Origin of the sequence: Marinobacter sp. (assembly GCF_034669625.1) — a bacterium.
In the GTDB taxonomy this organism is placed as follows: domain Bacteria; phylum Pseudomonadota; class Gammaproteobacteria; order Pseudomonadales; family Oleiphilaceae; genus Marinobacter.
Genome location: NZ_JAXMOY010000011.1, coordinates 1 through 57,671, shown reverse-complemented (window position 1 = coordinate 57,671; position 57,671 = coordinate 1). Strand labels below are relative to the sequence as shown.

Sequence of the window (57,671 nt, the reverse complement as noted above, 5' to 3'; positions counted from 1 at the left end):
CTGGGCTCCATCCACTTAAGGGTATCAAGGCCAGTGGTATTGCCACCCACCAAAATGCGATCAATCAGACTGGCCGCTTTGTCGTCGCCAAGAGCCTGAGTCAACATGGCGCGGATGTAGTCATCGTTACCTACACCAAGCCCAGTCTGCCCACCCACAGCATCGACAAACTGGTTCAGCACGAAGGTAACCTCGTCCTTCGTGACATCTTGCATTTGCGCCATGGCGACACCCACACGTTGAACCTCTTTCGGGCCCATGTGTTTTAGCACTTCTGCAGCATCGCTTTCACCCAGCGACATCAGCAAGATCGCAGCCTGCTCGACGCGGGAGATTTTACGTTGCGGAGCTTTGGCAGAGACTTGTCCCTGTCCAGCATTTTGTTCAGTCATCGACGTTCACCCACTGGCGCATGACCTGTGCAACCCGGCTAGGATCTTCTGCAATCAGGCCTTTGAGTGCATTCAACTGTCTATCATAGCTGTCTGTCGCGCCGGGCAACAGCAGATCACCCTGCGAGGCCATGGCATTTTGCAGAGCCCTGTCACCCTCAATACCGTCTATCGAACCGTAGTCGTCACCATCAGAGCCGAGCTCTCGATCGCGCTCTCCACCACCTGATAACGCTTTCAACGTTGGACGCAACAAGCCCAATACCAGAATCAAAACCACCAGACCAGCCAGAACCTGTTTCATCAAATCCCAGAACCATGGCTGCTCCCAAAAACCAGGCTGCTCGAATGTTACGGTTTCCTCCGGCGCGAAGGGGGTATTCATTACGGTCACACTGTCACCCCGTTCCGCGGAGTAACCTACCGCATCGCGCACCAGCATAGCCAAACGTTGCAGCTCTGCCTCCGGCCATGGCTCATAACTCACGTCGCCCGTTTGCGGGTCCATGACTTTCATATCGTCAACAGCCAACGCGACCGTCACGCGCTTCACTGCGCCAAGCTCTTGGCGGGTATAACTGACAGTACGGTCAATCTCGTAGTTTCGGGTCGCTTCTTTACGCACGTTCACCGGCGGCGCAATGGGATCGCCATTTTCATCAACCGCAGCGCCCGCGACTTCAGGCACCGTCGCGCTGCCTGGAGGCTGGTTTGACAACGCTCCCGGCACGCCAGACATCAGGTTACCTGCACCACGCTGTTCGGTGAGTTCACGCTCACTGCGAATGGCCTGCTGTTCCGGGTTGTAAAGCTCTTCCGCCCGTTCGACCGCAGAGAAATCCAGATCGGCGGAGACTTCTGCACGATAACGGCCATCACCCACGATGGGTGAAATAAGAGAGGCAACACGACGCGACAAGCGCTCTTCAACCCGACTGGTGTACTCATACTGATCTTTCATTCGATCGGTATCGGCTTTGAGGTTGGCTTCCTCTCCGGTCAGCAAATTACCATTTTGATCGACCACGGTGACCTGATCACGGTTCATCATCGGGATGCTACCGGCAACCAGATTCACAATCGCACGGATTTGTTCCTGCTCCGGACGACGACCAGCGAAGACTTCCAGAAAAATCGAAGCACTCGGCGCACGGGCATCCCGAATAAAAACAGAACGCTCGGGAATCGCCAGGTGGACTCGGGCATTTCGAACACCGCGCATACTGGCAATGGTTCGGGCTAATTCGCCTTCAAGGCCGCGACGGTAGCTGATGGTTTCCATAAACTGGGAAGTACCCAGCCCACGTTCTTGGTCGAGAAGTTCGTAGCCAATGGTTTTCCGGTCGGTGACCCCTTCTGCAGCCAGCTTGAGCCGAGCGTCATAAACCTGCTCGGAAGGCACCAACAATGCGCCGGTGCGCGTATCCATTTTGTAATCAATACCGCTGCTATCAAGAATGCTGGTGACGTCCTGAGGGTTGTAAGCTGACAAATCCCCCACAACCGGCTGATAGTTAGGTTCCTGAGCCCAAAGCACCACGGCAAAGCCCAGTGCCACGCTGGCCGCCAATCCAACCATCAAACCAACCTGTCGCAACAGGTTCAGGCGATTGAACCCAAGCAGCATATCGCTGCGGGATTCGGATGTACCGGAATCCTGAGAAGTCGGCAGACCGGAGGCGTTGGTTTCTGCGGGTAAGCTTGCCATGCTACTGCTCCGTTATCAGATCGGCATATTCATAATGTCTTCATAGGCTCTTACTACCCGGTTTCGCACCTGAGTCAGAGCTTCAAAAGACACTGTTGATTTCTGGGCCGCAATCATCACCCGCGTGATATCAACATTGGGATCACCCATTTCATAGGCTGTGCGCAGTTCATTGGCCTGACTCTGTACTTCGTTCACGCCATTAACGGCCTTGCCCAGCATATCGTTAAAGCTGGGAACTTCTTTGGTTTCCTGAACCGACCGTGGGCCATCCACCTGGCCACGCACAGACTGATCCTGATCGATACGCTGATTCTGCACCATTTGCGATCGCAGATTCCGAATCTCGGACAGAACATTGTTTATGTCAGCACGCTGGACCATTTTACTCTCCCGGCTACCCCAACGGGGTATCAGTTATTCGTTCTATACCGAAAACAAAGCAAACTGCAGGCCAAAACCAATTTTTACTTTAATTTCATTAAATTAAGAAAACGAAAAAAGGGCCAAGGCAAACTTTTGACGGGATTTTGACTGCCACAACTATTCACAACATACCGCAGACAAAAAAACGGCACCCAGAAAGGGTGCCTGAAAGAGTTAACACACAAGACGGGGATGCACGCTCAGGCCAAGGCAAGCTCAGCATCCAGATCGATGCCGGCATCGCGCATCTGGGCCAGTTTGTAGCGCAGAGTACGCGGGCTAATCCCCAATTGCTCGGCCGCACGGTTTCGGCGACCACCTTCGTTTTTCAAAGCCTTAATGATCATACGGAATTCTTGCTGGCGTAGATCACCACCCAAGGAACCACCCGCATCTCCGGCTTGCCCGATATCCTCAACCATCTCGCTTGATGGCGACGACAACTCGGTAGTGGGAACAGGAACGCTCTGGTGAACGCTAAGCGGTGCCGAATCGGCAGCCCCGGTAATACCCATTTCCAGACACAGATCGCCCGCGTGAATCACATTGCCTTGATGCAGGACCAACGCGCGCTGCAGCGCGTTATCCAATTCACGCACGTTACCCGGCCAGCTATAGCTGGTCATGGCTTTGCGAGCATCATCCGCAAAACTGATGCCGGTAAGTTTCATTTTTCGGCAATGCTTTTTCAGGATCGATTTCGCCAACGGCATGATATCCAGCGGCCGTTCACGCAGCGGCTGCCAGCGCATCGGGAACACCGTCAAACGGTAATACAAGTCTTCGCGGAATTTGCCCTCACGGACATAATCCCCCAGATCCCGGTTGGTAGTCGCCAGCACCCGCACATCCAGAGGGATAGTCTTACGGCCACCTACGCGCTCTACTTCCCGCTCTTGCAGGACTCGCAGTAATTTGGACTGCAAGCCGAGCTCCATTTCCGAAATTTCGTCCAGCAGAATGGTGCCGCCATTCGCTTGCTCAAACTTACCCGGCGAAGTCGCGACAGCGCCGGTAAATGCACCTTTTTCATGACCAAACAGCATTGCTTCCAGCATGTTCTCCGGGATAGCTGCGCAGTTAATGGCGACAAACGGCTTGTCCGCACGCGGAGATTGTTCATGAATAAAACGCGCCAGCACCTCTTTGCCGGTACCACTTTCACCCGAAATCATTACCGTTGAATCGCTGGCCGCCACTTTGGTAGCGAGCTGGAACATGCGCTTACTGATCGGATCTTCCGCTATCGGCTGATCACCCGACGCTTGACGCGCCCCGCCCACCACTTTGCTAACCGCCTCAACCAACACCTGTGGCTCAAACGGCTTAACAAGGTAGTCGATCGCACCCGACTGCATGGCGGAAACCGCATGACTGATCTGACCGTAGGCCGTAATCAACATCATCGGCAACCCTGGGTATAAACGCTGCACTTCACCCAACAACTCGTGACCGGACAACCCCGGCATATTGACGTCACTGATCACCATATCAACCGGAGTACGCGCCAAACTGGCGAGGGCCTCATCAGCATTAGCGGCCTCACAAACTCGATACCGGGCCAGTTCCAGTGTTGTTACCAGCGCTTCCCTGAGATCCCGGTCATCTTCCACAATGAGAATACGAGCCCTTGCCATGATTAATGCCTCCACCTATTCTTTAAACCCGACCGGCCAGCGTTGGTAACCGCATGATTGCAACGGCCCCACTCTGACCCGCAGATTGGATCGAAAACTCACCACGGTGAGCCTTAACCACAGCCTGAACTACCGCCAAACCCAACCCGGTACCGTGGGACTTGGTGGTGTAAAAAGCTTCCAGCATTTTGTGCGTCTGCTCAGACTCGAAGCCCGGCCCGTTATCCTGCACCCGAATTTCCAAGCCGTCCGCCGAAGCGGCAAGGTGTAAAGCGACATCCGTCGCGCCCGCTTCCAGACTGTTGTTAACCAAATTCATACAGGCGCCTACGAGAGCATCACGGTTGCACATCAGGCTGCACGACTCACCGATCTCCCTGGTGACTGAAACGGTGATTCCCGCGTCGAGCTTTAAACCATCAACGGCCGCTTCTAAAGCACCATTCAAAGTCTCTACAGGCAATTCTTCCGCCAGACGGGTTTCACCTCTCGCAAAAATCAGCATATCCCGGACCTGATGCTCAAGGTGACTAAGTCGGGACATAAGCCGAGAAGCGCAGCGCTGGCGCATTTCTTCATCAAGGTCCGGTTGTCCCAAGTGGCCACCGTATAAAATCGCAGCGGAGAGCGGTGTACGAATCTGATGCGCCAACGAAGCCACCATTTTCCCCATGGCCGACAAGCGCTGAGCATGGGCCAATTGGGACTGAAGTTGGCGGGTTTCCGTGAGGTCGGTAAGCAGAATGAGCTGGCCGGGCTGATTTTCCATGGTCCGTATTTCGATACTGACCCGGCGACCATCTTTCAAGGACACCTCGTGACCATCGTCACTGCGAGGTGAAAAGCACCGGCTGATTACATCAATCCAACGCTCCCCTTCCAGGGGTTCACCCAAAAGCGCAAGCGCTGCCGGATTACACTGACTGACCACGCCGCGCTCATCTAAAACCACAACGCCGGCAGGCAAAGCCTTCAACAGTGTCGACAGGCGATCCGCCAACTGCTCTTTTTCTTCCAACTCTTGTTGACGCTGCCGCGATTCCTGGGTGAGTTCACCCGACAATTGGTTCACTCGAGACTCAAGCGTCCGATAGGAATCAGTGATCTGGCGCGACATTTGGTTAAACAAATCCAGAGCCGAACCTACCGCCTCGTCATCCTGCTGCGGAAACAACGATGTGACTTTGTCATTCACATCAGCGGCCGCATTCGGAGCTGTATCGGACTGAACCGATTCGACGACAAACTGTACCTGACTCATAACTTCCCCCTGAGACCGGCCTCGCGACCAGAACACCCGGATGTATCATTTAGAGTCAGCCAAGCTAAGAATGTGCCAGATTTAAATTCTTCTTATATTTCAACAAGAAAGGAAAAACAAGAAAGGGGCAATGACGGTTTTCCGTCGCTTACAAAGCAGGGCAATGCCAAAGGACTCAAACCTTTGACACTGCACTGAGGAGGGAATCAGGATTCTGCGGCGTCGTCCCTGAGGCCATACTTACGAACTTTTTCGACCAGCGTTGTGCGCCGAATCCGCAACTTTTCAGCCGCCCTCGCCACAACACCAGAGGCCTCATCCAACGCTTGCTGAATGAGCTGGCGCTCCAGGCTGGACAAATAATCCTTAAGGTCGATGCCGTTTACCGGAAGCAGTGCGGGCGAATCGAGCCCAACCAACCCCGGAATGGCGGATGGCATACCGGTATCTTCTACCGAACGATTCTCATCGTAATCATCCACGTAACGGAACTTCTTCGGCAACTCTTGCACACCGATCACACCATAGGGGTGCATAATGGCAAGCCGCTCCACCAGGTTAGCCAACTCCCTGACGTTGCCCGGCCAGTCGTGCCGGCACAAGCTCATGATCGCCGCCGAGTTCATTCGAAGGGAGCCTCGTTTTTCCTTTTCCATTCTGGAGATCAATTCGTTGATCAACAGCGGAAGATCTTCCACGCGGTCTCTCAGTGCCGGCATTTCGATGGGAAAAACGTTCAGGCGATAGTACAGATCTTCCCGGAAATCGCCGGACTCAATCATATCCTCGAGATTCTTGTGGGTAGCCGCGATGATACGAACATCGGCAGATTGAGTCCGATTGCTACCTACCCGCTCAAAGGTCCGCTCCTGCAGGACCCGCAAAATCTTGACCTGCATATTGAGCGGCATGTCGCCGATCTCGTCCAGGAACAAGGTTCCGCCTTCGGCAAGTTCAAAGCGGCCAACCCGGGAGGTGATCGCTCCGGTAAAGGCACCCTTTTCATGACCGAACAGTTCACTCTCCAAAAGCTCGGCAGGAATGGCGCCACAGTTGACCGGCACAAACGGTTTGTCACGGCGCGAGGAGTGATAGTGTAAGTTGCGGGCAACGACCTCTTTACCGGTACCGGATTCACCTGTGATCAGAACACTGACGTCTTTATCAGCCACCTGCCCCATCAACTGGCGAACCTGTTGCACGCGCCGGCTGGTACCCACCAAACTTCGAAACAGCTGAACGCCCCGCTGCATGCCACGATCCAGAGTACGACTGAACTGATCACGGTATATCTGCGCGCGATACAAAGAATCAACAAACTTTGTATAGTTCAGCGGCCATTCCATGTGCGCAATTAAACGAGAGGCATGATCCTCCGGCAATCCCGTCGCATCGAGGTCGCCCACCAGAAGAATCGGCAGTCCCGGTGTTGATTCACAAACGGACGCAATAACGGTCTTGGCATCCGCATCTTCACCATGAACAACCGCAACGGATGCAAGGCCTATTTGATCAGCCTCCCCACACTGCAAAAATGCCATAGCCTCGTCACCGGCGACAATCTGCTCTTCACCCACAAATTCCAGAATGGTGATCAGATCACGTCGTCTGGCTTCGTCGTTGCTGAGCACCAGCACTGTGTTATTTTGAGGCATTCACGGAGATCTCTGTCGGAGGATTTGAGCCGTATTTAAGACTGTCTTCGGCCGGGAGTCAATTTTATGACACTGGCACCTCATCTTACCCTAAGAAAACCTGAAGCTACTTTGGTCGGTTGGTTGAAACCTTGGCGTAGGCAGCTGCCGCATTGCGGTTTTGATTGACGCCTTGAAGCGATTCTCGAGCTTCATCCCGGGCTTTGGTTGCCCCCTGCCCCGCGATTTCTACCAACTGATTGAGGGCTTCCAAACGCTGCTTAACCTGCGTAGGCGAAACGGCCCCCTGCTCCATTGCATCCATTAAAGGATCAACAATGGGTTTCACCTGTTGATTGAGAACAATCAGTGCGTTCCAATCTTCTGCTGCGAGTGCCACCTCAAGTTGTTCTTGCAATGAATCTAGATCTGCCAGAAGAACGTCTGGATTAGCCACGGCTAGGTCACCTATAGAGTTGATGCGAGAAGATCTGGCGAAACCAGCAATACAGCCGCTACCCAGCCGGGTAGCGGCTTGAGGTAGCCATTTACCGGCGCGCCGCCCGGCGGGCTGCAGAAGCGGTAAATTCGTTTCGACGATACCCGGGCGCAAAATCGTAAGCTGGGTAGCCGTCATCCAGACCATCAATGTAATAACGCTGAGCTTTGAGGTCGTACGTCATTTCCATAGTAGTCCAGAACACCGGCTGACTGTAATAGCTAATATTGTGCGCTTCAGAAACACGCCACAGTTCGCCTTTTTCGTTGTATTCCTCAGACGCAAGAATCTGCCAACTGTCCTCATCAATGTAGAAAACTCGGCGAGCGTATATGTGCTGGATACCTGTGCGACGCTTAGCTTCTACTACCCAGACACGATGTAACTCATAACGAGCCAGCTGCTGGTTAATGTGGTTAGCGCGAATCACATCATCAGGGCGAACATCGGCGTCGTGCAGCTTGTAGGCATTGTACGGCACCAGCAGTTCACGTTTGCCTTTAAGTTCCCAGTCATACTGGTTCGGAGCGCCGTTATACATATCTTTCTGATCCACCGACCGCAAAGACGACGAGTTCGGGAGATCCGTTTCATACGCCAAATTAGGTGAACGGCGGAGGCGACGTGAGCCGGAATCATATCTCCACGCCAAACGTGGTGAACGTACCTGATCCAGAGTCTCATGCACGAGGGTAATGGTACCCGCTAAAGTGCTGGGCTCTAGCGTGTCTGTTTTGAGGTAGAAAATCTTGTTATCGATGTCGGCAAGGTCCGCCCCGGGCCGGCTATACGCGAAGAAATAGTCGTACTGATTAACCACCGGGTTGAACGCCCCATCTCGCTGGGGCGTGGCAGAGCCACTTCGGAAAGAAACTTCTTCTCCCCGATACCGGAGAATATGATTCCAGATAACTTCCAATCCGTTTTTCGGAATCGGGAACGGACTGGTCATAATGGTGTTACGGACGCCGTTGCCATTATCCAACAGTTCGGCATTCAAGGCGTTTTCGTAAGATTTTTGGTAAACCGCTTCGGGAAATGCCGCCGTACGCCGGGTTTTATACACCGGCATGAAAAAATCGGGACCGTACTGCTCAAGCATTTGAGCATGGCCGTCTATGAGCTTGTCCCGGTATAGATCCAAATTCTCCCGAGTTACCACGAATAGTGGCTCATCTTCGGGGAAGGGATTGATTTCAACCGTTCCCTCTTCCCAGTTCGCCGGGGGTGTTGCCAAACCACCCTTCCAGGCAGGAATAGTACCGGCGTCATTGCCCGCCCTCACCGCTCCAACCGGTGTTAACTCATCCTTTAACCGCTTCGCTTCCTCTGGGGCCACCGTGGCCCACGCGGAACCGGACACACTCAGCGCAGCAATAGTGACCGCTGCCAACAATCGGTTTCGCATCCCTTAACCTCCAACAATGATCATTCGGGCATCCATGAATTACCCCAAGTGGCCCTTTTTGCCAAATTCAAACGCCCGTTTCAAGGAATTCTTTGTAGCTTCTTGTGTCTAGCTGCAGGTCAGAGCAGGAGGAAAAGCCTGTTTAAAAATGGTACACTGGTCGGCTTCTTTTATTGGATAGACTTAATCCTGCGTGGGTCAACTATGGCGTCTCAATGGTACTCAATAACTTCTCAAAAATTGTATCTGGCCAAGATATTACTCTCACAGCTGGATCAACCTATTGAGCAGGCGCAAATTAACCCTCAAACGGCGATCTTAAAAGAAGCTATAACCCAGGGCGCTATCGAGCTCTTACTGCGCGCTCGAAGCACTTTGCTGGTCATGGTTGCGCAATATCATCAGCAGAAAGACGCTGAGCCGCTGTCACTTGAGGAGCTCAAGGCTAGAATCTCGTATGAGACCCAAGATCTCGAGGATTTAGAAACTCTACAAAGCATTCCCTCCAGTTGGTGGAATCACCTTGTGCAACTTGAAAAAGCATTGAAGCAGCCTCCGGTACCGAAAAAGACGGTATCCGCTGACAACATTATTGCGATTTCAACAGAGGATGTAGCTGATCGCTCGGCTAAGGGCTTACAAAAAACCCTGACAGCCATGACGGATTTTGCCCGAGCTGTGGAAGATAGACATAGCGAATGGTAATCACGGCTCCAGAACTACTGAGCACGACCCACGAACACATCGCACTAAGTAAAGGCCTAAAGAATGTCACCATCGTTTTTTGAGATCGTTGAACTGCCAAACGGCGACTACGCTTTACGTCGCGTTGATGACGATGCAGCACCGTTGGTCCGCATTTCCTTCTCACAAGAAGCGAAGGAAATGATGGCTGATCAGGACATGAGCATCGCAAAAGCCATGATCGCTGCAGGCATAGAGGCTACCGGCACTGTTTCTCAGGCTGTTGATTGGGATGAAGAGGAAGACGAGTTTGGCGACGCCCAACCTCATTACACACTGCACTAACGGATCACCCTAACTCTCAGGTAATCACCTCTGGCGCAGCACAACTCCGTGACTATTTCCTTTCGCAGAGGCTTTTTGAAGCGATTCGAAAGCGGAGCGCGCCAGTTTATTAGTCCACAACACAACCGCATGGCAAGTTCCCGCACCCAGCGCCAATTCAGCCAGCTGTTGAGCCGGAATCTCAGGCGTTGAGCGCAGCACCAAAATCTCACCAGTAACGATGCCGTGCATATTTTGCCACTTCCCTACCAATGATTGAGGCGGATCTATCCAGGCCAGCCAACGCTTCTCTTGATTCAGCTGAGTCAACATGGGTAACAGCAACTGAAAGTTCTCGACCTGACCTTCCGGAAGAATGATCTCAGTTACGTTACCTCGAAAATCAGCCTGCCCAGATGTCGAGCGACGAGGTTCAGGCCGCTGATAGCGCGATGAAGCTGCATGCGCCGAGACTACAGCCGCGGGTTGAAACGCCCTATTATGATTGAAGCTCAACTGTTCCATCACTCACCTACCTGCGTTTTTCACGTGTCGACTTTCTAGTTATCAGTGCAACTCGGAGCGCCGAATGACGCCAACACCCAGCCCTTCGATATAAAGTTCCTGCTCAGCCAGATCAACTTCGATGGGACCAAATTCTTCGTTCTCGGCAATGAGCCAAACTTTATCGCCTTCCTTACGAAACCGTTTAACGGTGACCTCGTCACCCACACGCGCCACAACAATTTGACCGTTGTGAACGTCTTGAGTCCGGTGAACCGCCAGCAAGTCACCATCAAGGATGCCGATGTCTTTCATACTCATGCCTCTCACCCGCAGCAGATAATCCGCCTTCGGTGAAAAGAAACTCGGCTGGAGTGCGCAATGATCTTCGACATGCTCCTGCGCCAGAATCGGGCTACCGGCAGCAACTTGACCAATTACAGGCAAACCCAAATCGGGCTCGGCTTCGGGCAACCGAATGCCACGGCTGGCTCCGGGGACCATTTCTATCGCGCCCTTTCGCGCCAGAGCTCTCAAGTGCTCCTCAGCGGCATTCGCGGAACGAAAACCCAGCTCTGCAGCAATCTCTGCGCGAGTTGGCGGATAGCCAGTTTCATCAAGATAACGCCGGATAATATCCAGTACCTGGGACTGCCTGGCGGTTAGTTTCATGTTGGAACACTCCGGATATTGATGACTGGTTTTTTATACAGTGATTTGACTATATACAGTGTTTTATCCAGTGTAAAGTCTGCAATAGAACATTTATGGACAGTAACGGGCAACGACAGACCTCTGTGTTAAGGTTAGGCACAAAGTCCCCACAGGAAACACGACATACTATGAGCTCTTCACAACTCAGCAATATGCCCGTCAACGCCCACACCACAGATGGAAGCGAACGAAAGGTTGGTGTAGAAATCGAGCTATCTGGGCTTAGTTATGATGCACTTATAGAGCATGCCAGCCGCTTACTTGGTGGCAAAGCGGAACTTCAGTCCCGTTATGTAACCAACATCAACACGGAAGATGGGGCTTATACGATCGAGCTAGACTCAGATCCGATTAAAGACCTCAACCTCGCCGACGAAGGGCTACCAACATCCATCCGGGAACTTGCTTCCCATGCCATGGATGCGATCGATTTCGCCGCTGAGAAAATTGTGCCTTTGGAGATTGTTGGGCCGCCTCTGCCGTTGTCGAAACTGCATACCATGGAAACCCTAGTGGACGAGCTCCGGGACCTTGGCGCACTGGGCAGTCGCGAAGCGATCTATTTCGCCTTCGGCCTTCAGCTCAATCCTGAACTGCCCGATCTGGAGCCCGGCACAATTGTGCGTTACTTGCAGGCGTTCGCGGTGCTGTACGACTGGCTCAAGTCACGGCATCAAATTGACATCAGCCGTAAGTTCACCACTTACATCGAACCCTGGAGCAATAAATACACGGAAAAGCTGATGCGGGATGACTATGAGCCCGATCTCAAGGGCTTGATGACCGATTACCTCGAAAGCAATCCAAGCCGTAATCGGGCTCTAGATTTGCTGCCACTGTTTGCGCACCTCGATGCAGATCTCCTGGCCGACTATGTTGTAGACCCACGAATCAAAAGCCGCCCGACTCTGCATTACCGACTGCCTGATTGCGACATCGACAACCCGAACTGGCATTTTTCCAGTGTCTGGAATGACTGGGTGGTATTGGAGCAACTAGCAAATAACGCGAAGGACTTGGCGACAGTTCGGAAGCAGTTCCGTGACGCTCAAGAACTCAGTTTCCATAATCTGACCCATTCCTGGACCGAAACCACACATCAATGGCTCCAAGAACACGGTTATGTCTAACACGGAAACCGAAACAGACATTCCGGGGCTGACCATCGGGATTAGCGGGCCCGCCAGACGCAGTCTCGCGCAGAGACTGATCAGTCTCGGCTTGAGGCTATCGGGCGCCCGCACGCATTACATACGCCCCGGCTCTCGAATCAACGTAGCCTTGCTGGATGGGCTCGTACTATCAGGTGGCACTCACGTGCACCCTGAGCGGTACGGTCAACAGCCGCAAGTGACCGCCAAATACAATCCGAAAAGGGACGACACCGATTACCGTTTACTGGAGCAAGCGGAGGCTATCGGCATTCCGGTACTGGGTATTTGTCGGGGCGCCCAGTTCATCAATATTTTTCACGGCGGTTCACTGTGCCAGAACGTAACGCCCCTGCGGGTGAACACAAGGCACAGGCCCCTGTTGCTGCCATTACAAACCGTCAGACTGGTTTTAGGCAGCCGACTCGCGGCTTTAATGCCCAGCCTGAAAATCGGCGTTAATCGCATCCACAGTCAAGCTATCAAACGCTTGGGTCGAGACCTCAGGGTGACAGCTGTCGACAACGATCTATTTGTTCAAGCCATTGAGAACACCGGTAAACAATGGCTGATGGGCGTTCAGTGGCACCCCGAATATTTGCTCTATCATTCCGGCCACCGCCGTATTTTTCGTCGATTTGTACAAGCGGCCTGCAAACGAAAGCTTCAGCGCCTTGAAAACGAAAGCGCGCAATGGAATAACGAAGGAGACTAGTTATGTCACACCAACAAAGAGCGGTCGCTCTGGCTGCTGTGTTTGTCGCCGGCGCTTTCGCACCAGCATTGGCCTCGGCCGGTGAAGTCAGCCTGAGCGGTGAAGGTATTGTCACATACAGTCCCGACAGTGCTCGTTTACGTTTCACCGCCAATGCTGAACATAACGAACCAGCAAAGGCTTCCCAGCAAGTTCACAAGATGATGGAGCAATGGCGCAAAGGTATTCGCACGCTACAAAGTCAGCTGGATGATTACTCGGATGCGGAACTGAATCTGTACACCCGCAATCTGCCTATTCAGGAGAAGGGGCAAAAACAAGAGCAGGTTGCGGTTGCCAGCCAGACCGTGAGCTTCACCATCAGCGACCTTGCACTCCTTAACCCACTGCTGGAAGAAGCCCAAAAATTGGGCCTGCAATATCACCTGGGCACAAATCAGTTCTTCCATTCCGAGGAACAGACACTGCAACAGAAAGCACTTGGACTCGCCATTGCTGATGCCAAAGCACAATGCAACTTTGTTGCAAAACAACTCGACAAAAGCTGCGGCGATGTTGTGACTATCAACGTCTCCAACGGACAGCGCCCTAGCCCGATGATGATGTCTTCAGCCAGAGCTTCCGAAGGTTCAGTGTCTGCCGTTGGCCCACAGGAAATCAGTGCCATGGTTAACGCGACGTTTGAACTGGATTAAAGACAATCAGAAATCCCGGGTATAGAAAATATCCAATGAAGCGGCCAAGCCACTGGCCGCTTCCAAATAAAAGTACCTTCCCAGATCGTAGCGCAAAGCGACTGTGGTAATCGGCTCGAAAATCCCGACACCGTAACGAATACTCAGCTCATCGGTGATATAGCCGCTCGCGACAACAGACGCGGTCTCCCCGGAGCCTTCGGCTTCGAGCATCAGGTTTTTAATACCAAATTCGTCCCCGATGCTTTGTGTCAGTTCATTGGTTTGCGTCAGGCCAAGCGAAATGGCTGCAGCGCTCATCTGCCCTTCATCCCCTTGCCCTTGCGGCGGTCGACCCAAAATAACGTAAGACAAAGCGTCGCTTTGCGGCATCGACGGCTCAGAAAATACTTCGGTTTCTGGCTCGCTGATGGGCCCGCTGAGCCTGATCCCAGCAACTACCGTATCAACCTCTCGTACCGCCTCAATATCCAAATACGGCTCGGTCAACGCGCCTACGAATACAACTCTCGCTGTTCGAAGGTCGAGATCCTGGCCGTAGGCTTCGTAACGACCGTTCACCAATCGCAGTGCACCGCGGGTGTCCATATCATTGCCGATTCGCAGAGTGCCCTTCAGCTCCCCTGTCAGACCAAAAGCATCCAGAGACACTTCGTCTTCCCCCACGACCACGACGACATCCATAAGCATGGTGCGGATCGTGGGCTCTTCAGCCTCCACGCCAACGATAACCTCGTCGCTTGATACTGATACGGCAGTCTTTGGCAATGCCTGAACTTCGATGCTCCCACGAGGCACTTCCACGCGCCCGGAGACAGACAACTCACCACTCCGGAACCGAATTTCGAGATCAGGCCCCACTTCCACCGACGCATAGGGTTCAAAATATACCGGTAGCCGCTCCCCCTTCACGTTCAACAGCAGCTCTGGCTCGTCTCGCCAGTCCAGGCTTCCTGACAGCTGGCCCTCACTGCGATCGTTGCTCTGCCAACGCCCACTGATATCCGCGGTATAACCTAAAAACTCAAGGGCAAGCACCACATCTTCCATAGGCAGCGGCAAGTCCGGGTCCTGAAAGCGACCGCCGGTGAGCGCCAATTCACCGGTAACGGCGGGCTTCAACAAGGGCCCTTTCAGCTTACCGTCACCGTTAACCTGACCAGCCACCTCCTCAATACCTGAAAATGCCGAGACAAAAGCAAGATCCAGATTTTTCAGAGAAAAGGTGCCATCAATGGGCCGCTCGTCCGATACCGGATCAACCGACAACTGGGTCGAAAACTCACCCAATTCCGGGCCTTTTAAAGCCACCGAAACCTCGGCCAGCTCAGGCTTGAGCATCGCTTCCAAGGTGAGCGCTTGATGACTCAGCTTTTCCCAATCATCCAGAACCCGAAATTCAAAGAAGCCCTCACCGGCATCAATCTCAACCCGGCCATCCGGGCCCGCCTCGGTCATTGCCACCTCAACATCGGCATTTAGCAGGGCCGACCAACGGAAGGTCTCTGGGAGCAAGGGCTCCAATGCAAGCGAGGGAAATTGTCTAATACGATAGCCAATAACAGGGTTTGGCCAGAGCTGTTGATCGTCGGCGCAAACTGAGCTTTCTTGCCAGCGCCAACAGTGCTCCCCGAGTTTTAGCTCCCCCTGCTCGGTGTAAGACAGCTCTGTGCGTTGGTCCAATGCCCACAGATGTCCCGGCTCCGGCACGTCAATTTCACCACGAGTTATTGCGCCATTCCAACTCGTCAAGGCTTCGCCCAATCCACCTGCGAGCTCCAGCAACATCGAAACCTCCGGGTGTTTCGCCACCAGCGAAAGCGCATGATCATCCCGCGTGCCTTGAGCTGAAACGTTCACTTTGTCCAACGTCTGTCCGGCCGCTTTAACCTCGCTTGCGTTGATGCTCGCATCCAACACTTCACCGGAGCCCAGATTCGCCTGAACCTCTAACTGGCCAACCTGTGCTTCGTCTCGCCACGCCAGCTGTTCAGCCTTGAGGCTTAACTGACCCTGAGCATTTTGCAATGAGCCCTGTGCGCTCAGTTCGCCGGACAACCTGCCCCTCAGACCGGGCACGATTAGTTCAGGTTTTGGTAACACAACGGATAAGTCAGCGCCGATCCCTGTACCGTAATGGCCGCTGCCGGTGACTTTGTTTTCGGCAACCGAGACGAGCAGATCCTTCAACGTCCAATCGGAGCCGTCACCAGCCAACGTACCTTTGGCTGTTGCGGGCTGCTGTTGCCAAACACCGGCAAGGTCCCAATCCGCTGACATCACCGGCAACCCGCTATTCTGCAATTGCCCCTGACTGTTCACTCGCCCATTCAGGCTGGCTTCCAGAACGGGGAGCCAATACCCAGGGTTGAAGCCGTTTAGCTCAAGCGCAGCTTGCCAGGACAGCGGCCCGGAAAAACCCAGATCCGCCTGCCCCGTGAGAGCCCCGGCACCCGTTGTCATCTCCAGGTGGCTGATGATTAGAGCTTCAGAATCGCCCTCCATACTGGCAACCAGTTCTGCCGAACCCTGAGGGCCTTTTACGTTTGCCTCTATATCCGCCTGATAGCTACCTCCCTGATAACTTGCCTGGCCTTGCAGTGTTTCCAAAACCACGGGAGGCGCAGGCACATCAGGCAATAAAGCAAACCACGGAAAGGCATCAAGGCTGATGTCGGCATTCGCCAGCAGTCCCTCTTTCCAGGACACATACCCCGATGCCGTGAAGGTGCCCGATTCCTGTCGCTCCGTGGTAGCCGGACCGGAAAGGGCAAGGTTCAGATCGGAAGCGGCTTCCGTGGTAACCAGCCCCTCTAAAGCAACTTGAACATCTCCGGTGGTACCGGGAACCTCCGCCCGAGCTTCGGTCTGAAACCCATTGGCCAAAGAACCGCCCAAGCTCAACACCAAGTTTTTCAACAGTAACGTGGGAGGAAGCGTGTGATGCGCCATGAAGGCCGGCGACGTGATTTTCAGCTGAGCCGGTATGCGTGCATCAAGGGGTTCTGCGGCGCCTTGCAGTTTAGCTTCCAGATAGCCGGCACTTTGCCCGTCTATCCTCAACTCCCGCACACTTCCGGTAAGGTTCAAATCAACCAACCACGAATCTCCGGAGGGCGGAGGCAAGTCGACGTTTACCTTCAGATCCAGCGGCCAATCTCTGCGCATTTCGGCCCAACCACTGGCATTTACGCTAAGATCGCCCAGAACATAGGAGGCTTGATCAAGCTGAAGGCTGGCGCCAGACGCACTCGCTTTTATCGCTACGCTGTCCCAGATCCGACTACCATTGACCGTAAGCTCACCCAGCGCAACGTCTTTGACTTCCACCGCCAAGGGCAAGTTGATGTCTGGCAGGCTTATCCCCCCACCGGATTTCTCTTCGGTATCTGACGGTTGCACGATGACCTTAATACCACTGGCTTTCAAGGTATCCAGACACACGGTCAACTCGAACAAACATGTTGGGGACCAGTCCACTTCAGGTGACTGAATGTTTACCCCTATTCCATAGCCTTGCCATTCAAGACGTTCAGCCTGCCACTGCCCCAACAATGAACCGTATGCGGCTTCCGTCTGCAGGCCTGGAATTTTTTCTAACGTCCAGGCGGTACCTTTATCGGTATTGAGTGCAACCAGAACAAGACCAAACAGAATCAACGGCAACAACACAATCGCCGCGATGACAATCAACAACCAGAACCACCAACGACGACGAAGTGGCACTTCGCCTATTTCATTCTGCGGGTTGTCGGTCGTTGTAAGCTGATCACTCACAATTCAGGCCCCATCGAAAAGTGCACCCGCCAGCCGCCGCCAAGGGACTCATTCAACCCTTCAGCGAAATCGAGTCGCAACGGCCCAACAGGACTTACCCAACGAATCCCGATACCAACACCGGTCGCTAGAGGATCAAATACATCGTTCACCGCATTACCTTCGTCAATAAATGCTGCAAGCCGCCAGTTCTTCGTAAATTCATACTGGTATTCAGCACTCCCCACAATCAGATACCGGCCACCAACCACATCGCCATCGCTATTTTCCGGTGACAACGACTCATAAGCGTACCCGCGAACCGTCTGGTCACCACCGGCGAAGAAACGCAAAGACGGCGGAACGTCATCAAAATTGTTGGTCGCTACCCCGCCAAAATTGAATCGCGCCAAGAATCGATGATTGTCCGCCAAGGTATAGAGACCACGAGCAAGAAAATTCACATGCAAAATATCCGCATCTGACAGCGCCGCTCGGTGAGCACCGGTAACATCAAACTGCAAGCGATAGCCTTGAGAAGGGTCCAGTGGGGAGTTGGAGTGGAGCTTGGAATAACCGACACTGGGTAGCAGCAGGCTGGACGTATTCTGAGTATCCTCACCTATGGTGTACCGCTCACCTTCCCAGCGCAATCCTAGGATTTGCATCCAATCCGTATCAAGCTGATGACGCCACTGCTGCCCCAAGGTCAAACGCTCGGAGGCGACGTTTTCAATTTCCTCACGCTGATAACCGGTACTCAAACGAATGGAATCCGTCATAGGCGGATCGAGCGGCAATTCGTACCAACCAGAAATACTCTGCCGCAGTTTCGACACTTCGGTATCGAGACCACGACGGTGCCCCATGGGGTTTATATAATGCTCTCGCCACGTGCCACGGAATCTGGGCCCCACATCGGTTGAGAAGCCCACACCCGCTGAAATTGAACGAGGCTCTCTAGGGGTAAGACCAATCTTGATAGGAATAACCCGGTCTTCTGCCTCACTCGGTGAGGCATCCAAATCCACACCCGAAAAGTAACCACTATTGGAAAGATCCCGGCTCAGATTAGCCACCGTGCCGGCATGAAACGGCTCGCCGGGCTCAAAGGTCACATACTGCTCAAGAAGCTGTTGTTCGAACCCGTGCCCTTCCAGAAAGGTTACATCCCCAAGCCGATAACGCTCCCCGGATTCGAAACTCAGGTTGATGTCGGCAATCTGTTCAGGGGGATCAACCCTCAGTTCCCGAGTTTCAAACTTACCATCAAAATAACCCAGCCGCCGGGCTCTGTTACTGATACTGTTTCGCAGGCTGTCATATTCTCCATGGTTGAGAACATCGCCGACCCGCGGTCGCGCAGGTAGTTCACCAACGAACTCAGAATCATTCGATCCGGGCCCGCGAATATCCACATTACGCTGGCGAACTCGAACCGGAGCCCCGGGGTCCACGGTTAACAGCAACTCCGCCAGCCCTGCGCCACTTTCACCCTCACTCACTTTCCAGGTGATTTTCGGGTTGTAGTATCCCAAGGCGCGAAGGGCTTCTTTTATCTGGCCCTCTGCCGTAGGGGCGTATCGACGCAGACCTTCAGCGGTGCGCCCCTCCACTTCCCCTAAAAATATCCGTGCGTTGTCTTCCAGAGCATCGTGGTCGCCCTTAACTTGCACTTCAACCTGATTTGCCAGAACCAGCGAGGGGATACAGAGCATGAGGAACGCTGCAGCCTTGAAAACCGTCTTTTTTACGAAGAAAGGTGGCACCATACGGTGTACCGGTATCCCAACCAGATGGTTTGATGAAACTAGAAACTGAACCCCAGAGTTTACCGGTACCCCAACACACGTGCCATGCCTGACACGCTAAATAAAGCGAGAATTTCTGCGGTATTGGCCTTACCCGAAGTTACCACGAAAGTCGTCTCCAAAAACCAAATAGGCTATCCTGTCATAGACTTATGACTACCTCCTACCCTATCCACAGGTAACGAGAATGCTCAGGATCAACCGCGAAAACCTGAAATCCAGCCACCAGATGATCTGGTTCCTCATCGACTTTGCGATGCTGGGGCTGCTGATCATTAACCTCTCGTTTATAATTTGGGACTCCATCTACAATTTCATTGCCGTGCAGAACCTACTGAAAGAATACCTGCCTGCGGCGCAGTCTGCGTACCACCCCATCCATGAACGGTTCATCTTCTACGACATGATCTTCGTGTGGATTTTCCTGAGTGAGTTTGTCATTCGATGGGGCTATTCCGTTAAAGCAAAGGTCTATGACCGCTGGTATTTCTATCCGTTTATCCATTGGTACGATCTGGTCGGCTGTATCCCCATCGGTAGCTTCCGGTTTCTGCGCGTACTGCGGATTATTTCCATCGCATACCGGCTCCACCAATACAAAATCATCGACTTCACGAACACCAAGATTTACACATTCCTTGCCTTCTATTTCGACGCCTTTATGGAAGAGCTTTCGGACCGAATCGTCATCAAGGTACTTACCGGCGTGCAGCATGAGATTCAACAAGGTTCACCGCTGTTTGACCGGATCCAGAACGACATTTTGTACCCCCGAAAGGCCATGCTCGCAGACTGGTTGTCTGACCGTGTCGCGCATGCCGCGAATCAAGGTTACATGCCAAATCGAGGTGCATTGCGTGCCTATCTTGAGCAACGGGTTGATCATGCATTAAAACAAAATCTTGAACTGTCCAGGCTGAAGTACCTTCCGGTGGTCGGACCAACCATTCAGGACACGCTGGAGAATGCCGTGGGCGATATTGTCGCGAATGTCATCCATCAGATCCTTGAGGATCTGGCGTCTTCATCGAATCACGCTTTTATTGAAGACATCGTGAATGCCCTCTTACCCGACCCAAGCGCAAGCTCAGAAGAAGACGGGGATCAGGAAGCCCTGATCACGCTGATTAATGAAATTATCGATGCGATTAAAGGGCAAGTGCGCGTGAAGCATTGGCGCACGAATCTACCTTAGCGGTAAGGAACCTCGCCGAACCTTATGCATTTCATTTGCGCCTTAAAATGTAGCAGATGAAACTATGTCATAATGGTTTCATCCATTGGCAAAACCAAACGAGACAAACAATGAAATTTTTTAAAGCAACGTGGATTAAAACCATAGCTCTGAGCGCCTTGGTTGCCGCCAGTTCCGTTCAAGCGGGCACCTTAGAAGAGAGAATCGCAGATGGTGAAACCATCCGTTTGGGCTTCGCGGCAGCTCCCCCTTGGGCCTATTCTGGCAATGACGGCTCGCCTCAGGGCTTTGTTAACGGAATCGCCGTAGACGTGCTCAAGCGCATGGGCCACACCAACATCGAACCCGTGCTGACTGACTGGTCCAGTCTGATTCCCAGTTTGAAAGCGGGTCGGGTCGACATGGTGACAGGCGGGATGTACGTGGTAAAAGCTCGCTGTGAAAACATGGATTTTTCAGATCCGATCGGCGCGTTCGGCGACACCTTCCTGGTGCCTAAAGGCAACCCTAAAAACCTTCAAACCTATCAGGACTTGATTGACCAAGACCTGACGATGGTCGCGCCTTCTGGTTACAACACACTAAAAGACGCCAAAGATGCCGGCGTGCCTGCAAGCAACATCACAGAAGTGCCAGGACCGACTCAAGCCCTCGCAGCCTTGCGCACAGGTCGTGTTGACGCAGCTCCGATAAACGTACTCGAAGCCAAGCACGCCGCCGACATGGACGACAGTTTCGAAATGACCGACCCAGAAAAATTTGTCGGCCGTGACAAGCAAGTTGTCGGGATTGGCTTCCGCCCAGAAGACAAGGAGTTCCGCCTTGCCTTCAATAAAGCCCTGAAAGAGTACCTGGGCTCAGACGAAATGATGGCAACGGTAACGCCGGACAACTACATCAAGGCCTTCTTGCCAGGCGACTTGAGCACCGAAAACGCCTGTCAGTCAAACTAAGCCAGCGTTGACTTAGTTTGACTCAAGCACCGCACTCAAGAACTGCTGAGTGCGGTCTTTCTGGGGAGTATCCAGAAGCACTTCTGGCGCTCCCTGCTCCTCAATCTGGCCACTGTAGAAGAAACAGATGCGGTCAGAAATATCCCGAGCAAAGCCAATCTGGTGCGTGACCATCAACATAGTCAGATTGTGTTGATCAACGAGTCCGCGAATAACGCCAGTCACCTCACTAATGACCTCCGGGTCCAAGGCCGAGGTAACCTCATCGAACAACATGACTTTCGGGCGCATCGCCAAAGCACGCGCAATCGCGACACGCTGCTGCTGACCACCGGAAAGCCGGGACGGATGCTGATCACGCTTGTCAGCCATGCCGACCATATCAAGAAGCTCCAGAGCGCGCTCTTCAGCTTCCTTTCTGGACATGCCGAGCACTTGCATCGGCCCCTCAATGCAGTTACCCAGTGCCGTCATGTGCGGGAACAGATTGAAGTGCTGAAAACACATACCGATCTTGGAACGAATTTTACGCAAGTGGGCAGCGTTTGCGGGCACCAATCGGCCGTTCTTTTCCATGTGCGTTAAAGGCTCACCATCAACGTAAATCACCCCACTGTCGATGGTTTCCAGCGTCATCAACATGCGCAACACAGTGGTTTTTCCCGAACCGGAAGGGCCAATGATGGTCACCATTTCACCTTCGGTGACATCCAGATTCAGACCATCAAGAACAGTCAGGTTGCCGTATTTCTTGGTGACATTCTGAAACCGCACCATGGGCACATTGTCGCCCTCAAGTTTCAGGGGGTATTGGCTCATGTCGTGTTTCATCTAGTCAGTCCCATTTTGCGGCGTAATACAGTCTCGAACCGGCGAATCAGCCAAGCAGTGGGCAGCGATATCGCCAAGAAAATCAGCCCGACGATGGTGTAAGGCTCAAGATAACGGAAGTTCTCTGCGCCAATGGAGTTGGCCGCGTGCATCAGCTCCGCCACCCCGATCACCGACAGCATAGGTGTGTCTTTGAAGATACCGACAAGATAATTGCCCATGCCTGCCAGCGCGGGCGGCAGCGCCTGGGGAATAACAATCCGGCGGTAGGTTTTAGCCGTCGACATGTTGATTGCCTTCGCCGCTTCCCACTGACCTTTAGGCACATTCTCAATACCGCCTCGGTACACCTCGGACAGGTAGGCCGCGTAATGCAAACCGATGGCAATCAGACCCGCAGCCCAAGGCGACAGGCGCAGCCCAAACTGTGGCCCAACATAGAAAATAAAGAAGATCTGAAGCAGCAACGGAGTGGAACGAACAAACTCGACCAACTCACGCACGACAAAGGTGAGCACTCGTGACGGCGTGCGCTGTGCCAGCGCAAAGATCAGCCCAAGTACAACCGCCACGACATAGCCCCCGCCCGCCGCCAGCATGGTGTTACCGGCCGCGGCGAACAAGCGCGGCAATATTTCCCAGGTAAAATCCAGTTTCCAATCAAGCATGGTTTAAGCCCGTCCGATTTTGCGGGCCATAACCCGCTCGAGCCAACGCATCGTGGGCGTGACCATAAATCGTGCAAAGATGTAGTAGATGATAAGTGCAGTGCCAAAGGCTTGGGCGGACAGATAAGTATTACTGTTGACCTGACGCGTTTCGAACATCAAATCTGCCACCGAGATCAAGGCCACCAACGCGGTGCCCTTCAAGATCTCAATCATGAGGTTGCCCCAAGGCGGAAGTATCGCCACCAGCGCCTGCGGCAAGATGATTCGTTTCATGCGTTGTGCCGGGGACATATTCAGCGCCAAAGCCGCTTCCCACTGCCCTTTCGGTACCGATTGTATGGCGCCGCGCACCAGTTCCGCTCCGTAAGCGCCATAACACAGCCCCACGGTCAGGAAGCCCACCGTGAATTTATCCATAGTGACGCCAAACAATGGCATCACGAAGTAAAACCAATACAGCTGAACCAGGAGGGAGGTGCCGCGAAACAGCTCAATGTAGACGACAGCGATACTGCGCAAGATTTTCGACCGAGCCATCTTCATCAGGCCTGAGGCAAGGGCAACAACAATCGCCACCACAACAGCCAGACCAAACTGACCCAAGGTAACCAGCGTACCGTCGATAAATCGGTCGCTATAGGTTGTAAGAAATTCGATATAAGACATTTTGATGTTTAGCCTTCAGGCTCTTTACCAGCTGGTTCAAATAGACGCAACGAAGAGACTGAAGAGAGAGCAAATTGCTCTTTTCTAAAGCCGAAATCCATAGCACTGAAAATATCTGCATTGCCAATTATGATAATTATTACATAAAGAGTGACTTCAGTGCTCAGGCGACGTAACACTCATTCGAGCTGTATGGTTTACCTGCCTCCTTTGAAGCCGCGAAACGGTCGCTTACGCAACCGCCTCAACCTTTAGGGCTTCCACGCGTGAACGGCGGCCAGACACCACAGCCTGAACAATCCCCGAAGCAATAATCAGAACACTCCCCGCCAACTGCAAAGCACTTAAACTCTGCCCGAACAGAATCCACCCCAATCCGACAACGGTAATAGGTTCCAAATAAGCCAGAGTGCCGAAAGTTGCGGCCGGAAGAGTTCTCAGCGCCACAACGGCAAGCATAATTGCCAGGAAACCGGGAACCACGCCGGCTGCAACCAGCCACCCCCATTGGCTCGCCCCGATGCTCTCATTGTGCTGGAGCATCAAGGGCAGCATACACAGCGCCCCGGCCAGCATTTGGTAGCCACTTCGAGTCAACACATGCACTCGCTCATGGATCAGCCGATTGGTCAGAATAAAAGCTGCGTAGCACACCATTGCGCACAGAGCGTAAAACAGGCCTAGAACTTCTTCGCCTCGCCCTGACACATTAAAATTGAACTCCAGCATCATGGCGAAACCAAAAAGAGCCACCGCGATCAAGGCTGCGCTGCCCCCCGAGAGCCGCTCCCCCATAAAAAAGTGGGCCACAACAGACGCTGTGACGGGTGCCAGATACAGCAACATGATCGCATTCGCCATACTGGTGTAGCCCATGGCCATAACATAAAAGACCACAAAACCCGCAAGGAATCCGCCGGTGACCAACACCTTGACACCCGGCCAAGTGAACAGCTTTTCCTTCTGCCCCGTGAGCAGAAGGAAGACGGCCATCAATACGGCGCCAATGAACAGGCGATAAAAGGTTACAGTTTCTGCGCTAACGCCCGCATAAACAGCAATCGCACCTATGGTGCCCATGAAAATGGCTGCGAAAACAGCTGCCAGTATGTACACGCCCATCTCACTTCTCCCAAGTACAAAAAGGCAGACCAGTAAGCAACTGACCTGCCTCTGAAAGCAAAAAAGCCGGCAAAAGCCGGCCTTCTCATACGGTAGCGATACACCAGGTTATGCGCTTGACGTGACTCCTAACCTGTAATCGTGTTCACGTTGTTGGATAGGCGGTATAACCCTCCAATGCGGCGGATGTTAGGGATATTTGAATTTGGGCGCAAGTTCGATCGATGATAGAGAGCACTGGTTTGTTCGGACCACAGCTGCCATGAGACCATACGCCGTAGACAACCACCATGCATACCAGCAAGTAAATGATCGTCAACAACGAGGTTAACCATGAAAACAATCAAGTACGCTCTTACACTGGCACTGGCTGTTGTACTCTCTCCAGTTCAAGCGGCAGAAGGCTTAGTAGCGGTTGAAAGCCCCTACGACGCGCAAACGACCATGAACAGATTCGAAGACATTGTAAAAGGCAAAGGCTTGAATGTGTTCGCGCGCATCGATCACGCAGCCGGGGCGGAAAAGGCGGGAATGACGCTTAGGCCGACGGAAGTGATCATTTTTGGCGACCCACAAGGCGGGACGCCCTTCATGAAGTGTGCGCAGTCTGTCGGGATCGACCTGCCACTGAAAGCCTTGGTGTGGGAAGATGCCTCAGCGCAGGTATGGCTCGGGTACAACGATCCCACCTATTTAGCCGAGCGTCATGAGGTGCCCGAATGCGCGGTAGCCGAGAAACTGAGCAAAGCTTTGGCCGGGCTAGTGAAGGCGGCGGTAACGCCTTAAGCGATCACATCGCAGACCAGTGCAAGCGAAGCTTACGCTAGTCCACGAAGGTAATATTTTTGATCTGATCTGAAATGTTCAGTGTTGCGCCATTGATAACGGTGGGGGTCATGCCGGTCACCACCGTACCTTCCGGCAGGTTGGACAGGGTGATATTGAAACCGTTACCGGTAACACCACTCTGCATCTCCCCCTCGAAGGCATCACGCGCAATATGCTAACGCCGCAATCGAAATAAACGCTTCCCCCCTCCGTGTTGAGAGCCAACAACCAGGAAATCAAGCAAACGGCGACGGTGCTTCCTTGAACTCAGCATAAAGCTCAGGATAATCCTCGCGGAGCCTCGATAGATTGGACTGCGCGCTATCCGGCAACATTTTCAATAACTCTTGCTGCTCTGCATCGGTGAGGTATAAACGAAGAAACGGAAACAGCTTCTCACGTTCTACCTTCAGGTAAGCTTGATGGGCATCCAAATAGCCTTTGAAATCGTCGATAAAACGTTCCATAGGCACCACAGCATCCATCAGGATCATATCGAGCGTCTCGGAAAGCAGTTTCAAGCGCTTGTTCAAGGCCTGATAGTCTTCGGTCATTCGACGGCTCAACGCCTTACCTTCCGGTTTCCCAGACAGCAGATTCTCACTATACAGACGCTCCAGAGGCCTCAAGAAACCATCCATATAATCTAGAATATAATCCACAATCTCGCGTATCTGACGAAAGTCCGGGCGCTCGCCCTCCTCCAGCGTTGTGTGCCTGAGCGAGAGGACGTACAGCAACCGAGCCATGTTGCCGTGATCGCGGCGCAGTTTATTAAGCGTAGCCATGTGAAAACCTCCTGAGCTAATGGGCTGTGTTTTGCCTATCCTTAGGCCCCATATTGAATCGTTCGTCACTGCAATACCAGACCCAGCAACTAACGTAATTCCGGTCTCTTCTGAACCCTCACACAAGAACGTTGTCACGTGACGCATGTATGATTTGCATTCTAGGAAATTTTACGCCGGATATCCGCCGAAAAAGGAACGCCCTGTATATGACCTACCCCATCTTGATGATCAGCGTTCACACCTTGAATTCGATGCGGGGGATGTTCCTATGGTGCATATATCGTTTGGGGTAGCCGATTCACCCAGACCTTGTCTTTGATCTGATAAAGCTACAAAGCATCGCCAACAATGCGGGATTTGAGCGTTTCAAAGGAGTGGCTTGCCCTCTCACCCCATAAATGTGGCAAGAGGGCATTAACCCTCAGTCAACCAGCGTATTCTGCACTTCTAGAGTGACTGTATCGGTGTTCACCGCCGCAGTGTAAATCGTGTAGGTACCATCATTGGCACCCACTTGCCAGCCACTAGCATCCAGGCTAACCGAATCGGCATCATCCCCACTGATCGTCAGTTTGTTATTGCCATCGGTCATATCCAGCACGTCCTGAGCCGTGAGTGTGCCGATGCTGTTGGTGCCCATACCGGTCATATCGATCTTTTCGATATTGGAAAGATTGCCAGACAGCTCGTTACCGGTCACCTCCTCACCGAAGCGGAGCTGAATCGTATCTTCGCCACCGAAGCCATCGATAACGTCACCAGTCCAAAGCAGGGTGTCAGTGCCGGTAGTGGCATATTGCTCTATAACACCTTTGGTGTTTATATCTTTCCAGTCGGTCCAGGCGGATGTATCACCACCGTCAGTTTCTACAGTTTGCGCTCTGACTTTTACATCATTCAAAGCATTCTTTGCCTGCATAAAGGACAGTTTTTCTGCCTCTTCGGAACTCAGACCGCTGATCGTATAGTTGCCACCACCATCGTCGTTTACCTGATTTGTACCGCTGATCAGACTGCCATCCAGATAGAAGGCCGCATGTTCCCCCATGCCGGAGAACTCCAGCGTAAGGGTTTCGGTAGATGCGTCACCAGCCCCAGTGGATACCGGATCCTTGAGTTCATGGTTAAGATTAAGATTAATCTTCTCGCCTTCTTCACCGAAACTCGGTGTGGGGGCCAAAGTCACACCATCCGCCTGAGGTGAAACCGTGAGGTCAAAGGTTTTTTCAGTGACATCCTCTTCGGTCAAATCGCCTTCTCCAGAGGTAATCTGAAGCGTCAAATCACTGACCGTACCACTCCAGTACTGGGGTGGCATGATGCCGATATAGGCAGGAATTTCCCCGTGCCCCAGCAGCCAGCTGTTGGACGTGCCGTCACCACCGGCATTGTTCGACAGAGACGCTGCAGTTGCATCTGCGGCGTTATCCCCCACAAAGACTAGGAAACCGTTCGGCACATTGCTCAGCAATACCGCGCCAAGGGCTTCGGAACCGTCACTGTCTGAGAGCCCGTTATCCGCCACGGGGAGCTGAATGACGTTGGACTTGCCGTCTTCCGCCAACTGGCTGGCGTTTTCTGTACCATCCACATCATTCACAGTAAAGTCGTAGCCGCCATTGACCGGATTGACCTGGCCCGTTGCGGTCGCACTACCGGTTACAACCACCGCAGACTCATCCTCCTGACCTTGCGCCCAGGCTGAGAGACTCACTGAACCATCCACGTAATCTGTCGCTGGGGTATAGGTCAGTTCAACAGGACTGCTCGGGTCGACCGGATCAATCACGTAGTAATCGCCGCCAGGCAGCCCATTGCCACCACTGACTAAAGTGGTGTTCAAGGCCGCTCCGCCGTGCTTAAGCACACCTGCCCCCTCAATACCTGATTCATCCAACTTCAGATAAAGCTTGCCATCTACCAGAGTCCACTTGGCGGCTCCGCCATGAGTATCCGCCGTATTGGCCATATTGATGGTAAAGGTCAAATCATTCCCCTCATCCACGGCCGGTGCGCTGATACTGATTTCAGGCTCATCGCTGACCGGCTGTACCTCATCGAAAAGGGCCTCAACGCTGGAGCCACTTCGTAGGCCGCTCGGCACATAGGTAGTCAGTTCGGCATTAAACACGAAATCGCCATCGTGCTGGTTCCACTCGGCTGGCGGGGTCACCGTAATGTTATTCAACAGGGTTTGTAGTTCGGTATTGCCGCCAGCGCCCGACTTGGTCCAGATCGTTTCACCATCGATAACGGTTGCTGTCATGCCGGTCACCACTGTGCCTACCGGCAGGTTGGACAGAGTGATATTGAAGCCGTTTTCGGTAACACCGCTTTCAATTTCGCCATCAAAGGCGTCACTCAGTGTAAACGCAGCATCCTCGGTGGGGCTAAAATCATCGTCTTGCTCCCAAGCCACTATCTCAGCAGACTGTTGACTGCCATTACCCTCAGTGAAAGCAGTGGTCAGCTCAATCTCTTTAGTATCCATTTTCAGCGCCCCATTGCCGTCATCTTCGGTGGTTACGGTAATGGAAATTTTGTGGTCTATAAGACCACCCGCTTCCGACTGCACTTTAAGATTAATTGACGGAGTCAGTGCTGAACCAAAATCGTCACTGGTGATAAACAACCACTGATTGCCACCGATAAAATCGGCTCCCTCTACGATTACACCTTCAGGTACATTATCCAGCAGGATACGAGTCAGCTGTTCACTGCCATCGTAGTCGCCTCCCTGATTCGCAATATTCAGGTCGATGGTGGCTGTGCCCGGGTTATCCAGGTCGATGTTACTACCGGCTGTAACTGTCAGCTCCGGCTGGTCGGTTATGGCGGCCACGCTGACGTTGTAGGTTTGATCCCCGGACATTTCGGATACCGCTTTAACCGTGCCATCGTCACCCGGATCTTCAACCCGGTACTGCACCGTGAAGCTGCCGTTGCCGTGCCAGTTGTCATTACCCTTGAGGTAGATGTTGTCCATGGCGATGCTATTTAGCTTGTACCAGTCGCCCTCCAGAGTGACACCACTCTGTCCACCTGCCAACGCTGAGCCATTCTCACCGTAGGTCAGGGTAAAGTTCTGTCCACTCAGATCACTGGCCTTGATCCAGACTTCGGTGATGGTTTCACCGGTTTCCCCGTTCTCCTGTTGTGCACTGAAGTCTAGTTTTGCAGGCGTATCCTCAACCGCATCAGTGCCGAGGTTCATGGTCGCTTCCGGCGACGGCTTGATCCTGATCTGGACACTATGGTTGTCCGTAAGCGAATCACCATCGTTTTCGGTGGTCACCGCAGCCAGGGTGAAGGCGCCAGAGGTACCACTGAAGTTGGCCGGGGTGGTGATTTTGACATTACCCAGCTCGCTGGCCGCAAAGACCCATTCTCCATTGCCCAGGGAGGTGGCGCCCTCAACACCGAAGCCAGCCGGCAGATTAGAGAGCTTGAAGCTCAGGGTTTCCGATCCGTCGTTATCAGTCAGTGACGGTGTGCTGACCAACAGATCCTCCAGCATCACGCCACCTTCCGTATCGACAGTTTCTTCCTCAAAGCTTTGATCAACGGGAGCTTCGACAGTCACATTCGCCGGGTCTGCGTCCCCTTTGGGGGTGACATTGATGGACAGCTCGAAGGGAGGAGTGGACACACTCTCATAGTCCGTACCGCTCACTGTCAGTTTGTCTACGGAAACCGTAGAAACACTCAGGGTAAAGGGCTTGTTGGAGTGCTCCGGAGGCGTCAATGTCATATTGGCACCCTTGTCCGGATCAAAGTCTGTGATCTCCACTTTCCAGGTCCCGTCACCATTATCCGTAATGGTCATACCCGGTGGCAGGCCTGTAGCCCCCGAATTCAGGATCTGACCATCGTAGACAATCTCAGCCCCATCAGGAATTGCATTGATAGTGACGTTAAAGGTCTCAGACAGATCAGAGCTGGTGGGTCGGATGGACAGCGGCACAGACTCATCTTCATTACCGTTAACCCTCGCAGTGACGGTGGTGGTCGGAGTATCGGCTGAAGGTTTGATCAGAATATTGGTCAGGGTCGATTCACCACTAATCTTCTCGCTGACTGCGCCATCATCCGGATCCGGATCCGTATCACGAGTCAACGCTTCAACCTTGACCTCAAACATGCCGGCAAAGTCCGGCGGCGCCAGAAACTCCAGCGTATCCAGATACTCAACAGGTACCTCAATGGCCTCACCACCAAAGGTTTGAGTAACTAAGCCACTGCCGTCGTTATATCTGAACTGGGATCCGTTAGCATCCGCCTGGCTGCCATCACCCCCAATGAGTTCAGGCGTCAGCAGAGCGAAGGTCTTCTCGGACCCATCTGAATCTTCATTGCTCCAGCCGTTTCCAAGATCAAACCCATCGCTATCGGTCCCCAAAGCAAACCAAACATCTTCTTCACCTGATGATTGGTAAGCATGGTCTTCCACCATACCGAGGTCATCCGGATCCGCATCGTCACTGGTACCATTAATCACCTCCCCGACAGGGGTGACTTTGATGCCTACAGTCTCCGTGGTTTCCTTGGCATCGGTTCCGGTTCCGTTGGAATCCGTGGTGGTGATTTTCAGCTCAATGCTGGCATCGGCACTGCTGTGAGCTGGCGGGGTGATAGTAAAGCCATCCAACACTGCTTCGCGTGCAGTTTCATCCAACACAGTAGCGCCGCCGCTACCATCGTCGTTGAAGGTAATTGTATAAGGGTTGCCGGCAGAGCCGTCGCCCAAAACACTCCAACCACTGCTAGCGACGGGCGCGGTGATTTCCCAACCTGCCGGTATTTCAAAAGATACCGAGTTGATGACTTCGGTACCCGTACCCGTATCGGTAACCAGAACATGCTCAAGGAAGTTAACCGCCGTATCTTCTTCGGTTTCTACATCACCTGCGGTGACATCCCCGGCTACCGGGGTGACGGTCAGTTCCAGGTCCACACTGACTGATTCGGTGACCGGATTTGCGCTCGTGCTGTCGGCATCCTTGTCCAGGGTGTTCAGCGTGATGGTGGCAGTGATCGCTCCATCGCTGGAGTAGTCCTTCGGCGGCGTGATACTAAGGCTTGGGTTGGCTCCATTATCACTGCTCAGGTAATCGCCCTCAGGAATACTGATATTGCCGCTGGCGTCCGCGGTGTAGTCCGTACCTCCGATGCTCACGATGGTACCTTCCGGCAGACCGGTGATGCTGTACCAGTAGGATTCTGAGCCATCTGTATCCGTAAGGTTTTCCTCCAATACAGATTGCAGATCAAGCGTTTTGTCTTCCGCCATGGAGACGGTGATCTTGCCGTTGGTACCACCTGAAGGCTGAGTGACGCTCAGAGAATCGGCGCCGATAGATAACGGGTCGCTTGGCGCCACCAGTGATATTTCCGGGACATCCGTTACCGCCTGCACATCAACACTGATGGTCTGCTGACTGTTGGCGCCATCGACCCCATCCAGTTTCTTCCCGTCGCTATCCACTTCATAGCTGGTGACGCTGACGGTCACCTCCACGTTTTCGTGACGATCCTCTGCCGGCTCGATCTTAAGCGCTTCGTATTCATCCTTAGTCAGGTAGTTGACGTCTACTGTAGGCAGACCCTCGGACAGATGCAGATCGGTATCCGCAACGGTATTACCGGAGTTTTCCACGATAACAACAGTGTAACCGCCCTCTGCATCGGCGATCAGCGCCGTACCACCAGATTTTGTCAGCACCGTGCCCGGTGGCGCATCGTCATCCAGCGTCAAGGTAATGGCGCCCAGACGTTCAGGGTTGTCTCCATCATCGGCACCATTCAGATCAGAATCATCAACAATTACTGGGGTTTCCAGGACCAGATCGACCGGGGTGTCTTCCCGAGTCTTGATGGATTTATCAGCCTCCAGATCAGGTGCATCGGAGATCGGATTGACGGTCACTTCAACCGTATAGGTTTTTTCGTCGTTATCTGTCGTCGTGGTGTAAGTGAAGGTGTCGGTGCCGGAGTAGTTGGCACTAGGCACATAGGTGATGGTGCCGTCAGCATTGACGGTTGCGGTACCGTGACTGGGGGCGATGGTAGTATTGTCTCCCGTGGAATCGGCGTTGGTGACAAAAATGTTGTCATCGGAGTCTTCATCCACAGTATGAATCTGCAGATCAGTTGGCTCCGGCGCATCATCCATCACCTTTATGGTGAAACCCGTGTTTATGCTGTCGTTATCACCATCGGTAACTTCAATGCCATCAAATTCGAGATTCAATCCGCTAACGGTGTCGTCAAACTCGTTGATATGGTCAATAGCACCGCTCAGGGTAAACTCATACCCTGGATTGTCTGTAGGATAGGTAATCTCTACCGTGAATACTTCATTACCAGCTACAGCACTGCCTTTATAGGCAGTCAGAGTATGGTTATCGTTACTAACTTCATAGACCAGATCCTCACCACCCGACTTGAGTCCTAGCGCTTCGAGACTGGATTTAGTTGATCCCTCCCCATCTTCAGTAAACTGCACATCCCCTGCATCGTCAGCCCCGAATTCCACATTCAGACTATTGGACACCTTAATCTGGACAGTATCTTTGGTGGCTGCACTACCGTTAGACAGGTGCGCCTCATCAACCGTGCCGCCCGTAGGGGCAAGGGAAATCGAAGGGCCGTCATCCTTGAAGATAAAGTTGTTGCCCACATCTGCAGACGCACTGCCTGTATCACCGTCACCGTCCTCTGCGGTAGCGACTAACTGAACGGCACTGTCAGTCAGGCGCAGCTCATCATTGTGAGAGGCCGTATCCAAATGCTCCAGCGGACGGTTCTGGGTCAGGGTCGCCGCACCAGTGTTTGCGTTGATTTCGATACTGAAGGCTACATCACCGCTAGAGTCGTTGCCCACACGGCCAACCACATCATTGCCATCCATAAACAGATGGATAGCGGTGCCGGTTACCGTATCGGTTACGCCACTGGCGGTGCCGTCTATTACATTCAAGCTGTAGACCGTGGTGTCTTCGTCATCAGCCCCATAGGCAAAATCAAAAACGCCGCTTACAAATTCATTGTTCTCTGTACTGGTTCCCAGAGTAGTCTCGTCCACAGTCAGGCTGCCCGGATTGATCCCGGCAAGGCTCACCTCCGGCCCATCATCGACAATGTTGATGGTCACTGTGTTTTCAACCGTATTGCCGTACTGGTCTACAGCGGTGTAGGTGAAGGTGTCGGTCTCATCTGCACCATCAATGTCGTCAGTGGGCGAGGTCAGCTCATAGGTGAATTTACCATCGGTATCAACGCTCCAGCTGCCCTTGCTGGTTGAGTCGCTCTGAGCCGTCTTCACACTCCAGCCGGCCTGAAGGTTCAGGCTGCCACTGGTTTCGTTGCTGTCACTGGTTGAATTCGTACCCGCTGGCAGTCCGTCTTCATCCACGCTAGCATCGGTATTCGCCGGTGTTCCGGTGACATGATTGATATCGATGGTCAGAGTGGTCTGGGTCAGGTCGCCGTCGCCGTCTTTGACGGTGTAGGTGAAAACATCCTGGGCATCAGCGGCTACCGCATTGGCGGTCGAAAAGTAGCTGTAGCTGCCGTCGGCGTTCAAGGTCAGATCACCGAACGAGCCGGATATAACCGTACCCACGTTGGCGTTTTCAGCGGCCGAGCCTGCGCCTGCCACGACTCCAACCACTGCACCATTCAAATCCCAACCGTCTGCGCCAGCGGTATCGTTTGCCAACACATTTCCAGATACCGTATCGCCTTCGGTAACGTCTGCGGCATCTGCCATTACAACAGGTACGTCATCAATGATATCTATCGTCAAATCACCTGGGGTAGAGGTATCTCCATCCTGGTCGGTAATTTCGATCGCGAAATCAACCTGGGCATTATCGCCCGAGGTCTTGTCTGGCAGGGTGTAATCATAATAAATCGTGCCTTGGCCTGTGACCGGATCATAGCTGTAACGCGCAGTCAAACCGTCTGCGAAGGTCTGATCCACATCGCTCAAGGTATAACCGCCTAGTGCTAAACCACTTACGCCATCGGGTGAGGTAAAGGTAATCTGGCCTTGGGTGCTGGCATTATTGGGTGCAGTGCCTGAACCATCAGGCAAGCCTGATTCGTTGACGTCAACATTGGCCGGGATATTGGTAATCACAGGGCTGCTATCACCAATTGTCACGGTCAAAGAAGCCAATGTCGTATCACCATCGCCATCGGTTAAGGTGTATGTAAACTCGTCACTCACACCACCTTCACTACCCGAATTACGCTGGTAGCTGTAGCTTCCATCGGATTCAAGGGTCAGCTTGCCATAGGTTCCGTTAATCACTACGTTGCCGGTGGCAGGCACAACAATCTGGTTGTTGTCCGCATCCGTTATCTGAGTCACGCGGGCGCCATCCGCGCCCTCCCGGTCATTAGTCATAATGTCGCCAGTTACTGGCGCAAAATCATTGGCAGGTGCCGTCGCACTATCGTCATCGGCGGTTGGCTGATCATCGATAATATTGATTGTCAGTTCGCCATTGCTCGTTTCTCCACCCGCATCGGTCACTTCCAAATCAACAATATCCAGGCCATTGCGTCCTGCATCCGGATCGTTCGGATCTGCCGCCGTACTTAATGCCGCCGACAATTCATAACTATAGTCCAGACTACCTGCCGTCGGTATGCCGCCAACAGTGGTGCTTGGGGTAAAGCCAGTTACCGTAAGAGTGCCTTCGTTAGTAACCACCGTAATATGCGTATTGGCATCGCTTGGATTTAATCCTTGCAGCGCGGCCAAATCAATCACTGTGCCGCCTACGGTAATACTTTCAAGGCCATCCGGCGTAGAAATGGCAATTGAACCTGTGCCTTTTTCAGAGTCATCTGACTCAACAAAGCCTTTCTCATAAACCGTTGCATGGCCAGAGGTGGTGATGTCATTCAGATCATCCGTGCCATTACCATCATCAGCGGCAATGCCAGGTGCACCGTCGGTGCTTCCATCAATGGTCACCGTCAATGTCGCGGTACGGGTATCACCATCCGCATCGGTAATGATGTAGCTGAAATCCTCTGTCAGCGTTTCTCCGTCTTTGAGCGCGTTTACAGACGCATTGTCGTTATCCAGGGCATAGGTGTATGTGCCGTCAGCATTCAGTGTCAGGTCACCAAACTGGCCGCTCAAGCTATTGCCGACGGTACCTGCGGTTCCGCCAAAGCCTACGCCTGCCACCGGGTTAGTCTGAGCGTCGGCACCCAGCTCATCGTTCGCCAAAACATCACCGGTAACGGACGCTGTACCGTCTTCACTGATGCTGGTCGCATCGTCGGCGGCCTGCGGGGTATCGTCAGTAATATTGATATTCACTGTGTTCGTCACAGTATTGCCGTACTGATCCACCACTTCATAAGTGAAGCTGTCGGTATCGTCGGCACCTTCGGTTGTCGCGTTGGTTAATTCATAGCTGAATGTACCGTCAGCGGCAACACTCCAGGTGCCATGAGTGCTCGTTCCATTTTGAGCACCATTAACGGCCCAGCCGGTATCCAGCGCAAGCTGGCCGCCGGTGATTTTGTGGCTATCACTGCCCGCGTCTGTACCCGCCGCAAGGCCCGCCTCGTCCACGGTCGCCGTAGTGGTTTGCGGTGTACCAGTCACGTCGTTCACATCAATGGTGAGTGTGGTTTCAACCAGGTCGCCATCGCCGTCTTTGACGGTGTAGGTGAAGACATCTTGGGCATCGGCGGTTACCGCATTGGCGCTCGAAACGTAGCTGTAGCTGCCGTCGGCGTTCAAGGTCAGAACACCGTATGTGCCATTAACAGCTTGGCCAACGGTTGCTGCGTCTTCTGTTGTGCCAGATCCACTGCCTGCCACTACACCAACCACACCACCGTTTGTATCCGAGCCGTCTGTCCCTGAATCATCATTACTCAACACACCATCGTTGGTGCTGACAGTTAAGGTGGACCCTTCTGTTACTGTGCCGGTATCGGCGTTGGCCTGCGGAGTGTCATCAATAATGTTGATGGTTAAATCACTTTGGTTGGTATCACCTCCAGCATCGGTTACTTCTAGGGCAATCGTGTCTTTGCTGTTGCGTCCCGCATCGGCATCACTAGGGTCTGCCGGGGTATTTTGAACGTCGGTAAGCTCATAGCTATAGTTCAGGTCACCCGCAGTTGGAATTCCACCTACATTAGATGTCGCGTTAAAATCCGTCAGCGTCAGTTGGCCTTCATCGGTGTTAATGATGATGTAGCTGCTCGAAGTGCCGGTATTCAGCGCTTGCAGCTCACTCAGGCTGATGGTTTTACCACCTACCGTTATACTTTCCAGGCCGTCGGCGGCCGAAATATTAATGTTTCCGGTGCCGGTGTGGGCACTGCTGCCGTCTGTTAAACCACTTTCCTGAACGGTGAGTTCGCCCTGGGTCGTAATGTCACCGACAACATCCGGGCCATTACCATCTTCAGCCGTAATGGCCGGCGCACCATCGGTGTTGCCATTGATGGTTATAGTCAGGTTGGCGGTGGTCTTATCTCCGTCGCCGTCGGTCAGGGTATAGTTGAAGCTCTCCGGTAAGGTTTCCCCGTCTTTGAGGGCATTTACAGCTGCATTGGCACTATCCAGTGCGTAGCTGTATGTGCCGTCAAGGTTGATGGTCAAGGTGCCGTATTGACCGTCAAGGGTCAGTACGCCGCTATTATCAGTTGCGGTATTACCGGGTGCATTAGTGCTGGTAACGCCTGTAACACTAGCGTCATCGCCACCCAAGGTATCGTTAGCAGCAACATTGCCGGTTACAGGGGCTGCGCTATTTTCTTCGATTGTAGCGGTGTCGTCGTTGGCCACCGGGCCATCATCCTGGAACACAAGCCGGTCGCCTATGGCAACGCTTGCACTGTCGGTATCACCGTCGCCATCCGTAGCCGTCGCCTCAAGGCTCAGAGAGCCGTTAGCGATATGGAGCACATCCGATGGCGTACTGGTATCACCGTGCTGCAAGGCCCGATTTTGTTCGAGGATCACGCTGCCGCTGGCATCGACTGCCACGGTAAAGGCAAGGTCGTTTCCGGTTGCTGTGCGGCCCTCTATCACGCCCCCATTATTCACCAGATTGATGGCCTCGCCAGTAGCGGTGTCTGTTAACCCGGATGTGGCATTGTTCACGACAAGTTCGTAGGCAACCGTGCCGCCATCAGCACCAAGGGTTTCACTGAAAGCCCCGGAGAAGTCGCTGGAAGCTGTTGTACCCAGTGCTGACTCGCTTACCTGCACATCTGGCAGCACTGCCCCCGTATTCTCGATTGATGGTGCGTCATCCTCGATTTTGATGGTGAGGTTCTGATTATCCGTATCGCCATCCCTGTCTTTGACAGCAATGCCAAACTCATCGCTGGTATCCGTGGCATTCACGTCCGGCGCGTTATTCAGGGTGTAATCGTAGTCAACCGTAATAGTGCCGTCTGCAGCCTGGGTAAATCCTTTCAGTAACAGTTCACCGTATTCCGTGGTTACGGACTGGTTGGCGGTGCTGAGGTTTTCCAGCTCAGCTTGGCTTAACATCCACTCCGCTGCACTCCCGCTGGCATCGGTGTAGCTCACGGTGACCGCTTCGGCTGGGTCTACGCCATCCAGTGCTGTCACCGTAAAGGTCGACACAACTTGTGTGTCTGCGGCATTCGGGCTAGAGCCGTTCACCAAACCGCTTTCAAACACCACCTGGTCAGAAGCATCACCATCAGCTGTGGTGGCGGTGTTATCGACAGGAACGGTTACTAGAACGCCGTCATCAGAGCCATTAATGGTAATGTCCAGCTTGGCCGTTGATGTATCGCCGTCTCCGTCTTCCAAGGTGTAGGTGAACGATTCGATAAGGCTTTCTGTGTCTGTTAGCCCCTGAATCGTGAGACTAGTGTTATCCAGCACGTAGTTGTAAGTGCCGTCAGGATTGATCGTCAGGGTGCCGAATTCTCCTTCAATCAGCAGATTACCCATCGAACTAGAGGCTGTATTACCGGGCTCGTTGGTGCTGGCTATATCCGTAACGCAGGCCCCATCGGCGCCAGCGTCATCGGCTACATCATTGGCAGAAACGTTGTTACCACCCATCACGTTTCCGCTAACAGAAGCGGTCTCCTCTGTGATGCTGTTGGTGTCGTCTCTTGCTACCGGCACGTCGTCTGTAATGTTAATGGTTACGGTGTTCGTTACCGTGTTGCCATTAGCATCCTGCGTTTCGTAGGTGAAACTGTCGATGACTGTGTCGCCATCGGTGATGCTGGTCAGGGTATATGTATAGTTGCCATCTTTGTCGATGCTGAATACACCGTACTGGGTGCTGACGCTGCTTTGTGGGATGGCTTCTGCGCCGGCAGGCAGAGTGATCTGGCCAGATGCAATTTGGCTGTTATCACCTTCTGTCGAGCCGCCTACCAGGCCGCTTTCGTAAACGGTTTCTGTAATCGGTGTTTGCGGAAGGCTTATGTCTGCCACATCAATAGTCAGGGTTGTATAGGCAAGGTCGCCATCGGCATCGCGCACGGTATAGGTGAATACGTCCTGAGCATCAGCCGTGATGACATTGGCTGTGGATACGTATTCGTAGCTACCGTCTGCATTCAAGGTCAAGTAGCCGTGCTGGCCATCTATCCGCCCGCCAACACCCACTGTGCCACTGGTTTGCGTATCACCAGCTGCAACACCTACAACTGCGCCACCGACATCCCAGCCATCGGCGCCGGATTGGTCGTTACTTAGCACTCCACTGCCAGCACCTACTGTTAAGGTTGCACCTTCGTCAACAGAACCGGTATCGACTTCAGCGATGGGTTGGTCATCCGCAATATTGATGGCGACGGTGTTCGTAACCGTATTACCATTGGCGTCTCGCGTGGTGTATTCAAAGCTGTCGGTAACCGCGTCACCATCGGTACTGCCGGTCAGGGTGTAGGTGTAGTTGCCATCCTTATCGATACTGAACTCACCATGCTGAGTGCTGACGCCGGTTTGGGGAATGGCTTCCACGCCGGTTGGCAGGGTAACCTGGCCAGATGCAATGTGGCTGTCATCACCCGCTGTGGTGCCGCCTGCCAAACCGCTTTCGTTCACCGAATCGGCCGAATTTACCGGGGGCAGACTCACGTCTGCCATGTTGATGGTCAGCGTGGTTTCAACCAGATCGCCATCGCCGTCTTTAACGGTGTAAGTAAAGACATCCTGGGCATCGGCCGTCACTGAGTCCGGGTTGGCCAGGTAGTCGTAACTGCCATCGGAATTCAACGTGAGTGTGCCGTATAAACCAGAAACCGGCTGACCTACGTTTGTGTTCTCAACCGCACTGCCGCCGCCGAAAATAACGCCCACTACGGCATTGCCATTATTGGCCCAGCCGTCTGAACCAGCATCGTCATTACCCAGTACATTGCCACTGGCGCTGCCACCTTCGGTGGCGTTAGCGCTGTCAGCAACGGCTGTTGGGCCGTCATCCTGGAAGACAAAACGGTCGCCAATGTTCACTTTCGCTGTGTCGGTATCATTGTCACCGTCTGTTGCGGTGGCCTTCAGACTGATGGCACCGTTGGTAATTTTGACCGTATCGTTCGGGGTGAGCGGGTCCTGATGGGCCAGCGCACGATTTTGCACTAGGGTTACTTCGCCGGTTGCGCCGTCGACTGTGATGGTGAAAACCACATCGCCGTTGCTGTTACGACCTTCAACCACTCCATTATTATCAAAAAGCACCACGGCATCGCCGCTGGCGGTATCCACAAGGCCAGAGACATTACTGTCGATCACCAACTCATAGACAACGCCGTTATCGCCATCGGCGCCGTAGTTGATATCGAAGGCGCCGGAAAAATCAACACTAGCCTCGGCACCACCGGGTGAGCCAATCTGCGCTTCTTCCACTTGAGCTTCATCAAGCTTGGCACCGGTAAGATCCACATCCGGGATATCGTCTGTGACCAGAACACCGAGATTGCCAGAGCCTGTTACGCTGTTGTTAGCATCCTGAGGGTCGGCCGCATTAACGCTTAGGGGAATGTCTTTCAGTGCGTTGTCAGCACCCTGCCCTGTATGGGTTTGTGCGTCGGTCAGTTTGTAGTCGAAATCAACTTCCCAAACGGCATCCTGGCCGTTGGCAGTTTCCACGACCGAAGAAGCTTTCAGCGTGATTTCGCCATGGCCAGCAACCGTGATGGTTTGATTGTTGCCTGCCAGATTTTCAATCTGAGCCAGCGTGAAGGTTTCCCCGCCAATCTCGATGGTTTGCAAGCCAGAGGGAGCTGTAATGCGCAGCACACCACTGACCGTGTTGGAGCCATCGTTGGTATCCAGCCCCTGTTCGTTCACAGTGAGCTGGCCATCTGCAGCACCGTTGTCGTCCAGCACTTTTATGGTAGGCCCATCTATTACCTGGGCCGTGGCACTGTTGCTATTGGGGCCTACTTGCAGGTTCTCGAATCCCGGATCTGTGCCAGCGTTATCAACGACACTGTCAATAGTCACGGTAAGCGGCTCACTCAGCTCAGCAACTGTGTCTGAGCTGATATTGACTACGAAACTGGCAGTAGCGCTTCCTCCGCTGACAGTCACGTTTGCTGGCAACGCATCAACATCCCCGGCATTGGCGGCTGCGCCGCTCCAGGCCAGATTAACAGTAGCGTTTTTGCCTGCGACGGTAGGCGCGGGGTCGCCGTTGGCATCTACCAACGTTACGGTATAACTGAGAGCACCGCCTTCAAGGACCGCGTCGTTATCCACCTCAATGATGGCGTAAACCGGGTCAATGGTGTCGTTGATTTCTGTCTGTACAGCCGTGCCATCGAAGTCGAGATCTTCAAATGAGCTTGAGACTCCAGCATTCGCTTCTGAAACGCTGGTGATTTCGTTACTGACGGTATTACCATCGATGTAGACATCATCCCCTTGCACGGCAACATCCAGCGTGCCCGAGCTATTGCCCGCTGAAATCGTGAGACTGCCCCGATTGGTTACGACGGTAACGTCGTTATTAGCCACAACCGCATTGCCGTTGGCGTCTTCCAGTGTAACGGTATACACCAGATCAGCAGCACCCTCTTCTGTGCTGACGTTATCCACGGATAGCCGGGCAGTTACCGTAGAATCCGTATCCACAATGCCTACCGTGGCGGAAGCTCCAAAACTACTGCTGTTAATGGTTTCACTACCACCGGAGGCACTGACCACTTCAAACGTCTGGTCGGTTTGGCCCTGCACATAATCGTCGTCAGGGCGGCTGTCTACATCGATGGAGCCACTGATTGCGCCAACAGGGATGGTAATGGTCTGGCCATTATCCAATACCACATACAACGGGCTATCCTGTACCGGCGTTTCAACGGACGCCGTAACGGTTATTTTATCGCCTTCATTAACCTGCGCAGGTGCGCTCAGGGTAATGTCGAGCACCGGGTCCATGGTAATAACCAACTCGCCGGTATCGGTTCCACCATCGGCGTCTTCAACGGTGTAACTGATTGTCGGAACAGCACCGTTGTAGTCTGCTTCGGGCACAAACTCATAGCTGCCATCTGCATTCAGGGTGAGTTGGCCTACGCCGGGGACTATCGCGGTATCACCAGCGCTATGGGATTGGCCGTTAATCGTATAGTCGGTGACGACAAGCGGTGCATCCCCATCCGGGTCGTAGTCGTTTGCCAGAACACCATCAGCGACGCTGACGGTTAAAGCCTGGTCTTCCGTCGCTATAGCCGAGTCGTCAACGGCCACAGGGGCTGGGTTATTAACACCCCAATTGAAGTTAACATCATCGCTATTACCGGCTTCGTCAGTGACTGTAACCGTCACCGTATGCTCGCCATTACCACCAAACTGGCTGGCAGATCTGTCGATTGTTCCGCTGATAATGCCGGTATTGGGATCTATGCTGAGCCCGTCCGGAAGGCCACTGGCGCTGTAGGTAATATCGCTGCCGGAGACAAGATCATTAAAGTTTCCACTTATATCCAGACTGACAACATCTGCGTCGTCACTGCTCTGGTCATCAATCGGCGTAACGGTCTCCGGTGGCAGGTTATCAACGGCTTTATTGTCTGAAACTGTGCTGGTATTACCTGCTGGGTCAGTAATGGTGGCATTGAGCTCTACATCCGTCTGGCCGGGCGCGACCGGCACCTGAACACTGATATTGCCATTGGTAATGTCTGTGCCTGTAACCGTATAGGCCGGCATGCCAGTAATCGGGTCGCCATTGCCATCGGTGTATTCAATGACATCACCGACCTCAACCGTGGGATCGAGGGTTATGGTCGCAGGGACTCTCCCATTAGTGATCTCAGATTCGTTGTAAACACCATCTGTGCCGGCGCCGTCCAGTGTGACACCTAGCGTAGGCGTGATGTTATCCACCGTGTTGCTGTCGCCCGTGCTGCTGGTGTTACCCGCCGGGTCGGTGACGTCCACGTTCAGTTCAACGTCGGTTTGGCCGTCGCTTACCGGGACGTCCACAGGAATGCCGTTATCGATGTCGCCCTGGGTGATCGGGCGTTCAATAATCACATTGCCGTCTTTATCGGTGATTTTGACGGTATCGCCAGGCTCAGTGGTGTTCGGGTCAAACGTCACCGTGCCGGTGACTTTGCCGTCATCCGTATCGTCGGTGTTGTACTCACCGTTCGGGCCGGAGCCAGGATTCAATGTTGCCGTGGCTCCCGGAGTGGCGCTGTCTACATCGTTGCGGTCGGAGCTGGTGTTAGTGTTGCCCGCTGGATCTGTGGCTTCAACGTTCAGTTCAACATCGGTATCGCCTGGCTGTACGGGCACCGCAACGGTAATACCGTTATCGATATCACCTTGGGTGATTTCGTAATCGGTGATTGGGTCGCCATTACTGTCCAGGACTGGGTTACCGTCTTTATCGGTCACCGTGATCTTATCGCCCACTTCGGTTTCTGGGCCAAAGGTGATGGTGCCTTCTACCTTACCGTCGCTGGTGTCACTGTCGTTGTATTCGCCGTTCGGGCCGCTGCCAGGCTCAAGCCCAACGTTTACTGTCGGGGCGGTTGCATCAACCGCTTTGTCGTCTGCAGCGTTGCTGGTGTTGCCCGCAGGATCGGTAATGCTGGCGTCGACCGACACCCGGTTAGCCCCGGGCGCTACAGAGATTTCGACGCTCACACCATTGGCAATGTCAGCCGCAGTCACTGGGCGGTCAACGATGACCGTGCCCGCGGTGTCTTTGATAACCAATTGGTCACCCACTTCAACAGTGGCGTTGTCCAACGCTACGTTGGCCGTGACTTTGCCGCTGATGATTTCAGCATCACTGTAGGTGTCATCCGGGCCCGCACCTTCCAGCTCAATGGTCAGAGTCGGTGTGACTGCATCCACGGGGTTGCTGTCGCTGGCATTGGTGCTGTTGCCAGCCGAATCGGTAACCTCTGCTTTCAGCTCTAACTCGGTATCGCTGCCCGTGATGGGCACTTCAACGACGAGGCCGTTATCAATGTCATATTGGGTGAGTTCATAATCCGTCACCGGATTGCCATTGGTATCAAAAACGGGGTTACCGTTTTTGTCTGTGGCACTCACTTTGTCGCCTGGCTGTGTATTCGCCGGGTCAAACGTAATCATCCCTTCCACAGAGCCTTGGCTGGCATCGCTATCATTGTAGGCACCGTTCGGCCCAGAACCGGCTTCCAGCTCTACGCCTAGCGTAGGCGTACCGTTATCTACCGTGTTGTTGTCGCCCGTGCTGCTGGTGTTACCCGCTGGGTCGGTGACGTCCACATTCAGTTCAACGGCGGTTTGGCCGTCGCTTACCGGGACATCCACAGGAATGCCGTTATCGATGTCGCCCTGGGTGATCGGGCGTTCAATAATCACATTGCCGTCTTTATCGGTGATTTTGACGGTATCGCCTGGCTCGGTGGTGTTCGGGTCAAACGTCACCGTGCCGGTGACTTTGCCGCCACCCGTATCGTCGGCGCTGTACTCTCCGTTCGGGCCGGAGCCTGGCTCAAGTGCAACCGTGGCACTTGGGGTTAAGTCATCAACACCATAAGGCCGTTCGGCATCTGCAGAAACCGGCGTTCCGTTTGGCTCAACACTGTTAACCGCCGCCTGAACTATGCTGTCGTTTGCGAGTTCACTACCGGGCACATCCACTTGCCAGGTTTTACCATCGGCATTGACTGTGGTGCTATACAGCTGACCATTCACAGTTACGGTGACAGGATCTCCGGGCGACACGCCGCCGCCCACTTTGCCTGTCAACGTAATAATCTGGCCGGATTCAGTGGCGTCGACTATGTCGTCACCGGCAATGACATCAATGGATATACTCACCTCTGAAAGCTTGGCCCCCGACTCGGGATAGCTTTGCTCATCGTATCGAGTGCCATCGCGCTCACTACTCTGCACGAATTCCCGTTGCGGCAAACTCAATCCAAATGGACGCAAGACTTCCTGGATTCGCGCAACGGTAACCGGCGTGTAGCCGTCCGCTTCGATGATTTCGCCAATGCGTACCAGCTGTACAAAGCTGTGCCCGTCAGAAGAAGCGCGCTGGCTCACTTCTGTGGAGGCCGTTGGCTCGGGTGGTTGCTCGCTAGCCTCAAGAGCTTCGAGGCTTTGCACTTGCTCAATGAGGCCGCCTCTTTCTTCCGCGGTAACTTGCTGTTCGCCCACGAAGGTCAGTTGCTGATTATCGCCAAAATCCAGATCAATACGGGCGCCCTCGTCCATGATCAGGGTTTCATCAATAGCTAACTGATCACCCACTTCCAGAACGCGACGTTCGCCGTTGGCATTTTCAGCCCAAGCTTGTCCGACCAGGGATACAACAATTGCCAGAGTAGTCATAAGGACCTCAAAGAATGGTTACTTCAGCGCTCGCTCAAAGCGTTAGCTTTGGCGCGCAATAATGGCTTGAGTATGTAAGACAAAATACTTTTTTTGCCGGTCATGATGTCCAGCTGTGCGGTCATGCCCGGGATTACAGATAAGTGTTGTGCCGAGTCTTTTTCAGTGGTGATGGCTCGCACAAGGTAAAAAGTGTTGTCGCGATCATCCGTTATGGTATCGGCGCTAATATGCTCGATGGTCGCAGAAATTCCGCCATAGATTGCAAAGTCGTAGGCATGCAGCTTGATGGTTGCCGGCAACCCAGGACGCAGAAAGGCAATGTCTTTGGGTGCGATTTTAGCCTCAACCAGCAAGCGATCATCGGTGGGAACAATTTCAACAACGGCATTCCCTGGCTGCACCACTCCGCCGATCGTGTTCAGAAGCACACGTTGAACCGTGCCATTTACTGGCGAGCGAATTTCCGAGAGCTTTACCTTGTCTGCCAACCCGGCAACACTCTTGTTCAAGCTGTTTAGCTGCGAACTTGCTTCACTGAGTTCCGCCCGCCATTGGTTACGCGTGGAAGACTCAACCTCTCGCAGCCTGGATTCCGCTTCCTGAATACTGGCCTCTGCTTGCCGAACACGGGCAGCAGCCTGCAGGCGCTCACCATCAGCTGCGGCCTGATCGCGCTGTAAACGCAAGATTTCTATTTCCGAAACTGCGCCAGATGCCAGCAAAGGCTGGGTTGCCTGTAACTCTTGCGTCGACATACGGTAGGACTGCACGGCCGTCGACACCCGCGCTTGGGCTTCGCTTAGTTCCTGCTGCCGTTGGGCAATCTGTTCACGGGCCACCGATAACCGTTCATCCAGTTCTTCCAGACTGGCTTTGTAATAGCCCTCCTCCTGGCTTAACACCTGCTCCTGCACGGGCGTTACTGCCTCGCTGTAATTCAGTTTGAGAGGCTCGCTATGGATCAGCGCCTGTAGCCGCTTAACCTTTGCAGCCAGCGCAAATGCCCGCACGCTACCCTCCTGAAAGCTGGCGACAAAACGGGTTGGGTCTATCCGCACCAACAGGTCGCCTTTGCTGACGGTGGCGCCTTCTTCCACAAATACCTTTTCAATGACACCGCCATCTGCGGACTGCACAACCTGAAGCTGCCGAGATGGAATGACCTTTCCCTCTCCACGGGTCACTTCATCTACGGACGCATACGCCGCCCAGATAATCAAAACAATAAACGTCAGCGCAATGCCGTATAGCAGGCTTCGGGCACGAAGGGTGCTGTGCTGCTCCATGGCCTGATCTGCATCCGCAGGCCAGTGCCGTGAATTGTTGCGGAAGGCAGAGAAAAACGGCCGGAACAAGCGGTCAATCAAGCCTTTGCCCCGGGCTCCAACGGCATCAGCCTTGCTCAAACGCTCAAACGCCTGTTGCTCAATCTGCTTTTGGGCAGTTGTTTCTGCTAGCTTCGGGTTGTCGCTCATTGCACCTCCCGCTGAATGCTTCCTTGCTGAAGCGCCTGGAGCACGCTTTGTTTCGGGCCATCCGCCACGATCTTCCCGCCATCCATAACAATCAGACGGTCTACCAGATCAAGCAAACTGGTACGGTGGGTTATCAGTAATACGGTTTTACCTTGGCCAAACTGGTTCAAGCCTTTACTGACATGATTCTCCAGAGTGCTATCCATCGCACTGGTGGGTTCATCCAGCAGCAAAATACTGCTGTCTGCCATCACGGCGCGGGCCACAGCGATGGTCTGACGCTGTCCGCCTGACAAGCGATTGCCCGCCTCCCCTACCTGCATAGACAAACCATCGGCATGATCACCCACCAAACCTTTCAGGCCGGATACATTGATGGCCTGTATGAGGCGTTCGTTGCTGGGGTGTTCTATACCCAGAGTGACATTGTCGTACACCGTGCCGCTGAGTAACTGAACATCTTGCGGAATATAGCCAATGTTGCGGCGTAACTCGGCGGGGTCAATCTGGCCGATATTCACGCCATCCACCAACAATGTTCCAGAGGTTGGTCGATACAAACCGAGTATGAGTTTTTCCAGGGTACTCTTGCCTGAGCCCACTCGGCCAAGAATGCCCACGCGTTCGCCAGCCCGTATGCGCAGCGAAACTCCTTTCAAGGCCTCACGCTCTTCGCCCGGGTACTGGAATGACACATCACGCAGCTCAATTTCGCCGCGCAGCTTGCCTCGGCTGATCAGCTGTTTGTCGGGCTGACGATCCTGCTCGGCATCCATAATCTGTTCAACGGCGGTCATGGCCGTGGCCGCCTGGTGATACTGGGTGAGTAGAGAGGCAGTTTGCGACACGGGCGCCATGGCACGAGACGACAACATATAAGCCGCAATCAACCCGCCTTGACTCATGTCACCGTTAATAACCAGGTACACACCCGTGATAATCATCACCACCGACACAACCTGCTGAATCCAGGACGCCCCTGCCCCGACAGACATACCGAGCATGCGCTGTTTGCCAGAGCAGCCAGACAAAAATCGAGTCGATTGCTCCCAGGCGCTCTGCATACGGCTGCTGGCGTTAAAGCTTTTTAGTGTAGGCGCAGCCACAAGGCTCTCCACCAATCCGGAATTGCGCTGGGCACTTGCCTGGCTCATGGTTTCCGATAGCTGGTGCATGGTTGCCTGCACCGACAGTGCGTACAGGATGATGATTGCTGCGCCGAGCAATACAGGAATCACCATCACCGGAGAGATCAGGGCGATGATGACCACAAACAAAAGGAAAAACGGCAGGTCGATGAGCGCAGTCACCGTCATGGAGCCGATGAAGGATCGAACAGATTCGAACGACTGAACATTGGCCGCAAACGAGCCCACAGAGAGAGGCGCTTGCTCAAGCCGGGTTCCCAGAATCCGCTCCATAATGCGGGCAGATAGAGTGATATCCGCACGACTTGCCGCCAGTTCAACAAACCAGCTGCGCAGCAAGCGCAAGGCAAGATCGGCACAAATGATAATCAGCGCGCCAAGCGCAAGCACCCACAGGGTGTCCGTAGCATGGTTCGGCACTACCCTGTCGTAAACATTCATTACGAACAGGGGCATGGTCAAGGCGAACAAATTGATAAAAAAGGCGGCGATCAGGATATCCCTGTACACCGGCCGGTTTGCCTTGATTACACTCCAGAACCAGTGGCCTTTATCAACGGCAGAGCCTGCACCTGTTTTACGTTGATCCAGCCGAAAATCCGGCCGACAGTAGAGTGCGATGCCCGTGTAGCTTTCCTTGAGCCTGGCTAGTTCCAACTGCTGAGTTTCCATATCCACATCAGGCAACCGAACTTGCACGGTCTGCGCATGAAGATCGATGTTTTCCAGCACACAAGCTCGATTCCCCTCCAGCAAAACAACACAGGGAAGCAACAGGCTGTTCAGGCGTTCCAAGGGCTGCCGCGCCAGCTTCACCTTCATATCAACCCGCTCCGCTGCGCGGGCAAATACCGAAGGCGACAAACGGCCGTCGACCAATGGCAGCCCAGCAACCAGCGCATCATGGCTGGTCGTGGTGCCATTTTCAGCGGCAAGCCATAACAGGCAAGCGCTTAAGGGGTCATTCATCTGATCCATATCAGCGTTTCAAACTCATCTTCTGGTATGGGTGACGCGCACCTCAACACGGCGGTTCAGGGCTCTCCCTTCAGCGGTATCGTTCGTTGCATTCGGCTGATAAGAACCCGCGCCCGAAACCAGCATCACAGTGTCATCGACGCCACTATCGATTAACGCATCACGTACAGCAATCGCACGGGCCAAAGACAGCTCGCGGTTCAGCGCGTCGCTACCGGTACTGTCGGTATGGCCAACAATGTTGATGGATTTAACCGTGTCACGCTCCAGCAATCTGCGCGCAAACTGTTGCAGGCGAGCCATCGCATCGGGTTTGAACTCGGCGCTGCCGACATCAAACAAGGTGTCGCTGCCAAAGTTCAGAATTTCTTCGGTATCCGCTGTTTTCAGGAAACGGTCAAAGCTTCTGGCACCCTCATCCGGGATTGTGCAGTAACGGCTGGAGCCCGGGTGCACGGAACGGTTGATATCGCCCAGATCTGGCAGCTCTTCGCTGTTTACACTCAAGGTATCCAGCAGCCGCCCCATGCTGTGCAGGGTTTGTAAGCGATTGATTTCGAGATCGTAGGAGCCATTGATATAAGCTCGCTCAGCTTGGAAGAACTCATTTTCTGAATCGAGCACATCCAGCAAAGAGCGACGGCCGATATCGAACTGTTCACGGTAAGCGGCAAGCACCCCCTCAGCTTTCTCGCGATGGGATGCAAGGGATTCCAGTTTCACCTGCAGATTAAGCACATCACCATGGGCAATGGTTGCAGTCTGCCTTAGATCAACACAGGCTTTGTCCCGCATGCTTTCCGCTTGGCTAATCCGGCGCTCTGCCGCACGCTCTGATGCGCTATCACTTCCGCCGCGGTACAAGTTATAGCGCGCACGCAATTCAATAACAGTGTCATCCCCGTACGACTGTGGGTCTGTCCGCTTGTCGAAACTGTTGTTGTTTTTATAGATCCCGTGACGGGCACCAAATTCGAGCGTCGGGTAACGGCCGGCCTTTGCTTCCCCAAAAGAAGCTTCAGAAGCCTGAATTTCCTCAAATGCTGCGAACAGCGCAGGGTTATTGGCGTATACCGTGGTAAGAACCTGCCACAACTCCTCCGGTACTGCCTGTGACTGCACTTCAAAGGGGCTCAACTCTTCAGCCGGGAACCGCCCGACCAAGCGCTGAAAGCGAGCGGTTACGCTCTGCAGGTTGGCAATTTCAGTCATCAAATTAGAACGAGCAAGAGACAAACGTCCGTCGATCTGTTTTAAATCGGCCCGATTACTTACACCCTGGCTGGCACGATTACTAACGTGGCGCTGAACACGTTGATGATTGGCTACGTTTTTCTGAGCAAGGGCAACCAGTTCCCGATGCCGTAGAACACTCAGATAAACCTCACTGGCTTCGAGCGCTTTGGTTTCCGCTTCGTCCAACAGCTCGTAGTAACGGGCGCGACTGGTGTGCTCCGCCCTGGCTACGGCATTTCGCACCCGAAACCCGTCAAACAGCATTTGTGTGAGTGACACTTCAGCATAATTACGGTTATAGCTGCCTCGATCATCGAACTCACGATCGCCCATGCCAGCCGAAGCACTCAGATCGAGCGAAGGCAGATATCCGCCAAAGGCTTCCCGCCTGTCGTGGGTCGAGGCCTGAAAAGCATTTAAACGAATCTGCAACTCTGGACTGGTATCCAGTGTTTCTTTCACAACGCTCAACAAATCGTCTTCCGACGTTGATGCTGCTGCAAGCGTTGATGAATAACTTAAAGAAGCCGCAAGAGCAAAACCTGCGAGAGAGGGAATTCTAGCCATAATATCCTCAAGGCAACCAACACAGGCGTGAAGCCTGAGACGGGTGGATCAATACGCTGGCTTTGTGGGATATCGGGCAGAGACTGGGTGGCGGCATGCACACAACGGCAGCTCGGCGCACACCTGAGCCTGAAAAAGCCCAGCCCAAAGCAACGAGTGGTTAAGTTCAGAAAAACCATACCTTATGTATCAAAGAGATGAAAACCTTTGTCGGCACGCCAAAACCTGTGTGCAGAGGAACTTTTTTACTTTTTGCGATCAAACATCTCGGCTTGTTCTGATAACCGGCCACACCTGGAGCAGTTGATTGCAGGTGCCCCGCATTACATACTATCGGTGGCTAGACAGCCATTGACGTTGGCATCCGCAGATTCTAGCGACAACCATTCAAAAGGACGTAAATGGACACACTGCAACGCAGGCGCATTTTGATTGTCGACGATGAAGAAGCTGAGCGCATGCTACTTTCCGCTTATCTCCAACGACAAGGTTGTACTCTAATCTATGGGCGGGATGGCCTCGAGGGCATTGAGAAAGCGCGCGCTTTTCAGCCCGACATCATCTTGATGGATTCGGAGATGCCTCGCTGCAATGGCCTTGATGCCTGTAAGATACTTACTCAGGATCCCAGGACGTATCACATTCCAGTTATTTTTATCTCTGGCATGACGGCCCCAGAGCAACGTGTTCGAGGATTGCTTGCGGGTGCCGTTGATTACATCAACAAGCCTTTTGACTTTAACGAAGTTAAACTGCGACTAGCTATACACCTGAGGCATAAATCACAGCCACAGCCCAACACTGCAAAGCAAAAGGTGCCCGCAACCACCACAAGCCACCGACATACGATTGTGTTTCATTCAGCGCGCACGTACTTGCTAAAATCGCTGTCTTCCACTCCGTCAATGAAGGAGCTGGAAAAGCTAACAGGAACAAACAGCAAACACTTGAACGCGGCGTTCAAGGCTTGTTCAGGCACCACGGTATACGAGTACCTCAGGGAAGAACGCATGAAGGAAGCCAAGGGGTTGCTGAAAAAGACACATCTCGCCATACAGGATATTTCGCATCAGGTTGGCTATACAGACAGCGGTAACTTTTCAACTGCATTCAAGGAACGGTACGGGCTAACCCCCAGGGAATTTCGCCAGCAACACAGCTGATAACAAGGACGTTATTTTTGAACTCTATGCGCTGGAAAGCGATAGCCGCTGCGGTTATCGCTTCATTACTTTTAGCTCTGTCATCGGCCACATCTGCCAACTCCCCGACAGTTCTCAACACACCTATCGTGTTGTCTGAAACAGCGAACAACCAAGAACTAATAGATTCAGTGCTGGCAATTCCAGGGCACGAAAACATTCAAAGTCTCAGCCAAGCTCTAGCATTTCCCGACTGGGTTCAACCCCAGAAAAACACACTAAAGTCCCCGCGCCAGCGCACCACAATCTGGCTCAAGGCCCCTCTACAAAATCGTAGTGACCAAGCGCTGGTTCGCTGGCTCGTCCTGGAGCCCTGGCGAATGAACCGGGTGGACGCGTACTTTCTAAACCCGTCCACTGGCAATATCCTCCAGCAGAAAACCACCGGTTTATCAGTACCGTTGGAGGGGCGAACAGTTGGAAACGGGAAAACCATCATCCCCGTACAACTTAACGCCGGGGAATCTCAACTGCTGCTTCTGAAGGTTTCCAGCGACAGCCTACCCTTTATAAGCGTAAAGAACTGGGCACCCGAAGCTTACACTCAACTTATCAGTGACAACCGCATACTTCAGGTTGCGCTGCTTTCAGGCATTTTAACCTTACTCGTAGTTTTAGTGCTGCAGTTTGATATCAGGCTTTTGATTGCAGGATTATGGCTACTGGTTGCGCTTGTTTTTGAGACAGAGAAGGACGGCTTTTTCAGCAATTACTTGTTCAGTTTTCTCGCCGACTATTCACCTAACCTAAGAGTCTCTGCGTGGATACTCACGGAATACATGTTCCTGATGACATCGGCGTTCTTGCTAGGGCTAAGTGGCCACCGTGGCTGGCGCGCATTCTTGGCGCTCTGCGCCATTCCAATGCTCGCCATACCGTGGCTCAGCTTCATATTGGATGGGGGCAGCATCCGTAATCTGGGGATTGGGGTCGCTAGTGTATACGCGGTCAGCTGGCTGTTCATGGTACTGCCAGCAATACGTGTTCAGCGTTTCGGACAAACCACGATAATAGTCCTCCTCACGACATACTGGGGTGTTTCCTCATTCCTGTTGCTAGGCTATACGTTTAACTTCTATTACACCTCTGCCTTCACCGCCGCACGAATTTATGTTGAGATTCTCGTTGCCCTGGCTTTGATACTCACCTATAGCTGGCAGCAAAAGCACCAACTAAAAGCTGCAGCCCAAGCATTAAGTACTCAACGATTACACCATCGACAAGCTCTTGAGCAAGCGGTCAAGGACCGCACCGAAGACCTCAACACCGCTCTCGAAACCGCCCGCAAAGCCAGCAAGGCAAAAGTGAACTTTCTTGGACAAGTAACACACGATTTAAGGTCGCCATTAACCGCTATCTTGGGCTACGTTCAACTCCAGTCAGCGGGTGCGGTCGATGGCCACAAAGCAAATCAGGTTATCCAGGACCGGGCGCTTTATATGAAAGAGCTGATAGACGGCTTGGTTAATTACGCGCGGGACATCACTGTCGATGAGGAGGAAATAGAAGACATCTACCTCATTGCCTTTATCGACAATCTGGTAAACCACGCCCACATTATTGCCAGCAAGCAAAACAACCGATTCCAACTGATAATCGAAACTGACCTTCCAACGGTCATTCGCTGCCGCAGCAAACAATTACAGCGTATTCTGCTCAATCTTCTGGATAATGCCGCGAAATACACCAGCGAAGGCAATTTTTCTTTATCCATTGCAGCGGAGTATTCCTCGGGGCCGGAGCAGTCCCTCAGCTTCTGTGTAAGCGACACGGGGCGCGGCATATCAGCCGACGACCTAAAGAAAATCTACACTCCATTTTACCAAAGTTCTGAGAGCAACCCCGGCGCCGGTTTGGGCTTGCCGATCTGTTTTGAGCTTGCAGAAAATCTTGGGGGCACTTTAGAACTGGAAAGTGAGCTAGGTGTCGGCACCACGGCCACCTGCACGATTCCCTGCATAGTGGGCGATGAACAGCTCGCGGCTCCCTCTCTTGCAACCATACATGACCTATTGCCCGCATTTGATGCTAATGGGCAGAAAGCCTGGATTGTGGAGGATTCCCCTTCAATCAACGAGTTGCTAAACAACGAATTCACTGAGCTGGGCTTTGAGGTGAAACTGTTCACGACGGCGGAAGCTTTTTCAGAAACCGTTGCTCGCAATAACGATGGACCGGACGTTGTTATTACCGACTATCGCCTGCCAGGTGCCTCGGGCGCAAAAGTGCTCCACGCAGTACGCTCCAAATGGCGAAGCGTACCCGTCATTTTGCTCTCAGGCTCGCTAAACAGCACCTCGCGGCCCGAAGACGGCCACGCCGAGCGCTTCGATGCGTATCTATCAAAACCCGTCGACCTGCAGGAACTGCGCATGACAGTATCGGAACTCTGCAAAGTGCCACTACTAGAGTAATACCGATACCAACAACTGCTCGGCGCTGACTATCCCCCAATAAGCAATGGGCACAGAGGAATTCCAAAACCCAGAAAGCAAAAAAGGCAGACCAGTAAATTACTGATCTGCCTTTCTCTTATATGGTAGCGGGGGCAGGATTCGAACCTACGACCTTCGGGTTATGAGCCCGACGAGCTACCAGACTGCTCCACCCCGCATCAAACTTTTTGTGAACCAGGTCGCCCTGATCAACGTGGCGCGAATAATACGGGGCAAAACGTCTTGTGTCAAAGGAATTTACAACATTCCTTAAACTTAGCGCTCCAGGATGGCCGTAATACCCTGACCACCTGCCGCACAGATAGAAATTAAGCCTCGGCCACTGCCCTTCTCTTCCAGCAACTTGGCCAGAGTAGAAACAATACGGCCACCGGTGGCCGCAAACGGATGCCCGGTCGCGAGGCTAGAGCCTTTGACGTTCATCTTCGAACGATCGATGCTGCCCAGCGGCTTGTCCAGCCCAAGGCGCTCTTTACAGAAAACAGGATCTTCCCACGCCTTCAGCGTTGATAGAACCTGAGCGGCAAAGGCTTCGTGGATTTCATAGAAATCGAAGTCCTGAAGCGTCAGGCCAGCCCGCTCCAGCATGCGCGGCACGGCATAGGCGGGAGCCATCAGCAAACCTTCTTTTTTGTCGACGAAATCAACAGCAGCAACTTCAGAGAAGGTCAGCCATGCTTTGACTTCCATACCATTCTCTTTCGCCCACTCTTCACTGGCCAGCAGCACACAAGATGCACCATCGGTCAAAGCGGTGCTGTTAGCGGCTGTCATGGTGCCGTTTTCGCGATCAAAGCAAGGCTTCAGTGTTGCCAGCTTCTGCAGCGAGGTGTCCGGACGCAGAATATTGTCCTTCTCCAAGCCAGCCAGCGGTGTCAGCAAATCATCAAAGAAGCCTTCTTCGTAGGCTTTTGCTAGCTTGTGATGGCTCTCATAAGCAAGCTGATCCTGATCTTCGCGCTCAATATTCCACTCTTTCGCAGTCACCTGGCAGTGGTCACCCATGGACATGCCAGTACGCGGCTCACCATTTGTCGGAATTTCAGGAGCCAAGTGGCTCGGGCGAAAACGAGCCAGGATTTTCAGTCGTTCTTTGGCCGTTTTGGCGCGGTTGAGATCAAGCAGGATCTCGCGCAGGCCTTCACCCACACCAATAGGCGCGTCTGAGGTGGTGTCTGTTCCACCCGCAATACCACACTCGATTTGCCCCAGAGCAATCTTGTTAGCAACCAGAATGGCCGCCTCAAGACCGGTACCACAAGCCTGCTGGACGTCATACGCAGACGTTTCCGGAGCCAAACCAGAACTGAGAACCGCCTCACGCGTTAGGTTGAAATCGCGCGAATGCTTGATAACGGCGCCAGCAACAACCTCGCCTAATCGCTTACCTTGCAGGTCGTACCGATCCACCAGACCACGCAAGCAGGAGGTCAACAGCTCTTGGTTGCTGATTTTGCTGTATGCCGTGTTAGAGCGAGCGAACGGGGTACGATTACCACCAATCACCGCAACGCGGCGGATCCCCGTATTTGCAGCTGCAGCTTTTGGTTTGGAGCTTTTCTTGGCCTGTGCCATAACAAGGTGTCCTTTTGTAACGATGAATAGTGTGACGTTATGCTGAAGTCTATCGATAAACTGACTTGTCTCATTGGCAAGTCTGACAATACCAACACTGGGTTCAGTCAATCCAATAGACTGAAGAATCCTTACCCTTTAAGCCATTCGATGAACAAACTCGTAACAGGAACCACCTATGTCAGACCTCTACCTAAAGCTCGTCAACACCCCTGTTGGTAAATCTGCGGCCCAGTCACTTGGCCTGCCTTCACCCAACCCATTGAAGCGACTGAAGCGCGTAGACCAGCCCTACATTGAAGGCGACGTGTTGGTTGCTGCTGGCTCAGGCGCCAAAGCCGTATCCACTCTGGGCGCAATACTGGGCGCCAGCCCGGCCAATCTGTTCCACGCAACGGGCCCGGCCACACTTGAAGAATCGTCAAAAGTGGGCAACAAGGCAGAAGGCCTGGACGTAACCGGCGAGCTAAACGGCAAGTTTTCTGCTCTAATTTTCGACGCAACCGGCCTGAAAACCCCACAAGAACTGCGCGCTCTGTACGATTTTTTCCACCCGACTATCCGCAAATTAGCCGCTAACGGTCGCATTTTGGTTATCGGTCAAGACCCACATTCCTGCCGCAAAGCACCTCAGGCCGCCGCGCAACAATCGCTCGAAGGGTTTGTACGGGCGATGGGCAAGGAAATCGGCAAAAAAGGCGCCACGGCCAACCTGATCTGGATGGCGCCCAACGCTGAAAACCAGCTGGATTCCAGCGTGCGCTTCTTCTTGTCGCCTCGTTCGGCCTACGTGTCGGGCCAGTTCGTTCGCATTGGAAAAGCTGACACGGCGAAAGCCACTAACCCGGTAGCCCCGCTCGCGGGCAAGGTTGCACTAGTGACTGGCGCTTCTCGTGGTATCGGCGCCTCCATTGCCGAAACCCTTTCTCGTGATGGCGCCACCGTCATTGGCCTGGATATCCCGCAAGCACTGGAAGACCTGCAACAGGTGACCGACGCCATTAAAGGCAAAGCTCTGGCATGTGATATCACTGACGAAAAAGCACCCAAGCTGATAGCCGATTTCATTGCCAAAGAAACAGGCGGTGTCGACTTAGTCATTCACAACGCCGGCATCACCCGCGACAAGACGCTGGGCAACATGCCCGAGCACTTCTGGGACATGACCATTGCCGTCAACCTTACTGCCGAAGAACTCATTGATGAAGAACTGACACACCGCAGCCTGCTGAACGAGAACGGCCGCATTGTGTGCATCTCATCCATCAGCGGCATCGCTGGCAACTTTGGCCAAACCAACTATTCCTGCGCCAAGAGTGGTGTGATCGGATACGTTGAAGCCATGTCCAAGCAACTTAAGGACGGCATCACTATCAACGCCATCGCGCCGGGCTTTATCGAAACTCAAATGACTGCCGCCATGCCCTTCACCATCCGTGAAGCTGGCCGTCGCATGAACAGCCTGTCTCAGGGTGGCCAGCCCATCGATGTGGCAGAAGCCATCGCATGGTATTGCAACCCAGCCTCTGCTGGCGTTAGCGGTAACGTTGTGCGGGTTTGTGGCCAGTCGTTGATTGGCAAATAAAGCTCGATAGACAAAGCAAAGCCGGGCGATCACGGTCACCCGGTTTTTTTCGTATGCGGAAAATTTCTGAACGCAAAAAAAAAAGCAGATCCAATTGGATCTGCTTTTTTCAAGTCTGGTGGGTGGTACTGGGATCGAACCAGTGACCCTCGCCTTGTAAGGGCGATGCTCTCCCAGCTGAGCTAACCACCCGAAAAAGTGGCGGAGCGGACGGGACTCGAACCCGCGACCCCCGGCGTGA

General features: G+C 53.4%; 34 protein-coding genes and 2 tRNA genes (1 of these 36 running past the window's edge). 11 read left to right on the top strand and 25 right to left on the bottom strand.

Going from position 1 to position 57,671, the window contains the following annotated elements:
• From fliG to VOI14_RS10860, 8 genes are all read right to left on the bottom strand, one after another.
• Positions 1-392: the 5' end (the start) of a flagellar motor switch protein FliG gene (gene fliG, locus VOI14_RS10895; protein ID WP_323752080.1), read on the bottom strand. Its footprint begins 652 nt before the window's first position; the window shows 392 of its 1,044 coding nt (coding positions 1-392); it begins with the start codon at positions 390-392; its stop codon lies beyond the left edge, outside the window.
• The gene (gene fliF, locus VOI14_RS10890) at positions 385-2,100 is read right to left on the bottom strand and encodes a flagellar basal-body MS-ring/collar protein FliF (RefSeq protein WP_323752079.1); all 1,716 of its coding nucleotides are present in this window, start codon (positions 2,098-2,100) and stop codon (positions 385-387) included. Before fliF ends, fliG begins: the two co-directional genes overlap by 8 nt.
• A 15-nt stretch (positions 2,101-2,115) precedes the next feature.
• The gene (gene fliE, locus VOI14_RS10885; RefSeq protein WP_323752078.1) at positions 2,116-2,484 is read right to left on the bottom strand and encodes a flagellar hook-basal body complex protein FliE; all 369 of its coding nucleotides are present in this window, start codon (positions 2,482-2,484) and stop codon (positions 2,116-2,118) included.
• Between the two features lie 242 nt (positions 2,485-2,726).
• Complete coding sequence (locus VOI14_RS10880) at positions 2,727-4,163, bottom strand: sigma-54 dependent transcriptional regulator (protein ID WP_323752077.1); 1,437 nt, start codon at positions 4,161-4,163, stop codon at positions 2,727-2,729.
• A gap of 22 nt (positions 4,164-4,185) precedes the next feature.
• Positions 4,186-5,424: a sensor histidine kinase gene (locus VOI14_RS10875; protein ID WP_323752076.1), complete on the bottom strand. Its 1,239-nt coding sequence runs from the start codon at positions 5,422-5,424 to the stop codon at positions 4,186-4,188.
• A gap of 206 nt (positions 5,425-5,630) precedes the next feature.
• Positions 5,631-7,079 (bottom strand): sigma-54 dependent transcriptional regulator, encoded by a 1,449-nt coding sequence (locus tag VOI14_RS10870; RefSeq protein WP_323752075.1) that lies wholly within the window; start codon positions 7,077-7,079, stop codon positions 5,631-5,633.
• 106 nt (positions 7,080-7,185) lie between these two features.
• A complete protein-coding gene (locus tag VOI14_RS10865; protein ID WP_323752074.1) occupies positions 7,186-7,515 on the bottom strand; it encodes an SOS cell division inhibitor in 330 nt (109 codons plus the stop codon).
• A 91-nt stretch (positions 7,516-7,606) separates the two neighbouring features.
• On the bottom strand, positions 7,607-8,965 hold the full coding sequence (locus VOI14_RS10860) for a DUF1329 domain-containing protein (protein ID WP_323752073.1): 1,359 nt from the start codon (positions 8,963-8,965) through the stop codon (positions 7,607-7,609).
• Between the two features lie 48 nt (positions 8,966-9,013).
• Here VOI14_RS10860 and VOI14_RS10855 point away from each other — a divergent pair, with 48 nt between their 5' ends.
• Positions 9,014-9,670, top strand: a complete 657-nt coding sequence (locus tag VOI14_RS10855) for a DUF6586 family protein (RefSeq protein ID WP_323752072.1) — start codon at positions 9,014-9,016, stop codon at positions 9,668-9,670.
• Between the two features lie 63 nt (positions 9,671-9,733).
• Positions 9,734-9,994, top strand: a complete 261-nt coding sequence (locus VOI14_RS10850; RefSeq protein WP_323752071.1) for a hypothetical protein — start codon at positions 9,734-9,736, stop codon at positions 9,992-9,994.
• Positions 9,995-10,018: 24 nt separating this feature from the next.
• Here the strand turns inward: VOI14_RS10850 and VOI14_RS10845 are convergent, their stop codons facing one another.
• Positions 10,019-10,498: a cell division inhibitor SulA gene (locus VOI14_RS10845; protein WP_323752070.1), complete on the bottom strand. Its 480-nt coding sequence runs from the start codon at positions 10,496-10,498 to the stop codon at positions 10,019-10,021.
• Between the two features lie 42 nt (positions 10,499-10,540).
• Positions 10,541-11,149 (bottom strand): transcriptional repressor LexA, encoded by a 609-nt coding sequence (gene lexA, locus VOI14_RS10840; RefSeq protein WP_323752069.1) that lies wholly within the window; start codon positions 11,147-11,149, stop codon positions 10,541-10,543.
• Between the two features lie 170 nt (positions 11,150-11,319).
• On the opposite strand from lexA, the gene VOI14_RS10835 reads away from it, so the two are divergent.
• Genes VOI14_RS10835 through VOI14_RS10825 form a run of 3 tightly spaced genes read left to right on the top strand, consistent with a single transcriptional unit; the run spans position 11,320 to position 13,752 of the window.
• Positions 11,320-12,321: an amidoligase family protein gene (locus VOI14_RS10835; RefSeq protein ID WP_323752068.1), complete on the top strand. Its 1,002-nt coding sequence runs from the start codon at positions 11,320-11,322 to the stop codon at positions 12,319-12,321.
• Positions 12,314-13,057, top strand: a complete 744-nt coding sequence (locus tag VOI14_RS10830) for a type 1 glutamine amidotransferase (RefSeq protein ID WP_323752067.1) — start codon at positions 12,314-12,316, stop codon at positions 13,055-13,057. Before VOI14_RS10835 ends, VOI14_RS10830 begins: the two co-directional genes overlap by 8 nt.
• 2 nt (positions 13,058-13,059) lie before the next feature.
• On the top strand, positions 13,060-13,752 hold the full coding sequence (locus tag VOI14_RS10825) for an SIMPL domain-containing protein (protein ID WP_323752066.1): 693 nt from the start codon (positions 13,060-13,062) through the stop codon (positions 13,750-13,752).
• A gap of 6 nt (positions 13,753-13,758) precedes the next feature.
• Here VOI14_RS10825 and VOI14_RS10820 read toward each other — a convergent pair whose 3' ends face one another.
• Together VOI14_RS10820 and VOI14_RS10815 are read right to left on the bottom strand one after the other, a co-directional pair.
• Complete coding sequence (locus VOI14_RS10820) at positions 13,759-17,529, bottom strand: translocation/assembly module TamB domain-containing protein (RefSeq protein WP_323752065.1); 3,771 nt, start codon at positions 17,527-17,529, stop codon at positions 13,759-13,761.
• Entirely contained in the window at positions 17,526-19,226 is a 1,701-nt protein-coding gene (locus tag VOI14_RS10815) for an autotransporter assembly complex family protein (protein WP_323752064.1), read from the bottom strand. Before VOI14_RS10815 ends, VOI14_RS10820 begins: the two co-directional genes overlap by 4 nt.
• 280 nt (positions 19,227-19,506) lie before the next feature.
• On the opposite strand from VOI14_RS10815, the gene VOI14_RS10810 reads away from it, so the two are divergent.
• Both VOI14_RS10810 and VOI14_RS10805 read left to right on the top strand, forming a co-directional pair.
• On the top strand, positions 19,507-20,514 hold the full coding sequence (locus VOI14_RS10810) for a hypothetical protein (protein WP_323752063.1): 1,008 nt from the start codon (positions 19,507-19,509) through the stop codon (positions 20,512-20,514).
• Positions 20,515-20,624: 110 nt separating this feature from the next.
• Positions 20,625-21,467 carry a transporter substrate-binding domain-containing protein gene (locus VOI14_RS10805; protein WP_323752062.1) on the top strand — a complete coding sequence of 281 codons (843 nt, stop codon included), beginning with the start codon at positions 20,625-20,627 and terminating at the stop codon, positions 21,465-21,467.
• Between the two features lie 12 nt (positions 21,468-21,479).
• On the opposite strand, the gene ehuA is transcribed toward VOI14_RS10805, so the two are convergent.
• From ehuA to VOI14_RS10785, 4 genes are all read right to left on the bottom strand, one after another.
• The gene (gene ehuA / locus VOI14_RS10800; protein WP_323752061.1) at positions 21,480-22,298 is read right to left on the bottom strand and encodes an ectoine/hydroxyectoine ABC transporter ATP-binding protein EhuA; all 819 of its coding nucleotides are present in this window, start codon (positions 22,296-22,298) and stop codon (positions 21,480-21,482) included.
• The gene (gene ehuD, locus VOI14_RS10795) at positions 22,295-22,966 is read right to left on the bottom strand and encodes an ectoine/hydroxyectoine ABC transporter permease subunit EhuD (protein ID WP_323752060.1); all 672 of its coding nucleotides are present in this window, start codon (positions 22,964-22,966) and stop codon (positions 22,295-22,297) included. Before ehuD ends, ehuA begins: the two co-directional genes overlap by 4 nt.
• Positions 22,967-22,969: 3 nt before the next feature.
• Entirely contained in the window at positions 22,970-23,635 is a 666-nt protein-coding gene (ehuC, locus tag VOI14_RS10790; protein WP_323752059.1) for an ectoine/hydroxyectoine ABC transporter permease subunit EhuC, read from the bottom strand.
• 231 nt (positions 23,636-23,866) lie between these two features.
• The gene (locus tag VOI14_RS10785; RefSeq protein ID WP_323752058.1) at positions 23,867-24,757 is read right to left on the bottom strand and encodes a DMT family transporter; all 891 of its coding nucleotides are present in this window, start codon (positions 24,755-24,757) and stop codon (positions 23,867-23,869) included.
• Between the two features lie 333 nt (positions 24,758-25,090).
• Here VOI14_RS10785 and VOI14_RS10780 point away from each other — a divergent pair, with 333 nt between their 5' ends.
• The gene (locus VOI14_RS10780; RefSeq protein WP_323752057.1) at positions 25,091-25,543 is read left to right on the top strand and encodes a DUF302 domain-containing protein; all 453 of its coding nucleotides are present in this window, start codon (positions 25,091-25,093) and stop codon (positions 25,541-25,543) included.
• A 37-nt stretch (positions 25,544-25,580) separates the two neighbouring features.
• On the opposite strand, the gene VOI14_RS10775 is transcribed toward VOI14_RS10780, so the two are convergent.
• The 6 genes from VOI14_RS10775 to VOI14_RS10750 all read right to left on the bottom strand — a co-directional run bounded on the left by VOI14_RS10775 (position 25,581) and on the right by VOI14_RS10750 (position 50,612).
• On the bottom strand, positions 25,581-25,730 hold the full coding sequence (locus tag VOI14_RS10775) for a hypothetical protein (RefSeq protein ID WP_323752056.1): 150 nt from the start codon (positions 25,728-25,730) through the stop codon (positions 25,581-25,583).
• Between the two features lie 91 nt (positions 25,731-25,821).
• Entirely contained in the window at positions 25,822-26,373 is a 552-nt protein-coding gene (locus VOI14_RS10770; protein WP_323752055.1) for a hemerythrin domain-containing protein, read from the bottom strand.
• A 424-nt stretch (positions 26,374-26,797) separates the two neighbouring features.
• Entirely contained in the window at positions 26,798-45,205 is an 18,408-nt protein-coding gene (locus tag VOI14_RS10765) for a DUF5801 repeats-in-toxin domain-containing protein (protein WP_323752054.1), read from the bottom strand.
• Between the two features lie 23 nt (positions 45,206-45,228).
• A complete protein-coding gene (locus VOI14_RS10760) occupies positions 45,229-46,683 on the bottom strand; it encodes an HlyD family type I secretion periplasmic adaptor subunit (RefSeq protein ID WP_323752053.1) in 1,455 nt (484 codons plus the stop codon).
• Positions 46,680-48,809 carry a type I secretion system permease/ATPase gene (locus tag VOI14_RS10755; protein ID WP_323752052.1) on the bottom strand — a complete coding sequence of 710 codons (2,130 nt, stop codon included), beginning with the start codon at positions 48,807-48,809 and terminating at the stop codon, positions 46,680-46,682. Before VOI14_RS10755 ends, VOI14_RS10760 begins: the two co-directional genes overlap by 4 nt.
• A gap of 15 nt (positions 48,810-48,824) precedes the next feature.
• Complete coding sequence (locus tag VOI14_RS10750; protein WP_323752051.1) at positions 48,825-50,612, bottom strand: TolC family outer membrane protein; 1,788 nt, start codon at positions 50,610-50,612, stop codon at positions 48,825-48,827.
• Between the two features lie 428 nt (positions 50,613-51,040).
• On the opposite strand from VOI14_RS10750, the gene VOI14_RS10745 reads away from it, so the two are divergent.
• Together VOI14_RS10745 and VOI14_RS10740 are read left to right on the top strand one after the other, a co-directional pair.
• Complete coding sequence (locus tag VOI14_RS10745; RefSeq protein ID WP_323752050.1) at positions 51,041-51,775, top strand: DNA-binding response regulator; 735 nt, start codon at positions 51,041-51,043, stop codon at positions 51,773-51,775.
• Positions 51,776-51,801: 26 nt separating this feature from the next.
• Complete coding sequence (locus tag VOI14_RS10740; protein WP_323752140.1) at positions 51,802-54,228, top strand: ATP-binding protein; 2,427 nt, start codon at positions 51,802-51,804, stop codon at positions 54,226-54,228.
• A 123-nt stretch (positions 54,229-54,351) separates the two neighbouring features.
• On the opposite strand, the gene VOI14_RS10735 is transcribed toward VOI14_RS10740, so the two are convergent.
• Positions 54,352-54,428: transfer RNA gene (locus tag VOI14_RS10735), tRNA-Met, on the bottom strand.
• A gap of 97 nt (positions 54,429-54,525) precedes the next feature.
• A complete protein-coding gene (locus VOI14_RS10730; protein ID WP_323752049.1) occupies positions 54,526-55,845 on the bottom strand; it encodes an acetyl-CoA C-acetyltransferase in 1,320 nt (439 codons plus the stop codon).
• 178 nt (positions 55,846-56,023) lie between these two features.
• On the opposite strand from VOI14_RS10730, the gene VOI14_RS10725 reads away from it, so the two are divergent.
• Positions 56,024-57,430: a 3-oxoacyl-ACP reductase gene (locus tag VOI14_RS10725; RefSeq protein ID WP_323752048.1), complete on the top strand. Its 1,407-nt coding sequence runs from the start codon at positions 56,024-56,026 to the stop codon at positions 57,428-57,430.
• A 116-nt stretch (positions 57,431-57,546) separates the two neighbouring features.
• On the opposite strand, the gene VOI14_RS10720 is transcribed toward VOI14_RS10725, so the two are convergent.
• Positions 57,547-57,622 (bottom strand) — tRNA-Val (locus tag VOI14_RS10720).
• Between the last annotated feature and the right edge of the window lie 49 nt (positions 57,623-57,671).

What these genes read in the sequence shown, in the direction of transcription:
- fliF (WP_323752079.1), bottom strand. Translation starts at nt 2,100, where the DNA reads ATGGCAAGCTTACCCGCAGAAACCAACGCCTCCGGTCTGCCGACTTCT.
- fliE (WP_323752078.1), bottom strand. Translation starts at nt 2,484, where the DNA reads ATGGTCCAGCGTGCTGACATAAACAATGTTCTGTCCGAGATTCGGAAT.
- VOI14_RS10880 (WP_323752077.1), bottom strand. Translation starts at nt 4,163, where the DNA reads ATGGCAAGGGCTCGTATTCTCATTGTGGAAGATGACCGGGATCTCAGG.
- VOI14_RS10875 (WP_323752076.1), bottom strand. Translation starts at nt 5,424, where the DNA reads ATGAGTCAGGTACAGTTTGTCGTCGAATCGGTTCAGTCCGATACAGCT.
- VOI14_RS10870 (WP_323752075.1), bottom strand. Translation starts at nt 7,079, where the DNA reads ATGCCTCAAAATAACACAGTGCTGGTGCTCAGCAACGACGAAGCCAGA.
- VOI14_RS10860 (WP_323752073.1), bottom strand. Translation starts at nt 8,965, where the DNA reads ATGCGAAACCGATTGTTGGCAGCGGTCACTATTGCTGCGCTGAGTGTG.
- VOI14_RS10850 (WP_323752071.1), top strand. Translation starts at nt 9,734, where the DNA reads ATGTCACCATCGTTTTTTGAGATCGTTGAACTGCCAAACGGCGACTAC.
- VOI14_RS10845 (WP_323752070.1), bottom strand. Translation starts at nt 10,498, where the DNA reads ATGGAACAGTTGAGCTTCAATCATAATAGGGCGTTTCAACCCGCGGCT.
- lexA (WP_323752069.1), bottom strand. Translation starts at nt 11,149, where the DNA reads ATGAAACTAACCGCCAGGCAGTCCCAGGTACTGGATATTATCCGGCGT.
- VOI14_RS10835 (WP_323752068.1), top strand. Translation starts at nt 11,320, where the DNA reads ATGAGCTCTTCACAACTCAGCAATATGCCCGTCAACGCCCACACCACA.
- VOI14_RS10830 (WP_323752067.1), top strand. Translation starts at nt 12,314, where the DNA reads ATGTCTAACACGGAAACCGAAACAGACATTCCGGGGCTGACCATCGGG.
- VOI14_RS10825 (WP_323752066.1), top strand. Translation starts at nt 13,060, where the DNA reads ATGTCACACCAACAAAGAGCGGTCGCTCTGGCTGCTGTGTTTGTCGCC.
- VOI14_RS10815 (WP_323752064.1), bottom strand. Translation starts at nt 19,226, where the DNA reads ATGCTCTGTATCCCCTCGCTGGTTCTGGCAAATCAGGTTGAAGTGCAA.
- VOI14_RS10810 (WP_323752063.1), top strand. Translation starts at nt 19,507, where the DNA reads ATGCTCAGGATCAACCGCGAAAACCTGAAATCCAGCCACCAGATGATC.
- VOI14_RS10805 (WP_323752062.1), top strand. Translation starts at nt 20,625, where the DNA reads ATGAAATTTTTTAAAGCAACGTGGATTAAAACCATAGCTCTGAGCGCC.
- ehuA (WP_323752061.1), bottom strand. Translation starts at nt 22,298, where the DNA reads ATGAAACACGACATGAGCCAATACCCCCTGAAACTTGAGGGCGACAAT.
- ehuD (WP_323752060.1), bottom strand. Translation starts at nt 22,966, where the DNA reads ATGCTTGATTGGAAACTGGATTTTACCTGGGAAATATTGCCGCGCTTG.
- ehuC (WP_323752059.1), bottom strand. Translation starts at nt 23,635, where the DNA reads ATGTCTTATATCGAATTTCTTACAACCTATAGCGACCGATTTATCGAC.
- VOI14_RS10785 (WP_323752058.1), bottom strand. Translation starts at nt 24,757, where the DNA reads ATGGGCGTGTACATACTGGCAGCTGTTTTCGCAGCCATTTTCATGGGC.
- VOI14_RS10780 (WP_323752057.1), top strand. Translation starts at nt 25,091, where the DNA reads ATGAAAACAATCAAGTACGCTCTTACACTGGCACTGGCTGTTGTACTC.
- VOI14_RS10775 (WP_323752056.1), bottom strand. Translation starts at nt 25,730, where the DNA reads ATGCAGAGTGGTGTTACCGGTAACGGTTTCAATATCACCCTGTCCAAC.
- VOI14_RS10770 (WP_323752055.1), bottom strand. Translation starts at nt 26,373, where the DNA reads ATGGCTACGCTTAATAAACTGCGCCGCGATCACGGCAACATGGCTCGG.
- VOI14_RS10765 (WP_323752054.1), bottom strand. Translation starts at nt 45,205, where the DNA reads ATGACTACTCTGGCAATTGTTGTATCCCTGGTCGGACAAGCTTGGGCT.
- VOI14_RS10760 (WP_323752053.1), bottom strand. Translation starts at nt 46,683, where the DNA reads ATGAGCGACAACCCGAAGCTAGCAGAAACAACTGCCCAAAAGCAGATT.
- VOI14_RS10755 (WP_323752052.1), bottom strand. Translation starts at nt 48,809, where the DNA reads ATGGATCAGATGAATGACCCCTTAAGCGCTTGCCTGTTATGGCTTGCC.
- VOI14_RS10750 (WP_323752051.1), bottom strand. Translation starts at nt 50,612, where the DNA reads ATGGCTAGAATTCCCTCTCTCGCAGGTTTTGCTCTTGCGGCTTCTTTA.
- VOI14_RS10740 (WP_323752140.1), top strand. Translation starts at nt 51,802, where the DNA reads ATGCGCTGGAAAGCGATAGCCGCTGCGGTTATCGCTTCATTACTTTTA.
- VOI14_RS10730 (WP_323752049.1), bottom strand. Translation starts at nt 55,845, where the DNA reads ATGGCACAGGCCAAGAAAAGCTCCAAACCAAAAGCTGCAGCTGCAAAT.
- VOI14_RS10725 (WP_323752048.1), top strand. Translation starts at nt 56,024, where the DNA reads ATGTCAGACCTCTACCTAAAGCTCGTCAACACCCCTGTTGGTAAATCT.